The 57,671-nt window shown below is 66.6% G+C and carries 43 protein-coding genes (2 of these 43 cut by a window edge); 15 read left to right on the top strand and 28 right to left on the bottom strand.

What is annotated here, in order from left to right; all coding sequences use genetic code 11:
• From FHS96_RS26185 to FHS96_RS26145, 9 genes are all read left to right on the top strand, one after another.
• Window positions 1–990, top strand: the 3' portion of a protein-coding gene (locus tag FHS96_RS26185) for an LLM class flavin-dependent oxidoreductase (protein WP_429598843.1). The gene continues 165 nt to the left of window position 1, outside the view; only the last 990 of its 1,155 coding nucleotides appear in the window; its start codon lies off the left edge, out of view; the stop codon is at window positions 988–990.
• Window positions 991–1,010: 20 nt separating this feature from the next.
• Window positions 1,011–2,582, top strand: coding sequence for an ABC transporter substrate-binding protein (locus FHS96_RS26180; protein ID WP_429598840.1), 1,572 nt, complete (start codon window positions 1,011–1,013; stop codon window positions 2,580–2,582).
• A 27-nt stretch (window positions 2,583–2,609) separates the two neighbouring features.
• The gene (locus tag FHS96_RS26175; RefSeq protein ID WP_429598837.1) at window positions 2,610–3,887 is read left to right on the top strand and encodes an acyl-CoA dehydrogenase family protein; all 1,278 of its coding nucleotides are present in this window, start codon (window positions 2,610–2,612) and stop codon (window positions 3,885–3,887) included.
• Between the two features lie 26 nt (window positions 3,888–3,913).
• Window positions 3,914–5,176, top strand: a complete 1,263-nt coding sequence (locus FHS96_RS26170) for an acyl-CoA dehydrogenase family protein (protein ID WP_429598835.1) — start codon at window positions 3,914–3,916, stop codon at window positions 5,174–5,176.
• Window positions 5,173–6,984 carry an ABC transporter ATP-binding protein gene (locus tag FHS96_RS26165; RefSeq protein ID WP_429598832.1) on the top strand — a complete coding sequence of 604 codons (1,812 nt, stop codon included), beginning with the start codon at window positions 5,173–5,175 and terminating at the stop codon, window positions 6,982–6,984. The genes FHS96_RS26170 and FHS96_RS26165 overlap by 4 nt, the downstream gene beginning before the upstream one ends.
• On the top strand, window positions 6,971–8,842 hold the full coding sequence (locus FHS96_RS26160) for an ABC transporter ATP-binding protein (RefSeq protein ID WP_429598829.1): 1,872 nt from the start codon (window positions 6,971–6,973) through the stop codon (window positions 8,840–8,842). Before FHS96_RS26165 ends, FHS96_RS26160 begins: the two co-directional genes overlap by 14 nt.
• A 209-nt stretch (window positions 8,843–9,051) precedes the next feature.
• Window positions 9,052–11,631: a TonB-dependent receptor plug domain-containing protein gene (locus tag FHS96_RS26155; protein ID WP_429598825.1), complete on the top strand. Its 2,580-nt coding sequence runs from the start codon at window positions 9,052–9,054 to the stop codon at window positions 11,629–11,631.
• Between the two features lie 26 nt (window positions 11,632–11,657).
• Window positions 11,658–11,852, top strand: a complete 195-nt coding sequence (locus FHS96_RS26150) for a hypothetical protein (RefSeq protein ID WP_429598823.1) — start codon at window positions 11,658–11,660, stop codon at window positions 11,850–11,852.
• A gap of 221 nt (window positions 11,853–12,073) precedes the next feature.
• Window positions 12,074–12,721: a substrate-binding domain-containing protein gene (locus tag FHS96_RS26145; protein ID WP_429598821.1), complete on the top strand. Its 648-nt coding sequence runs from the start codon at window positions 12,074–12,076 to the stop codon at window positions 12,719–12,721.
• A gap of 49 nt (window positions 12,722–12,770) precedes the next feature.
• Here the strand turns inward: FHS96_RS26145 and FHS96_RS26140 are convergent, their stop codons facing one another.
• The 9 genes from FHS96_RS26140 to FHS96_RS26100 all read right to left on the bottom strand — a co-directional run bounded on the left by FHS96_RS26140 (window position 12,771) and on the right by FHS96_RS26100 (window position 23,613).
• On the bottom strand, window positions 12,771–14,555 hold the full coding sequence (locus tag FHS96_RS26140; RefSeq protein ID WP_429598818.1) for a dipeptide ABC transporter ATP-binding protein: 1,785 nt from the start codon (window positions 14,553–14,555) through the stop codon (window positions 12,771–12,773).
• Window positions 14,552–15,409 carry an ABC transporter permease gene (locus tag FHS96_RS26135; RefSeq protein WP_429598814.1) on the bottom strand — a complete coding sequence of 286 codons (858 nt, stop codon included), beginning with the start codon at window positions 15,407–15,409 and terminating at the stop codon, window positions 14,552–14,554. Before FHS96_RS26135 ends, FHS96_RS26140 begins: the two co-directional genes overlap by 4 nt.
• Complete coding sequence (locus FHS96_RS26130) at window positions 15,406–16,551, bottom strand: ABC transporter permease (protein WP_429598811.1); 1,146 nt, start codon at window positions 16,549–16,551, stop codon at window positions 15,406–15,408. The genes FHS96_RS26135 and FHS96_RS26130 overlap by 4 nt, the downstream gene beginning before the upstream one ends.
• Entirely contained in the window at window positions 16,548–17,774 is a 1,227-nt protein-coding gene (locus FHS96_RS26125; RefSeq protein WP_429598809.1) for an LLM class flavin-dependent oxidoreductase, read from the bottom strand. The genes FHS96_RS26130 and FHS96_RS26125 overlap by 4 nt, the downstream gene beginning before the upstream one ends.
• Window positions 17,775–17,786: 12 nt before the next feature.
• A complete protein-coding gene (locus FHS96_RS26120) occupies window positions 17,787–18,509 on the bottom strand; it encodes a class II aldolase/adducin family protein (RefSeq protein WP_429598806.1) in 723 nt (240 codons plus the stop codon).
• Window positions 18,510–18,686: 177 nt separating this feature from the next.
• Window positions 18,687–19,331 (bottom strand): peroxiredoxin, encoded by a 645-nt coding sequence (locus tag FHS96_RS26115; RefSeq protein ID WP_429598802.1) that lies wholly within the window; start codon window positions 19,329–19,331, stop codon window positions 18,687–18,689.
• 105 nt (window positions 19,332–19,436) lie between these two features.
• Entirely contained in the window at window positions 19,437–20,648 is a 1,212-nt protein-coding gene (locus FHS96_RS26110) for a dipeptidase (RefSeq protein ID WP_429598799.1), read from the bottom strand.
• A gap of 94 nt (window positions 20,649–20,742) precedes the next feature.
• Entirely contained in the window at window positions 20,743–23,163 is a 2,421-nt protein-coding gene (locus FHS96_RS26105; RefSeq protein ID WP_429598796.1) for a TonB-dependent receptor plug domain-containing protein, read from the bottom strand.
• A gap of 132 nt (window positions 23,164–23,295) precedes the next feature.
• A complete protein-coding gene (locus FHS96_RS26100) occupies window positions 23,296–23,613 on the bottom strand; it encodes an ArsR/SmtB family transcription factor (RefSeq protein ID WP_429598793.1) in 318 nt (105 codons plus the stop codon).
• Window positions 23,614–23,725: 112 nt separating this feature from the next.
• Between FHS96_RS26100 and FHS96_RS26095 the strand changes: the two genes are divergently transcribed.
• Window positions 23,726–24,439 carry a glutathione binding-like protein gene (locus FHS96_RS26095; RefSeq protein ID WP_429598790.1) on the top strand — a complete coding sequence of 238 codons (714 nt, stop codon included), beginning with the start codon at window positions 23,726–23,728 and terminating at the stop codon, window positions 24,437–24,439.
• 38 nt (window positions 24,440–24,477) lie between these two features.
• Entirely contained in the window at window positions 24,478–25,794 is a 1,317-nt protein-coding gene (locus tag FHS96_RS26090) for an LLM class flavin-dependent oxidoreductase (RefSeq protein WP_429598787.1), read from the top strand.
• An 18-nt stretch (window positions 25,795–25,812) separates the two neighbouring features.
• Here FHS96_RS26090 and FHS96_RS26085 read toward each other — a convergent pair whose 3' ends face one another.
• From FHS96_RS26085 to FHS96_RS26045, 9 genes are all read right to left on the bottom strand, one after another.
• Complete coding sequence (locus FHS96_RS26085) at window positions 25,813–26,925, bottom strand: sigma-54 interaction domain-containing protein (protein WP_429598784.1); 1,113 nt, start codon at window positions 26,923–26,925, stop codon at window positions 25,813–25,815.
• Between the two features lie 105 nt (window positions 26,926–27,030).
• Complete coding sequence (locus FHS96_RS26080) at window positions 27,031–28,074, bottom strand: ABC transporter substrate-binding protein (RefSeq protein WP_429598781.1); 1,044 nt, start codon at window positions 28,072–28,074, stop codon at window positions 27,031–27,033.
• A gap of 38 nt (window positions 28,075–28,112) precedes the next feature.
• On the bottom strand, window positions 28,113–29,558 hold the full coding sequence (locus FHS96_RS26075) for an amidohydrolase (RefSeq protein WP_429598778.1): 1,446 nt from the start codon (window positions 29,556–29,558) through the stop codon (window positions 28,113–28,115).
• Between the two features lie 20 nt (window positions 29,559–29,578).
• Entirely contained in the window at window positions 29,579–31,888 is a 2,310-nt protein-coding gene (locus FHS96_RS26070) for a TonB-dependent receptor (protein WP_429598776.1), read from the bottom strand.
• 162 nt (window positions 31,889–32,050) lie between these two features.
• Window positions 32,051–33,682: an amidohydrolase family protein gene (locus tag FHS96_RS26065; protein ID WP_429598773.1), complete on the bottom strand. Its 1,632-nt coding sequence runs from the start codon at window positions 33,680–33,682 to the stop codon at window positions 32,051–32,053.
• 11 nt (window positions 33,683–33,693) lie between these two features.
• Complete coding sequence (locus FHS96_RS26060) at window positions 33,694–35,259, bottom strand: ABC transporter substrate-binding protein (RefSeq protein WP_429598771.1); 1,566 nt, start codon at window positions 35,257–35,259, stop codon at window positions 33,694–33,696.
• Window positions 35,256–36,446, bottom strand: coding sequence for an LLM class flavin-dependent oxidoreductase (locus FHS96_RS26055; protein WP_429598769.1), 1,191 nt, complete (start codon window positions 36,444–36,446; stop codon window positions 35,256–35,258). Before FHS96_RS26055 ends, FHS96_RS26060 begins: the two co-directional genes overlap by 4 nt.
• Window positions 36,447–36,458: 12 nt before the next feature.
• Window positions 36,459–39,083, bottom strand: a complete 2,625-nt coding sequence (locus FHS96_RS26050; RefSeq protein WP_429598767.1) for a TonB-dependent receptor — start codon at window positions 39,081–39,083, stop codon at window positions 36,459–36,461.
• A 97-nt stretch (window positions 39,084–39,180) separates the two neighbouring features.
• Window positions 39,181–40,392, bottom strand: a complete 1,212-nt coding sequence (locus FHS96_RS26045) for an LLM class flavin-dependent oxidoreductase (RefSeq protein WP_429598765.1) — start codon at window positions 40,390–40,392, stop codon at window positions 39,181–39,183.
• A 427-nt stretch (window positions 40,393–40,819) separates the two neighbouring features.
• Between FHS96_RS26045 and FHS96_RS26040 the strand changes: the two genes are divergently transcribed.
• The 3 genes from FHS96_RS26040 to FHS96_RS26030 are packed head-to-tail and all read left to right on the top strand — an operon-like array spanning window position 40,820 to window position 44,279.
• A complete protein-coding gene (locus tag FHS96_RS26040) occupies window positions 40,820–42,013 on the top strand; it encodes an LLM class flavin-dependent oxidoreductase (RefSeq protein ID WP_429598763.1) in 1,194 nt (397 codons plus the stop codon).
• Window positions 42,014–42,024: 11 nt separating this feature from the next.
• Window positions 42,025–43,083: an ABC transporter substrate-binding protein gene (locus FHS96_RS26035; protein ID WP_429598761.1), complete on the top strand. Its 1,059-nt coding sequence runs from the start codon at window positions 42,025–42,027 to the stop codon at window positions 43,081–43,083.
• Window positions 43,080–44,279, top strand: a complete 1,200-nt coding sequence (locus FHS96_RS26030; RefSeq protein ID WP_429598759.1) for an MFS transporter — start codon at window positions 43,080–43,082, stop codon at window positions 44,277–44,279. Before FHS96_RS26035 ends, FHS96_RS26030 begins: the two co-directional genes overlap by 4 nt.
• 43 nt (window positions 44,280–44,322) lie before the next feature.
• Here the strand turns inward: FHS96_RS26030 and FHS96_RS26025 are convergent, their stop codons facing one another.
• Together FHS96_RS26025 and FHS96_RS26020 are read right to left on the bottom strand one after the other, a co-directional pair.
• Window positions 44,323–45,402 (bottom strand): ABC transporter substrate-binding protein, encoded by a 1,080-nt coding sequence (locus tag FHS96_RS26025; RefSeq protein WP_429598757.1) that lies wholly within the window; start codon window positions 45,400–45,402, stop codon window positions 44,323–44,325.
• A gap of 28 nt (window positions 45,403–45,430) precedes the next feature.
• A complete protein-coding gene (locus FHS96_RS26020; protein WP_429598755.1) occupies window positions 45,431–47,185 on the bottom strand; it encodes an ABC transporter ATP-binding protein in 1,755 nt (584 codons plus the stop codon).
• Between the two features lie 248 nt (window positions 47,186–47,433).
• Between FHS96_RS26020 and FHS96_RS26015 the strand changes: the two genes are divergently transcribed.
• Window positions 47,434–48,360 (top strand): LysR family transcriptional regulator, encoded by a 927-nt coding sequence (locus FHS96_RS26015; protein ID WP_429598753.1) that lies wholly within the window; start codon window positions 47,434–47,436, stop codon window positions 48,358–48,360.
• Here the strand turns inward: FHS96_RS26015 and FHS96_RS26010 are convergent.
• The 8 genes in view from FHS96_RS26010 to FHS96_RS25975 are tightly spaced (at most 56 nt apart) and all read right to left on the bottom strand, a layout consistent with a single transcriptional unit that may run on beyond the window.
• Window positions 48,354–50,186 carry an extracellular solute-binding protein gene (locus tag FHS96_RS26010; RefSeq protein ID WP_429598751.1) on the bottom strand — a complete coding sequence of 611 codons (1,833 nt, stop codon included), beginning with the start codon at window positions 50,184–50,186 and terminating at the stop codon, window positions 48,354–48,356. The genes FHS96_RS26015 and FHS96_RS26010 overlap by 7 nt on opposite strands.
• Entirely contained in the window at window positions 50,183–51,799 is a 1,617-nt protein-coding gene (locus tag FHS96_RS26005; protein WP_429598749.1) for an ABC transporter ATP-binding protein, read from the bottom strand. The genes FHS96_RS26010 and FHS96_RS26005 overlap by 4 nt, the downstream gene beginning before the upstream one ends.
• Complete coding sequence (locus FHS96_RS26000) at window positions 51,796–52,929, bottom strand: ABC transporter permease (protein WP_429598747.1); 1,134 nt, start codon at window positions 52,927–52,929, stop codon at window positions 51,796–51,798. Before FHS96_RS26000 ends, FHS96_RS26005 begins: the two co-directional genes overlap by 4 nt.
• A 3-nt stretch (window positions 52,930–52,932) precedes the next feature.
• The gene (locus tag FHS96_RS25995; protein ID WP_429598745.1) at window positions 52,933–53,994 is read right to left on the bottom strand and encodes a microcin C ABC transporter permease YejB; all 1,062 of its coding nucleotides are present in this window, start codon (window positions 53,992–53,994) and stop codon (window positions 52,933–52,935) included.
• A 56-nt stretch (window positions 53,995–54,050) separates the two neighbouring features.
• The gene (locus FHS96_RS25990) at window positions 54,051–54,734 is read right to left on the bottom strand and encodes a class II aldolase/adducin family protein (protein WP_429598743.1); all 684 of its coding nucleotides are present in this window, start codon (window positions 54,732–54,734) and stop codon (window positions 54,051–54,053) included.
• Window positions 54,735–54,780: 46 nt separating this feature from the next.
• Entirely contained in the window at window positions 54,781–56,121 is a 1,341-nt protein-coding gene (locus tag FHS96_RS25985) for an LLM class flavin-dependent oxidoreductase (protein WP_429598741.1), read from the bottom strand.
• 10 nt (window positions 56,122–56,131) lie between these two features.
• The gene (locus tag FHS96_RS25980) at window positions 56,132–57,166 is read right to left on the bottom strand and encodes an ABC transporter substrate-binding protein (RefSeq protein ID WP_429598739.1); all 1,035 of its coding nucleotides are present in this window, start codon (window positions 57,164–57,166) and stop codon (window positions 56,132–56,134) included.
• Window positions 57,167–57,206: 40 nt separating this feature from the next.
• Window positions 57,207–57,671, bottom strand: partial view of a TonB-dependent receptor gene (locus FHS96_RS25975; protein WP_429598737.1) — the 3' portion only. The gene runs 1,968 nt beyond the window's last position; only the last 465 of its 2,433 coding nucleotides appear in the window; the start codon falls outside the window, past its right edge; the stop codon is at window positions 57,207–57,209.

Below are 57,671 nucleotides of genomic sequence, written 5' to 3'. Positions count from 1 at the left end.
GTCGTTGCGACCGGCTATGCCGCGTCCGTCACCGAGCGTTTGGGCTTCATGATCCCTTACCGGCCTGGCCTCACCACCCCCGCGCATGGCGCAAAGACCTTGGCGGCGCTCGATCATGTTACGAGGGGCCGCATCCGCGTCCATGCGATCACCGGCATCACCGCCGAACCCGGCAATGGCAATACCATCACCGACAAGGACGCCCGCTACGCGCGGACCAGCGAATATCTGGAGGTGCTACGCCGGGCGTGGACGGAGGATCGGCCGTTCGATTTCGACGGGCAATTTTATCAGCTCAGGAACGTCTTCTCGCCGGTAAAGCCGCTGCAGAAGCCGCACATCCCGATCTCCTTCGGGGGCTCGTCCGACGCGGCCTATCATGTCGCGGTCAGGCATACCGATCTCTACGCGCTGTGGGCCGAACCGCTCACCGACGTCGCCGAGCAGATCGGCAAGCTGCGTGCCGCTGCCGCCGCGATCGGCGCGCCCGTGCCGCGCGTAAGCCTTTCGGTCCGGCTGATCATCGGCAAAACGGAGGAACAGGCCTGGGAACGCGCCCATGCGATCGCCGCAGCGTTGACCGACCATCGCCGCAACGCCGCCCCCTCCCCTGTCGCGCATCACGGCCTGCAGGGCACCGGCACCAAGCGGCTGCTGGCGGCGGCGGAGCGCGGCGAACGCCACGACCGCGCCTTGTGGATGGGCACCGCCACCGCGGTGGGCGGCACGCATGACTCGACCTCGCTGGTCGGCACGCCCGACACGATCGTCGCGGCGCTGCTCGACTATTACGACATCGGCGTCACCACCTTCCTCAACCGCGGCTACGAGCCGCTCTACGACGCGATCGACTATGGCCGCTGGATCATCCCCGCGGTGCGCGCCGCGGTGAAGGGGCGCGAGGCGGAGGCGGAGCGCAAGTTTCGCGAGCAGCAGCACGCAACCGAACGCCTGCTCGCGGCCGGCGTATCGACCAGCCTTTTCCAGTGATGCGTGTGAGGCAAGCCAGGATGATCGATCGTTCGCGCCGCGCCTTCATGCGCGATGGCCTTGCCGCGACCGGCGCGCTCTCGTTGGGCGCAGGTCTGCTGTCCGCCTGCGGGCAGGATGCGGCTGCGCCCGCGCCGGCGGGCACGGAAAAGCCGCGTCGCGGCGGCAGCGTGAAGCTGGCGGTGATCGGCGGCAACCAGACCGGCAATCTCGATGCGCACAAGCCGGTCGGCAGCGGCGCCTTCCGCGGCTGGGCGCTGTACAGCAAGCTGTGGGAATGGAATCGCAACGCCAATCCCGGCCTCGCGCTCGCCGAGTTCGCCGAGGTCAATGAGGATGCCACCGCCTGGACGATCCGCCTCCACAAGGGGCTGGAGTTCCACCATGGCAAGTCGATCACCGCGGACGATGTGATCTTCTCGCTGCGGCGGCTGACCGACCCCCAACTCGCCTCCCCCTATGGCATGGCCTATCTCTATTCGCTGCAACGGGATGGCATCACGAAGCTCGATCCGCTGACCGTGCGGATCCCCTTCGCCAAGGGCCATGGCCTCGCCGCGCTGCCCGAATTGTGGATGAGCTGGGGCGGCATCGTGCCCACCGATTATGATCCGATCCGCAACGTCATCGGCGCCGGCCCCTATCGGTTAAAAAGCTTCACGCCGGGCCAGCGATCGGTGTTCACCCGCTTCGAGAATTACTACAAGGCGGAGCAGCCCTATCTCGACGAGGTCGAGATCATCGACTTCAACGATCCGATCACCCGGCTGCAGGCGATGCAGACCGGACAGGTCAATGTCGCGCCGAATCTCGCCTATGAGCAGCTCGCCTTTTTCAAATCCTCGCCGGATTTCCAGGTCGTCTCCTCGCAGACGGACGCGTGGCACGGCTTCGCAATGAACATCGCCGCGCCACCGTTCAACGATCCGCGCGTGCGCCAGGCGTTCCGGCTGCTTGCCGATCGCGAGGAACTGGTGAAGCGGGTGCTGCACGGCCATGGCCGCGTAGCCAACGATCTCTATTCGCCCAGCGACCCGACCTATAATCACGACATTCCCCAACGCCGCCGCGACGTGGCGGAAGCCCGGCGGCTCCTGAAGGCGGCCGGCCATGGCGGCGGGCTCGCGCTGGAACTGGTGACGACCGCTGGTGTCGGTGCCAACGCCGCGCTGGTGTTTGCGCAGCAGGCGCGCGAGGCCGGCATCGCCATCAAGGTCCAGCTGGTCGACAACGCCATCTTCACCGGCCCGGCGCGCAACAGCTTCACCTTCAGCACCTCGACCGGCGTCTCGCGCCCCTTCCTGCTGACGCTGCAGCAGCATGACGGGCCCCGTTCCGCCGCGAATAAGACGCATTTCAGCGATCCCCGCTTCGCCGAACTCGTCACCGCCGCGCAGGCGCAGCCGGATGTGGTGAAGCGCAAGGCGCTGATCGGCGCCGCGCAGCAGATCCAGCATGACAGCGGCGGGCTGTTGATCTGGGGTTTCGCCGACAATCAGGAGGCGGTTTCCCGCCGGATCGGCGGCGTCGCGCCTGATCGCACCGGCTTCGCGGCGTGGCGCACCGATGCGCTCTGGCAGCGGCAGGCCTGACCCTTTCCCCTTTTTGCGGACACTTCCATGAGCATCATCGCACAGCCCTTTGCGACCGACAGCGCCCCCCTTGCCATCCGCCATCTCGCCACCGAGGCCGAGGCGATCGAGGCAGCGCATGGCGCCGCCGCCGAGATCGCGCTGCTGGCGCGCGACGCGCAGCGCAACGACGCCATTCCGCATGAAGCCGCAGACATCCTCTCCCGATCGGGCGTCACTGCCATCCTGGTGCCGCAGGCGCTGGGCGGGATCGGCGCCTCGATCGAGACCGTCGTCGAGACGGTACGGATCATTTCCACCGCCGATGGCGGCGTCGGCCAGCTTCTCCAGATCCACAATGTGATGATCCGCGGCGTGTTCGCACGGCCCGACGATGCGTTTCGCGAGCGGCTGATCGCGGACATTCTTGCCGGCAAGCGCTTCGGCAACGCGCTGGCGGAGGGCCGCGGCAAGGGCAAGGGCGGGCTGACCGTGGTGGAGCAGGCACCCGACGGGCGGTGGCTGCTCAACGGGCGCAAGACCTTCGCCACCGGCTGCTACCTCGCCGAATGGATCTCGGTCTCGGCGACCAGCCCGCTCGGGCCGGTTGGCGTGCTGGTGCATCGCGACGCGCCGGGCCTCTTGCTGGAGGATGACTGGGCGGCGTTCGGCCAGCAGCATTCGGTAAGCGGCAGCGTGCGGTTCGCGGACGTCGCGGTCGACGAGCGCTTCCTCCCCCGCGCCGGCGCCGGCGGCGAGATGCCGCGCACCGGACTGACCTGGCCGCAGATCCTGCACGCCGCGATCGACACCGGGCTGGCGCGCGGCGCGCTGGAGGCGGCGACCGCCTATCTGCGCGACCATGCCCGCGTGTGGGTGGACGCCGATGTGGAGCGCGCGGCGGACGAACATCACATCATCAAGCGGATCGGCGAATATGCGGTTGCCGTGCGCGGGGCGGAATCCGCGCTGCGCTATGCCGCGCGCACCTTCGATCGGCACCGCGCCGCCCCGGACGATGTCGCGCTGCAGGACGAACTGATCCTCGCCGTCGCCACGGCGCGCGCGCAATCCGATCACGCATCGCTGTTCGTGGGCAGCGACCTGTTCGCGCTGACCGGCGCCAACTCCACCCTCGCGCGCTGGAACCTCCAGCGTTACTGGGCCGACGCGCGCGTCCACACCACCCATGATCCGATCCGGTGGCGGGTGTTCCACATCGGCAATTACTATCTGAACGACGTGCCGCCCGACGAATATGGCCGCGCCGCGCGCATCCGGCGCGAAGAGATCGCCCTCGCCGCCAACGCACCCGCCTCCGCCTGAACCCCGCCTTGTCGAAAGTCGCGCCCATGAGCTTTTCCCATCCGCTTGCCGACGAGGCCGCAGCGATCGCCGCCGCCCATGCCGCCGCGGCCGAGATCGCCACGATCGCCGCGGATCCCGGCGAACGCCGGCTGATCCCGCACCGGCAGGCCGAAATCCTCTCCGCCTCCGGCGTGACGGCGATCTGCGTGCCGGCGGGGTTCGGCGGCCTGGGCGCATCGATCGCGACCCTGGCGGAGGTGGTCAGGATCATCTCCACCGCCGATGGCGGCGTCGGCCAGATTCTGCAGATCCATTATGTGATGGCGCGCGGCATCTTCCAGCGCCCGCCGGGGGCGCTGCGCGACCGCATCGTCGCCGACATCCTCGCCGGCAAGCGGCTGGGCAATGCCGGCGCCGAGGTGGGCGGCCGCAACAAGTTCGACCACAGGACCCGCGCCGTCCGCGACGGCGAAGGGCGCTGGGTGGTCAATGGCGCGAAATTCTACGCCACCGGCTGCTACCTCGCCGAGTGGATCCTCACCGGCGCGCGGACCGACGAGGGGCCGATCGGCCTGATCCTGCATCGCGACACGCCAGGCCTGCATCTCGATGACGATTGGGATGCGTTCGGCCAGCAGCATTCGGTGAGCGGCGGCATTCGCTTCGAGGATCTGGTGTTGGCGGACGAAGCGCTCGTCAGCCACCAGCGGCGCGATCCGGCGCCCGCCGCCACCGCCGACGGTTCGCCGCTGCGCACCGGCCTGACCTTCCCCCAGATCCTGCACGCGGCGATCGACACCGGCATCGCCCGCGGCGCGCTCGACGCCGCGATCCTCTATCTGCGCACCCGCTCGAATCCGTGGGTCGACGCCGATGTCGAGCGCGCGCAGCAGGAACCGCTGATCATCAAGCGGATCGGCGACTATGCGGTGGCGGTGCGGCTGGCGGAATCGCTGCTGCGCGACGCCACCGAGCTGTTCGACGCCTATCTGGCGAAGGACCAGGATCCGGCGCTGCAGGACGAGCTGATCCTCGCGGTGGCGACGGTGCGCGCCCAGTCCGACGAGGCCGCGCTGCTGGTTTCCGGCGACATGTTCTCGCTGCTCGGTGCCAGTTCCTCCTATCGGACCCACAATCTCGACCGCTTCTGGGCAGATGCGCGGGTCCATACCACGCACGACCCGATCCGCTGGCGGCTGCACCATATCGGCAATTATTATCTGAACGGCGTGCCGCCGGATGAATATACCGCGGCTGCGGCGCGCAAGGCGGCGGCGCCCGAGACGATATTGCCGATCTCGCGATGACCGACCCGAGCGGCGCGACGCGGCGCCATGCCTCGCGCTTCGTGCGCTATCCCCTGCTGCGCAGCCTCGCGCTCTATCGCCACCGCCCGGTGGGCTTCCTGATCACGCTGGCGCTGTTCACCGTGGTGAATGGCAGCCTTGCGCTGCAACAGGGGCTGGTCGGCCATGCGGTGGATGAGGCACGCCTCGCGGCGACGGCCGGCCGCGCGTTCGACGGCATCGGCGTGCAGATCGCGGTCGGCCTGCTCGTCGCGGTGGCGGCGGTGCGCGGCGTGCTGCTCTACATCGCGGGCTATCTCTCGATCTCGGCCAGCCAGGCGCTGCTCAGCCTGCTGCGCGAGAAGATCCTGATCCAGGTCCAGTCGCTGCACCTCGGCTTCCATTGGGCGCATGGCATCGGCGCGCTAATCACCCGTACCACCCGCGATGCCGACAAGCTGCGCGACGCGCTGGTCGCGTTCTGGCGGCAGGTGGTGGAAACCACGCTGATCGTCATCGCCTCGGTGGGGCTGCTGCTGTGGTACGACATCGGGCTCGGGCTGGTGCCGCTGCTGCTGACCATCGCCGGCTGCATTATCTTCGTGGTCCAGACCGACCGGCTGGTGCTGCTCGATCGCAAGGTGGCGGACGCCTATGACCGGGTGAACCAGGATCTTTCCGAAGGCATCAGCGGGGTTCGCGTCATCAAGTCGTTCCGGCTGGAGGATGGGCGGACGGCCAAGTTCGGCGCCGAGGTCGCCAGCTATGTCGAACAGTCCCGCGCCGCGCTGGCCTGGTGCAGCTCGCGCATCCCCGTGCCGCAGGCGGTGGTGGCGCTCGGCCATGTCTGGATCCTTGCCTATGGCGCCCGGCTGGTGGCAGACGGCCGCATCCAGGTGGGCGATCTCGTCGCTTCGATGCTGATTGCGACCACGCTCGTCTTCCGCATCGAGGCGGTCGGTCGGGTGATGCGCATTTTCGCCGATGCGCGCGCCTCGGCGGCGCGGATCTGGGAACTGCTCGACGAACGCTCGATCCTGGTGGAGGGCAACGCCGCCATCGCCGAGGGCGAGATCGGCCTGCGCGTGGAGGAAGTAACCTATCGCGCGCCGGGCGGCGATGTGCGCATCCTCGATCGCTGCGGCTTCACCTTGCGCCCCGGCGAGATCGTCGCGCTGGTCGGCGCCACCGGATCGGGCAAGAGCTCGCTCGCCTCCCTCCTCCCCCGCCTCGCCGACCCCGATGGCGGCACGATCCGCATCGGATCGGATCAGGGCGGCTGGCAGGATCTGCGGAACGTCCGTCTCGCCGAACTGCGCCGCCGCATCCATGTCGTACCGCAGGACATCTTCCTGTTTTCCGACACGCTGGCCGCGAACCTGCGGGTTGGCGCGCCCGACGCCACCGACGCCGATCTGCACGCCGCGCTGCGGCTCGCCGCCGCGGAGGATGTGCTGGAGGGCCTGCCCGAAGGCCTCGACACGCGGCTGGGCGACCGCGGCATCACCCTTTCGGGCGGCCAGCGCCAGCGCCTGTGCCTGGCCCGCGCGCTCATTGCCGAGCCCGACATCCTCGTGCTGGACGATGCGACGAGCGCGCTCGACGCGCTGACCGAACGGCGGGTGCTCGCCAACATCCGCGCACTGCGCGGCCGCGCCGGCGGCAGGCTGAGCGTGCTGCTGGTGACCAGCAAACTCTCTTCGGTGCTGCTCGCCGATCGCGTGCTGCTGCTCGCCGGCGGCCGCATCGCCGCCACCGGACGGCACGACGATCTCGCCGCCGACCCGATCTATCGTGACCTGCTGGGGATCGACGATGCCGCCGCCTGACCCCAAACGCGTGATGAGCGACATCGAGATCGAGGAAGCGCTGGCGCGCAAGGCGCTGGACCGCGGCATGTTCGGCCGGCTGCTGCCGCTGCTGAAGCCGGTGCGCGGGCGCGTGGCCGCGGTGATCGCGCTTGAGGCGGCGCTGGTCGCCGTCGTCTTCCTGCGCCCCTGGTTTGTGGCCCAACTCATCGATCATGGCTTCATCGCCGGTCCGGACGGCGTGCGGCTCGACCATCGCCTGCTGGCCTGGCTGGCGCTGGGGCTCGGCGCGGCGTGGGTGGCGCGGTTCGCGCTCGCCGGCGTCTCGCTCTATTTGTCCGGCACCGCCGCGCTGCACGTGCTGGGCACGCTGCGCACGCGGGTGTTCGCGCATGTCCAGCGGCTGAGCGTCGGCTATTTCGATCGCACCAAGGCCGGCCGCATCCTCTCGCGCGCCGACCGCGACGTCGATGCGCTGGAACCGCTGCTGATCCAGGGGCCGCCGGAACTGCTGTCGGCGCTGCTGCGCTTCGTGGTCGCCGCACTATTGCTGTGGCTGATCGCGCCGCTGCTGCTGGCGGCGCTCGCCGCGGTGGTGCCGGTGCTGATCTTCGCCACCTGGCTGTTCAAGCGCGTATCGCAGCGCAACTGGGCGCGCGTCGCCGAGAACCGATCGCGCTTCACCGCGCATCTCGTCGAGACCGTCTCGGGCGCGCGGATGATCCAGCAGACCGTGCGCGAGGACGCCAACCTCCACACCTATCGCGGCCTGCTGAGGGATTTCGACCGGTCGCTGGTGCACGGCAACATCCGCGCCGGCTGGTTCGCGCCGCTCAGCGGTTTGCTGAGCACAGTCGGCATGGCGCTGCTGCTGCTGGTCGGCAGCTATGGCATGGCGCGCGGCCAGCTCACCCTCGGCGAACTGACGCAGAGCCTGTTCTACGTCATGCTGTTCCTCGGCCCGCTGCAGGATCTCAACGACCTGTTCGAGCGCTATGCGACCGGATCGGCCTCCGCCCAGCGCATCTTCCTGCTGCTCGATACCGAGCCGGAGATCGTCGACGCGCCCGCCCCGCTGCCCTCGCCCACGATCCGCGGCGCGGTGACCTTCGGCGGCATCGGATTCTCCTACGATCCCGTCCATCGCGGCCGCGTGCTCGACGGGCTCGATCTCTCGATCGCCAGCGGCGAGGTGCTGGCGATCGTCGGGCCCACCGGCCACGGCAAGAGCACCCTCGTCCAGCTCCTCACCCGCTTCTACGACGTGCAGGACGGCGCGGTGCTGATCGACGGGATCGACATCAGGCAGATTCGCCAGGTGGACCTGCGCCGCCATGTTTCGGTCGTGCTGCAGGACAATGTGCTGTTCAGCGGTACCGTGCTCGACAATCTGCGCCTCGCGCGGCCCGATGCCACCGACGAGCAGCTGATCGCCGCAACCCGCGCGCTCGGTGCGGACGAAGTGCTCGAGCGCCTGCCCAACGCCTATCACAGCGAGGTCGGGCCGCTCGGCGCGCATCTCAGCCACGGCCAGCGCCAGCTCGTCTGCCTCGTCCGCGCCTATCTGGCCGACCCGGCGATCCTGGTGCTGGACGAGGCGACCTCGGCCGTCGACGTTCATACCGAGCGGATGATCCAGCGCGCGCTGCGGCGGCTGTGCGAGGGGCGGACCGCCATCATCATCGCGCATCGCCTGGCGACCATCCGCGATGCCGATCGCATCGCCGTGATCCGCCATGGCAAGGTGGTGGAAATCGGCCCGCACACTGCGCTGATCGCGGCCGGCGGGGTCTATGCGTCCCTCTACGAGGCCTATCGTGCGCAGAATGGTGCCGACGCCCCTGTGGTTGAATTCAGCCAGAACATCTCGACACACTGATGGAATCAGATCAGCGACAGACAGAACTCTCCCCACCAACCCGCCTACTCCTCCCGAAATTATTGCGTTTCTTTGGATAATTGCACTTCGCTCCGATTTGGCATCGCCTTTGCATTGATGGCCCCGATCATGGGGAAAGCATCGCTCGATCGAACAACGGTCGAAAACAATCTCCCCAAATGGCGCATCAATTCAGGGAGGCATATTTCATGGGGAAGTCGGTGGGGCGCCTGTTGCTGGGCGTGAGCATGACCAGTTTGGCGGCGGTCGGCGTCGGCCATGCCGCGGCGCCGGAAGAGGCGGCGGTCGCCGCCGCGGCTCCGGCGCCGGACCCGGCAGCCGAAGCGGGTGGCGAAACGCTGATCGTCACCGGCGCGCGCAGCGCCGGCCGCACCGTCGAGAACAGCCCGACACCGATCGACGTGCTTTCCGCCGACACCTTGCGCGAGGCCAACCAGTCCAGCCTGCTGCAGACGCTGAACGACACATTGCCGTCGTTCAACGTGCCCAACCTGCCCAGCTACGGCATCAACACCTTCATCCGCGCCGGCCAGTTGCGCGGCCTGAGCAGCGGCCATGTGCTGGTGCTGGTCAATGGCCGCCGCCGCCATGTGACGGCGCGGCTGGGCGTGAACGATGCCGGCGCGGCGGCGGTCGACCTCGGCCTCATCCCGATCAGCACGATCGACCGTGTCGAGGTGCTGCGCGACGGCGCATCGGCGCTCTACGGGTCGGACGCGATCGCGGGCGTGATCAACGTCGTCACCCGCAAGGATAATGAGGGCGGCACCCTCTCCGCGCGGGTCGGCGAATATTATCAGGGCGGCGGCACCGCCCAGCAATATGATGCCGGCCTCGGGCTGAAGCTGCCCAACGAGGGGCACCTTTATCTCAGCGGCCAGTATATCCAGCAGAAGGCGCTGTTCGGCGACGGCGAGGTGCCCTCGCAATATCTGTTCTACTTCCCGCGCGATGCGGCGGGAAATCAGATCCTGCCCGGCGGCAACCGATCGACCGGCCCGACATTGCCGGCGGGCGCCACGCCCGATCCGCGCGAGGCAACGGTGGATCGCCGCAAGATCTTCGGTGCATCGGGCGGTGTGCCGCGCGCCAAGGTCGCGACCTTCACCGCCGACTTCGCATTGCCGTTCGGCAATGGCGTCGAATTCTATGGTTTCGGCGATTATTCCTACCGCACCGGCCGTTCGCCGCAGCATTTCCGCTTCCCCTCGCGCGACGAGGTGGTGCGCGCGATCTGGCCCGACGGCTTCACCCCCTATAGCGGCGTGAAGGAGAATAATTTCTCAGTTCAGGCGGGGCTGCGCGGCGAGATCGGCGGCTGGAACTGGGATCTCAGCAGCGTGTTCGGCCGCGACGATATCGACACCTATGTCTATGATTCCAACAGCCCGAGCTATGGCCTGGCCAGCAAGACCGACTTCTTCCTCGGCAATTATCGCTATTCGGCGTGGACCAACAATCTCGACCTGCGGCGCACCGACGAGGAGGGGCTGTTCGGCGTCACCACCGACTGGTCGTTCGGTGCCGAATATCGCCGCGAGACCTATCGCCGCACCGCCGGCGAGGAACAGTCTTGGAACCATGGCGGCCAGCCGATCCTCGACGGCCCCCGTGCCGGCCAGCCGATCCCCCGATCCGAAAGCGGATCGCAGGCCGATGTCGGCGTTCGCCCGCAAGATGCGGCGCGCGGATCGCGCAACGTCTATGCGGTCTATGCCGGCTTGTCGCTTCGCCCCAGCGAGGCGGTGACCATCGATCTCGCCGCGCGCTACGAGGATTATGAGGATAGCGGCGGCACCCTCACCGGCCGCGCCTCCGGTCGCTACGAGTTCGCCCCCGGTTTCGCGCTGCGCGGCACCGCCAGCACCGGCTTCCAGGCGCCGGCGCTCGCTGCCCAGTCGTTCAGCCAGACCAATGTGACGGTGAACACCACCAACCACACGCTGTCGGTCAGTTCTCCGGAAGCGCAGGCGCTCGGCGCGCGGCTGCTCGATCCGGAAAAATCGCTGAACTTCAGCGCGGGCATCGTCGCCAGCCCGGCGCCGAACGTGAACCTCGCGGTCGACCTCTACCAGATCCGGGTGAAGGACCGCATTTCCTCGGTCGCGACGTTCAGCGAACTGACCAATCCCGGTTCAGGCGCGCTGGTGCAGGCCGCCTCGCCGCTGTTCGGGCCGAACGATGGCATTTCCTACCTGATCAACGCCGGCACCACCCGCACGCGCGGCGTCGACGTCGTGCTGGATGGCAGCTTCGACCTCGACGCGGCGGGCAAGCTGCGCTGGAGCCTCGCGGGCAATTACAACAGCACGGACTATCTCAGGATCGCGCCGACCCCCGATGTACTCTCCCGCTTCAACATCGTGTTGGTCTCGGCGGCGACGCAGGTGCAGGCGCGCTATCGGGCGCCGGTCTACAAGGGCATCGCCAGCCTCAACTGGAGTTCGGGCCCCTATTCGCTGGGCCTGCGCGGCACCTATTACGGCAAGCTCAACCGCGCCTACACGGTGACGGTGCCCGGCGGTCCCAACGAAATGGTGATCCGCGACGTGGGCCAGGTGTTCATCGCCGATCTGGAAGCCGGCTATGATTTCACCGAACGGCTCGGCCTCAGGGTCAATGTCAGCAACCTGTTCGATCGCAAGCCGCCGCAGGTGCCGCTCAACGCCACCTCCCGCTGGCCCTTCGCCAGCAAGGCTTACGTGCAGGACAGCCCGGTGAACCCGCTGGGCGGCTTCTATTCCGCAACCATCACCTATCGCTGGTGACCGACGATCAACACAGGAGGATAAGGATGAACGCCCCAACCCAGGCCGGTCTCGACAAGATCTGGTTCACCCGCTGCCCGGTGCCGACCGCGACCCGCCTTGCCTACAAGCTCGGCTGGCTCGACGAGGAATTCGCCGCGGACGGCATCGCGATCTCGACGCTGCAGGATGGTGCGCAGGGCCTTGCGCACCATCATTACACCATCAACTGCCCGGGCTGATCCGCGAGGGCGGCAGCCTGCTCGCGCTCGCGGCGCGGGCGCAGGGTGCCCCCACCCGGCTGATCGGCCTCACCTGGATCGACGAATGGCAGGCGATCCTCGTCCGCCCCGGCTCCGGCATCTCGCGGCCCGAGCATCTGAAGGGCAAGCGCGTCGCCCTGCCCGCCTGGGTCGAGCGGCCCGATCCGTCGCACGTGCGCGGATCGAGCATCGCGCGCGGCATGAGCCTGCACGGCATCAAGGGGGCGCTGGATTCGACCGGCCTGAGCCTCGACGACGTCATCTTCGTCGAGACCGGCCATGACCGGCCACGCGATGCGGACGATGGCGCGCGCGGCCTGCAATCGCTGTGGAGCGGCCTGCCCGATCTGGTCGAAGGCCGGATCGACGCTGCCTATGTGAAGGGCGCCGCCGCGGTCGACGCCGCGGTGCGGCTCGGCCTCGAAGTCGGCATCGATCTCGATGCGCTGCCCGATCGGCGTTTCCGCGTGAACAACGGCACGCCGCGGCCGATCACCGTCCATCAGGATCTGCTGCGCGACCATTTCGACCTCGTCGTGCGCTTCATCGACCGCACCTTCGACGCGGCCGACTGGGCGGCGGACAATATCGAGGGCGTGCGCAACGTGCTGCAATCGGAGACGCGCGGTGGCTCGGCCGGCGTCGCGACCGCCTATAGCGATGCGGCGATCGCATCGCTTCACCCGGATCTGTCGGAGGAGCGGCTCGATCTGTTCGAGCGGCAGAAGACTTTCATGCTGGTCCACGGACTGCTGGACCGCGACTTCGACCTGCGCGGCTGGGCCGATCATTCGGTGATCGACGCAGTGCTGGAGCGGCGTGCACGCAAGGAACAGCGCGTGGCTTGAGCGCGAACATGTCCTCCCCGAGCTTTGCCCGGGGAGGACAATCGCTGCCTTAAGCCTCCACCCCGAGCCGCGGCGAATCCGCCACTAGGCCGCGCGTGTAGGCCGCTTCCGGCGCCGTCAGCACCGCATCCACCGGCCCCTGCTCCACGATCCGCCCCTCGCGCAGCACCACCACCGCGTCGGCGATGGCACGGACGACGGCGAGGTCGTGGGTGACGAACAGAATGGTCAGCCCGTCGCGCTGCAGATCCTGCAACAGCGCGAGGATCGCCGCCTGCACCGACACGTCGAGCGCAGAGGTGATCTCGTCGCAGATCAGCAGCTCGGGTTCGCAGATCAGCGCGCGGGCGATGGCGACGCGCTGGCGTTCGCCGCCGGAAAGGTCGCGCGGCCGGCGGGTCATCACTTCAGGTGGCAGCGCCACGCGTTCCAGCGTGGCGATCGCACGGCGTTCGGCCTCGGCGGCGTCGATGGCGAAGAAATGGCGCGCCGCGGTGCGCAGGATCTCGCCCACCGACTGGCGCGGATTGAGCGCGCGGAACGGGTTCTGGAAGATATACTGGATGCGGCGGCGCAGCTCGAACGGGCGACGCGGGTCCGACAGCGCGTGGGTCGTGCCGCGATAGACGAACTGCCCCTCGGCATCCTCCAGCAGGCCGACGATGGTCCGCGCGAAGCTGGTCTTGCCCGATCCGCTCTCGCCGACCAGCGCGGTGCAGAGCCCCTCCTTCAGATCGAGATTGAGGTCGAACAGCACCTGGGTGCGCCCGTAATGCGCGTTGACCCCGGCGAAGGAGGCGAGCGGCGTGGCACTGACGCCGGCGGCGCTGAGTGCTGCGGCGACGGTCGCCGGCGCCGGCGGCGGGCCGGGATGATGGCAGGCGAGCCGCTGGCCGTCGGCGGGGCCGGCGAGCGCGGGCTGGGCGTGAGTACAAAGATCGCTCGCGCGCGGGCAGCGTGGGGCGAAGGCGCACCCCTCCGGCCGGCCCTGCGGCGCCGGCGCGTGGCCGGGGATCGGCCGCAACGCGCGGCGGCCGGACACATCCGGCACGGCATCGAGCAGACCCTGGCTGTAGGGATGCGCGGGCGCCGCGAAGATCGCCTGCGCGGTGCCGGCCTCGACGATCCGCCCGGCATAGAGCACCACCACCCGATCGGCGAGCTGACGCACCACGGCGAGATCGTGCGACACATAGACCGCCGCGATCCGCTGTTCGCGGCACAGCCGCCGCAATGTCGCCAGCACCCGCGCCTGGGTGGAAACGTCGAGCGCGGTCGTCGGCTCGTCGAGCACGATCAGGCGCGGGCGCAGCACCACCGCCAGCGCGAGCAGCACGCGCTGCTGCTGCCCGCCGGAAAGCTGGTGCGGGAAACGGCGGAGGAAATCGGGCGTCGCCGGCAGGCCGACATCCAGAGCGGCAGCGGCGATGCGCTCGGCACGTTCCGCCTTGCCGAGACCGGAGCAATGGGCGCGCAGCACCTCGTCGAGCAGCGCGCCGATCCGCGACATCGGATTGAGCGCCATTGCCGGATCCTGCGCGACATGCGCGATCAGCGGGCCGCGCATCGCACGCAGCGCCTCAGGGTCCGCCTCGAGCAGTTCGCGGCCATCGACCCGCACCGACCCGCGGGTGATCCGCGCGCCGGGCCGAACCGCGCCGAGCAGCGCGGTGGCGATCGTCGTCTTGCCCGATCCGCTTTCCCCGACGAGGCCGACGATCTCGCCTGGCGAGACCGAGAAATCGATGTCGGCGACGATGTCGGCACCGTCGGCCAGCGAGACCGCCAGGTCGCGCACCGCGAGCAGCGGCGCACCGAAATCGACCGAAATCATTGCCTCCTCCCGATCCGCGCACCGTGGCGACTGATGCCCTCGGCGACCAGATTGGTCCCCAGCGCGAAGATCGCGATCAGCACGACCGGCGCCAGCACCGCCCAGGGCTGGATCATCAGCCCGGCGCGGTTCTCGTTGATCATCAGCCCCCAGTCCGCCGCAGGCGGCGCGACGCCATAACCGAGGAAGCTGAGGCCGGAAAGCATGCCGACCGCCCAGGTGAGCATGATGCCCAGATGCACCAGCAGCGGCGTCGCGATGTTGGGCAGGATCTCGCGGAACAGGATCCGCCAGCGCGGATAGCCCATCAGCCGCGCCGCCTCGACATATTCCTGCCCCGCCACGCCCAGCGTGACGCCGCGTGCCAGCCGGATCACGCCCGGCACGAAGGCGATCGTCACCGTCAGCACGATCAGCCACGGTTCGCGCCCCAGCATCGAGACGACGAGCAGCACGAGGATGAGGTCTGGAAAGGCGAGCAGCACATCGGTCGCCCACACCACCGCCTGGTCGACGCCGCGGCGGAACAGCCCGGCGGCCATGCCGATCGCCGCGCCGACGATCAGCGCCAGCGCCGATGCGGCAAGGCTCATCCACAGCACCGAGCGGCCGCCCACGAGCAGCCGCGACGAGATGTCCCGCCCCAGATAGTCATGGCCGAGCGGCGCGCCTTCGCCCGGCATGCCATAGGTCGGGCCGACCATCGCCTGCGGCTCGTGCGGCGCCAGCCACGGCCCGAGCAGCGCGACGAACACGGTGATCGCGACGAACACCAGCCCGATGCGCAGCTGCGACTGGCGCAACGCCCTTGCCGCGGGCGAGCGCCGCCGGCGCCATCCTCCCTTGCGTTTCATACGCTCCCTGCCCTCAGTTTCAGCGCCGCGCGGGTGCCGGGGCGCAGTTGCGGCCGTTCGGCGGTGCGCAGCTTCGGGGTCGCGAAGACCGTGGCGACGTCCGCCAGCAGGTTGATCGCGACCACCGCGGCAGCCAGCGTCAAGGTGATCGCCTGGATCACCGGCACGTCGCGCAGCTCGATCGCCGCGTTCAGCGCGTTGCCGATGCCCGGATAGCTGAACACCACCTCGATGATCACGGCGCCGCCCAGCAGCATCCGCGCGGTCAGCGCCATGCCTTGGATCGCCGGCACCAGCGTGTTTGGCACGGCGTGGCGCCAGATGATCCACCGCTCGGGAATGCCGCGCAGCCGGGCGGCGGCGACATAATCCGATTCCAGCGTCTCGATCATCGCCGCGCGCACCAGCCGCAGCAGGAAGGGCGCGACGGTCAGCACCAAGGTGACGACGGGCAGCACCAGGAAGGCGGGCTGCGCGAGCGGCGAACGTTCGGGATCGAGCAGCGACACCGCCGGCAGGATCTGGAAGATCGTCGTCGAGAAGATCAGGATCAGGCCGATGGCGAGCACGAAGCCCGGCAGCGCCTTGAACAGGATCAGCGCGTTCATCGACCAGCGATCGACCCAGCCATCACGCCGCATCGCCAGCGCGACGCCGCCCGCGAACGCCAGCGGCACCGCCAGCAGCAGCACGACGATCATCAGCGTGGCCGAATTGCCGAACCGGTCGGAGACGATCGTGCTCGCCGGCACGCTGGAATCGAGCGACGATCCGAAATCGCCGGTCAGCGCACGTCCGGCCCAATGGACATATTGCTCGAGGATCGGACGATCGAGGCCGAGTTGCACCTGCAATGTCCGTACGCTCTCTTCCGAGGCATCCGCCCCAAGGATCACCCGCGCCGGATCGGACGGCAGCGCCTGGGTGGCGATGAAGACGAGGAGGCTGATCACCAGCATCGTCGCCACACCCGACAGCAGCCGCAGGCCCAGCCAGGGCAGCCATCCGGGAATGACGATGCCGTCACGCGCGCCGACATTCGCCACTTCGAGGGCTGCCGGTGCGGGCAGCGGTACCGTCCGCACGCCCGCATCGGGCGCCTTCACCACCGGCAGGCCGAGCCGGCGCGCGTCCGTGCTCATGCAACCAGCCGTTCGACGGCGCCCGGCGCCTGCTTGTCATGGCGGGCGGACGGTTCGGCGGGGCGCGGCACGCGCAGCGACGGCACGTCGAAGCCGTGATCGAGGTCGAGCAGCGGGAACAGCAGGTCCGCCACGCGATGCGCCTCGGCGATCAGCGGGAAGCCCGAGAGAATGAACGCGCTGGTGCCCTGATCGGCATATTCGCGGATCCGCGCCGCGACATTCTCCGCCGATCCCACCAAGGTCGTGCCCGAAGCCGGCCCCATGATGTCGAAGCCGAACCAGGCCGGCCCGACCCAGACATTCGGGTAGATCTCCAGATCGCGCGCGCTCGGCAACCGCCCCTGACGCACTGACTCCAGATTGCGTTCGATCAGCGGGTCTTCGCTGCGATAGGTCTCCAGCGTCTCGCCCGGCGGCAGCCGCATCGCGATCGAACGGCGGGCATGGTCGAGCGAGGAGCGCGAGAGCAGCCACTCGGCATGCGCCCATGCCTCTTCCTCGGTTTCGCGCACGATCACCTGAAGGCGGGTGCCGTAGTCGAGGCTGCGGCCGATCTTCGCCGCCTCCGCACCGACGCGGCGGAACTTGTCGCCCAGCAATGGCGGGGTGCTGGCGAAGCTGAGATAAGTGTCGAGCAGCTTCACCGAATGAGCGACGCCCGGCGCTGACGTGCCGGCGCCCCACAGCGGCACGCCCGCCGGCTGGTAGGGGCCCGCCCAGACCGACATCGGCGCGGCGCCCTCGCCGCGCGGGGCCAGCTTCACATGCCGGCCGTCATAGCCGGACCGGTCGCCGCCATAGACGCGGCGGAACGCGTCCCAATATTCGAAGCTGAAATCGTAGCGCTCGTCGTGCGGATAATGGATGCCGAGCGCGGCGAGGCCGGCATCATTGCCGTTGACGACGTTGAACAGCAGGCGGCCGTTGGAGAAATGATCGAAGCTCTGCGCATATTTGGCGAGCACCGCCGGCGAAAGCTCGCCCGGGTGCTGCGCGACGAGGAAGCGCATGCGCTCCGTAGCGGGGATCATCGCCGCGGCCACCGCCAGGCTCTCGAACGCGCTCGAGCCCAGCAGCGCGCCGTAGAAGCCGAGGCGATCGATGGTGATCGCCAGTTGCTGGAGATGGTCGAAGCCGGTTTCCCACCGGCCTTCCGGCGCCCAGGGATAGGGGCCGTCCGGCGCGGTGAGATACCAGAGGAGCTTGACGGGTCGCGACATGCTGCCTGCCCCTCAGCCGAGATCGGTGGCGGGCAGCAGGTTGAGCGCGCGCGCTTCCTCGATGCGGCCGCTCATCCGCCACTGCTGGCGCAGCACGCCGGGGCCATAGGGACGCGATCCGCCCAGCGCCTGCGCGCGGATCTGGATGTCGGCGCCCTCCTCCAGCAGCAGGATGAACTCGGCGAGGTCGCGCAGGCCCTTCCAGCCCCACACGGTGGCGCCGCCATTGGCCTCGATGATCGCCGGGGTGAAGGGATTGGCGGCGAGCGAGTCGAGGATGAAATCCTGCTCGTCCTGCCGGCGATCGACATAGACCGGCAGTTCGCGGGCGAGGTGGTAGCGCTGCACCGGTACATAGCTGATCGGCAGGCTGCGATGCGTCTGCGCCCACGCCGCGAGGTTGGGCGAATGGACGTGACTGAGCGAGGTGATCGTCGGCTGCGCGTTGAATACCTTGAGGTAGCGGTTGGCCCCGCGTCCGAGATGGACGGTGCCGTCCAGCCCGACCACCGACGCGCTGAGCGGTTTGTCATGGTCGAACGGGTGCGGCAGGCTAGTGGAGACCAGCAGATCCTCGCCGGGCACGCGCTCGATGAAGTTGACCGTGCCGTTGGCGGTCAGCGTGCCGACCGCGCGATAGCCGCGAAAGATGTCCGCCGCCTGCGCGAGGAATTCGTCGACGAAGTCGGTGACCGCCGAATTGAGCGGCTGATCGATCTGAATGGCAGTGGCCATGAAAGTCTCCCGAAAGGCAGGGTCTGCGCTGGTGGATGCTCAGCAAGGGACGTGCCAGCCGCGCATTTGCTCGATGATCGCGGCATGGCGCGGCGTGGCTGTTGAAAAAGCATCAGCATCGGCGCGGTGGCGTGCGCGGATCTGTCCAGCGCACACCTACGTCACGGCAGGCTGGCGCTATTCGGCCGTGTCCTGCGGCTGCGGTACGGTGCGCAGATAGGGCTTGTGCGTCGTCCAGCCGTCCGGGAACAGCTTGCGCGCCGCCGCGTCGTCCAGCGACGGCACGATGATGACGTCCTCGCCCTGCTTCCAGTCCGCCGGGGTCGCCACCTTGTGGCGATCGGTGAGTTGCAGGCTGTCGATCGTGCGCAGGATCTCGTCGAAGTTGCGCCCGGTCGACGCCGGATAGGTCAGGGTCAGGCGCAGCTTCCTCGCCGGATCGATCACCAGCACGCTGCGGACCGTGGTGGTATCGGACGCGTTGGGGTGGATCAGTCCGAGCAGATTGGAAACGCTGCGGTCATGATCCGCGATCAACGGGAAGTCAAGCCGAGTACCCTGCGTCCCCTCGATATCGTCGGCCCAGCGCTCATGGCTTTCGGCGGGGTCCACCGAAAGCCCGACCACCTTCACGCCGCGCCGGTCGAACTCGGGCTTCAGCCGCGCGACGGTGCCGAGTTCGGTCGTGCACACCGGTGTGAAATCCTTCGGGTGCGAGAACAGCACTACCCAGCTCTCGCCTGCCCACTTGTAGAAATGGAGCGCCCCCTCGGTGGAATCCTGCGTGAAATCCGGGACGATGTCTGCCAGCTTGAGCGACATGAAGCGACTCCTTCGTCGATGATTGGGAGTCGCAATTCTCTATTGTTTAACTAGAGTTTGAAGCGAGGAAATATTCCCCGATGGAAAGCAGGATTATCCGCGCGCTCAGTGTGCCGCGCGATAGGCGGGGTCGCGCGCGTCGATCGCCGCCTGCCAGGCGCGCAGCAGATTGCCGCCCCACAGTTTGGCGATGGCGGCGTCGTCATAGCCGCGCCGCCTGAGTTCCGCGGTGACGTTGGCGGTCTCGCCGACATCGGCCCAACCGGCCACGCCGCCGCCATGGTTGAAGTCCGACGAGATCGCGACATGATCGACGCCGATCCGCTTGACCGCATAGTCGATGGCGTTGGCGAGTTCGGCGAGCGTCGCCTTTGGCTCCTTCGCCCGGATCGCGTAATAGCGCCGCGTATACTCCGCCTGCTGCGCGCCGCTGAGCGCGGGATTGCCGCCGGGAGACGCGCCGAATTCGCGCTGGAGCGCAGCGATGGCATCGCGGGTGGCCGGTGCATCGGGTCGCAGATAGGCGCTGAAGGCGTTGATCGCGATCACCCCGCCCTTTGCCTTCAGCGCATCCAGCTGCGCATCGCTCAGGTTGCGCGACACATCGACCAGCGCGCGCACGTCCGAATGGCTGGCAATTACCGGCGCCCGGCTCGCCGACAGCAACTGGTCGAACGCCTTGTCGGACAGCTGGGACGCATCGATCAGCACGCCGAGGTCGTTCAGCCGTTTTACCGCCGACCGGCCGAGCGGTGAGAGGCCGCCATTCTCATCAGGCCGCTCGCCGCGCGGCAGCGCCGGGCGCGAGGAGTCGGCGAATTGGTTGTTGCCGGCATGGACGAAGCCGAAGATGCTCACGCCGCGCGCGTGCCAGCGATCGATCTCGTCGAGATCCTCGCCGAGCGGCCATGCGTTCAGCAATGTTTCGACCAGCGCCAGCTTGCCCGTAGCGACGATCCGGCGGACATCCGCCGGCGTGGCGGCGCGCTCCACGCGCCCCGGGTCGGCCTTGGCGATCGCGACGATGGCATCGTGACGGGCGAGCAGCCCCCAGCGCGCCTCGACGAGTGCCGCCGGCGTGCGTTCGCCCTGCGGCACGAACAGCGCGAGGCCGATCGCGGTAAGGCCGCCACGGCGCGCGCGATCGACATCGAACTGCGACGCGGGGTCGCTGCCGCCCGACCATTCGGGCGCCGCCGCCGATGCCGGCAGATCGACATGGGGATCGAAGACCAGCGACTGCGCCATCGCCGGCACAGATAGGGGTGCCAGTAAAGCCGCGGTGAGCAGCAGGGCACGGCACAGGTTCATCCGCATGACTCCTCCTTCGCTTGAAGCAGCGTCTCTCAGTTTCTCGACATATATTGCGGGCCGCCCCTCCCCCGCGGCGCGGCCCGCGGCCCGACAGGGCCTACCAGTTGAGCCCGGCGCGCACGTAGAGATAGCGGCCACCGAAGCCGAACGGCGAGTAATAGGGGAAGCCGACCACGCCGGTGCTGTTGTTCGCGGCGATCGTGGCATCCGGATAAACATCGAACAGGTTGCTGGCGCCGAACGCGATCTGCCCGCCCTTCACCGGCTGGTAGCGCAGTTCGAAATCGGTGATCGCATGCCGGCCGGTATGAATGTCGGCCGAACCGTTCGCCGCCGTGCCGGGCTGGTTGACGTCGCCATAATAGGTCACGCGCGCGGTGGCACCGAGGCCATCGAGCGACCATTCGAGCGCGCCGGTGATCTTGGTGCCGGGCGTGCCGTCTTCCAGTGTCAGGATGCGGCTGCGCGCGAACAGCACCGGCGCGGGATCGATCGTCGCGGTCGAGGTCGGCACGCGCGTCACTTCGGTATCGTTGAGATTGCCGGCGACGGTGAAATCGAAGGCGCCGGCCGCCGCCGTGGCCAGCCGGTAATGCGCGACGGCGTCGATGCCCTTGGTGGTGGAGGCGAGGCCGTTGATGAAGAAGCGCGCGGACGGCACGTTGAACGGCGCCAGGATCGCCGCCACCTGCGGGCTGAACGAAGCCTGGATGTTCTCGGACAGGCCGAGCTGGTCGCGGATCTTGATGTGATAGGCGTCGACGGTCAGGTCGAACCCGCCGGCGCGAATGACCGTGCCGACCGAGAAGTTGGTCGACTTCTCCGGATCGAGCGGCCGGCCGCCCAGCGCCGCCGCGACCGGGCTGGTCGACGGGAAGGTGCCGGTGAGGATCGGCACGCCATTCTGCACGACCGATGCGATCGAGGTGAAATATTGCTGCTGGAGGCTTGGCGCGCGAAAGCCCGTGGACGCCGTGCCGCGCAACGCGAACCAGCGCGCGATATCATAGCGCAGCGAGAGCTTGCCGGTCGCGGTCTCGCCGAAATCCGAATAATGCTCCGCGCGGCCGGCGAGCCCGACGAGAAACGCATCGGTCACCTGCGCTTCGAGATCGATATAGCCGCTGACGTTGTGGCGGCTCCGCTCGATCTCGTTGAGCGGCGAGAAGCCGACGAAGCCTTGCGCGCCGGGCGCCTGCCCCGCGATCGCGCCCGTCGTCGGATAGCCGTAGGAGGCCGGCTCGCCGGCGCCGATCCTGTAGCCTTCGCGCCGGAACTCGACGCCGAAGGCGAGATTGAGCGACTGGAAGACGTCGAACCGGCGGGACACGTCGATTCCGCCAACGAGTTGGTCATAGGCGACCTTGCCGTCGTAGAAGTCGGTCGGCGAGGCGTTGCCGAAGCTGTAGTTCGCCGAATTGCGCGTGTAGAAATCGATCTCGTTACGGCCATAGCTGAGACTGAGATCAAGGTTCCACGCGCCGATATCGCCCTTGAGGCCGAGCGTGGTGTTGAGATTCTCCGACTTGGTCTGGATGATCGGCAGGAAACCGTCGGGGTAAATGCCCGACACGGCGCCCGCCGCGGACGGCAAGCGCGGAAAGGCGGCGCTGCGGCTGTCACGGTCCTGATAGCCGACCCAGCCATAGAGTTGCAGGCTGTCCGCCAGCGCGATGCCGGCGTTGATCCAGCCGGTATATTGCTCGACTTCGGGATCGCCGAAGCGGCCGGTGATCCGCAGCGGCGACACGCGCGGATCAAAATCCGCACGGTTGGTCGCCTGGCGCTTGAGGAACTCGCCGGAAATCGTGACGAAGCCATCCTCGCCCAGCCGCGCGCCCTGCCAGGCGGAGGCGGTGAAGGCATGCTCGCCGGTCGTGTTGCGCCGACCGCGCGCGGTTTCGATCTCCGTGTCGTAAAAGCCATAGGTCAGGCTGGCGCCGCCGCCGGATTGCGCCTCACGCAGCCGCAAATTGACCACGCCGGCGATCGCGTCAGACCCATATTGCGCCGAGGCGCCGTCCCGCAGCACCTCGATCTGCTCGATCGCCACCGAAGGGATGGTGTTGAGGTCAACTGCGGACGAGCCCCGGCCCACCGAACCGTTGGTGTTGAGCAATGCCGAACTGTTGGCGCGGACGCCGTTGATCAGCACGAGCGTCTGGTCTGGCGCGAGGCCGCGCAGGGTTGCCGGACGAATGGCATCAGTGCCATCGACCGCGGACGGGCGTGGAAAATCGATCGACGGCGCGACCGCCGCCAGTGCCGAGGCCAGTTCGGTGGTACCCTGCTGGCGCAACGCCGGCCCGCCCAGAACGTCGACGGGCGACGCGGAATCGAGGCGGGATCGGCCGGCAACGCGGGTGCCGGTCACGACGATGTCGGAATCGTCGGCACCGGTTTCCGCTGCCTCGCCCGCGTCCGCAGCGGCCGATTCGGTCTGCGCATGGGCCGCCGAAGCATGGATGCCGCTGGCCAGCGCACTCGTCACTACCAGCGCCGTTCCCAACCTTTTCATTCACTAACCCCTTCGGCTTTGCCATTGAGGCGGCAATAGCCTATCTTTTAACTAGAGAATGAACGAAGAAATGATAGGGGCATCCCAATGGCGGCTTGGGGCAGTGACGGTGGAGCGTGACGCTCCGAGCGATCAATCTCGCGCGCAAGCGGCCAGGATCGCGGACAGCAAGCCGGGAAAACGCGCGTCGACCTCGTCGAGCCGGGCGCAGTTGACCACTTCCTTGCCGCGCCGCTCCGAATGGACGAGGCCGGCCTCGCGCAGGATCCGCATGTGGCGGGACAGGCTGGATTTCGGCATCACCGACGGCGCGCATTGGGTGCAGTTCCGGGGCGTCGCCCGCTCGGCCGCGAGCCTGGCAAACAGCGCGAGACGCGCTGGATCGGCCAGCGCGTTGAGCACCGCATGGAGGTCGATCGCCTCGGGACCTGGATGGAGCAGCGGTCGCATGACCGCGTCAATCCGCCAAAAAATTGTTCGCGGCAATAGTTCCATTTTCTTGAACTGAGGAACTCTGCTGCTAGCTTGGATCCGGCTCCCCTGCCGCGCTTCGGAGGATGACATGATCGATCTGCATTACTGGACGACGCCGAACGGCCATAAGGTCACCATCTTCCTCGAAGAGGCAGGGCTGCCCTATCGCATCGTGCCGGTGAACATCGGCAAGGGCGCGCAGTTCGCCCCGGACTTCCTCGCGATCGCCCCCAACAACCGCATTCCCGCGATCGTCGATCATGCGCCTGCGCAGGGCGACCGGCCGGTGACGCTGTTCGAGTCCGGCGCGATCCTGCTCTATCTGGCGGAGAAAGCCGGCACGCTGATCCCCGGCGACGTCCATGGCCGCGCCGAGGTGCTGCAATGGCTGTTTTGGCAGATGGGTGGTCTGGGGCCGATGGCCGGTCAGAACCATCATTTCCGTGCCGCTGCGCCGCAACCGATCCCCTACGCGATCGATCGCTACACCAACGAGACCAACCGGCTTTACGGTGTGCTCGACAAGAGGCTGGCTGACCGTGCCTTCGTGGCCGGCGACGCCTATTCGATCGCCGACATCGCCAGCTACCCATGGATCGTGTCACATGAGCGGCAGGGCCAGTCGCTCGACGACTTCCCCAACCTCAAGCGCTGGTTCGAGACGATCCGCGATCGTCCGGCGACGGTCCGCGCCTATGCGGTGGCGACCGAGGTCAATCCGGCCGGCGCCGCGCCTTTGACCGAGGAGCAGCGCCGGATCCTCTACGGCCAGACCGCAAGCGTGGTGCGCGCGAACGCCTGAGCGCGCGCCCTCCCCGGCCGGCATCATCGGAGCACCCCATGCGGCAGCTTCATCTCGGCGCGTTCATGCGCCCGGTCAGCATCCACACCGGAGCGTGGCGCTATCCCGGCGCCGCGCCCGATGCGAACTTCAACTTTCCGCTGCTCAAGCGCTTCATCCAGCGGCTGGAGGCGGCGAAGTTCGACGCCTTCTTCATGGCCGATCATCTGGCCGTGCTGAACATGCCAGTATCCGCGCTCAAGCGCAGCCATACCGTCACCTCGTTCGAGCCCTTCACCTTGCTGTCCGCGCTGGCCGGTGCGACCGAGAAGATCGGCCTCATCGCCACCGCTTCGACCACGTTCGACGAGCCCTATCACATCGCCCGGCGGTTCGCGTCGCTCGACCATATCAGCGGCGGCCGCGCCGGCTGGAACATCGTCACCACCGCCAATCCGGATGCCGCGCTCAACTTCGGCTATACCGACGAAATCGACCATGACGCGCGCTATCGCCGCGCGCACGAATTCCACGACGTGGTCACCGGCCTGTGGGACAGTTTCGCCGACGACGCCTTCGTTCGCGACGTCGAATCCGGCATCTTCTTCGATCCTGATCGCCTCCACGTGCTCGACCACAAGGGCGAGCATCTGTCGGTGCGCGGCCCGCTCAACATCGCACGCCCGATCCAAGGCTGGCCGGTGATCGTGCAGGCCGGCGCGTCCGAAGCCGGGCGGGCGCTGGCCGGCGCGACCGCGGAGGTGATCTTCGGCGCCGAGAGTTCGCTGGAACGAGCGCAGGCCTTTCATGCCGACATCCGGCGGCGCATGATCGAAAATGGCCGCAACCCCGAATTACTGCGCGTGCTGCCCGCCGCGTTCGTCGTCGTGGGTGACACGATCGAGGACGCGCGGGCCAAACGCGCCCACCTCGACAGCCTCGTCCATTACGACAGCGGCATCCATTCGCTGTCGGGCATGCTTGGCCACGATGTTTCAGCCTATGATCCCGACGGACCGTTGCCCGACATTCCCGACACCAACGCCAGCAAGACCGTGCGAGAGAGCATGGTGGAGGTCGCCCGCCGCAAAAATCTGACGATCCGCAAACTCGCCGTGAAGGCAGGCAGCTATTCCGGACTGGCCTTCGTTGGCACGCCGCAAAGCATCGCCGACGAGATGCAGCAATGGCTGGAGGCGCGCGCCAGCGACGGGTTCAACATCATGTTCCCGTGGCTGCCGGGCGGGCTCGACGATGTCGTCGACCGGGTCGTACCCGAACTGCAGCGGCGCGGCATCTTCCGCCGCGACTATCGCGGCACGACATTGCGCGACCATCTCGATCTGCCGCGGCCGGCAAACCGCTTCTTCGCCTGAGCCAGAGCGGCCTTCCGCTCAGGCAATGAGGTCGAAATTCTTGAGGTGCGTGCGGATCACGTTGCGGGTGACGCCGAGCGATGCGGCGGTACGGATCTGATTGCCCTCGCTGCGCAGATAGGCCTCGCGAACGGTGATGCCGATCACGCGGTCCAGTATGTCTGGCTGATCCTCGTCGAGCAGCCGCGCGATCAGGGGGCGGAGCCGGTCTTCCAGGCTCAGCGCCGCCTCGTCGGCGCGGGGCCTCTCGGCCTTTGCGGTCGCCAGGCCGAGGTCGGCCACCTGGATGATGCCGTCGAGGCTGGTGAGCGTCGCGCGATGGATCGCGTTTTCCAGCTCGCGGATATTGCCGGGCCACGCGTAGCCGAACAGTGCTTCCTCAGCCGCCGGGCTGAGATCCAGCCGTTCGGCGTTGATGCGATCCCCATATATTTGGAGGAAATGGCGGGCGAGCGGCAGGATGTCCGCCGGCCGCTGCCGCAGCGGCAACAGCGGCAGGCAGACCACCTGCAACCTGTAGAACAGATCCTCGCGAAACTTGCCGGCGGCGACCGCCTTGGACAGATCAACATTGGTCGCGGCGATCAGGCGGATATCCAGCGGCAGCGCCGTGCGCGATCCGATGCGCACCACTTCGCGTTCCTGCAGCACGCGCAACAGCTTCACCTGCAGCGACAGCGGCAGATCGCCGATCTCATCGAGGAACAGAGTGCCGCCATTCGCCGCCTCGAACCATCCCGCGCGTGTCGCGCCGGCACCGGTGAAAGCCCCCTTTTCATGACCGAACAGTTCGGATTCGATCAATGTTTCCGAGAATGCGCCGCAGTTGACGGCGATGAACGGGGCCTTGGCCCGGCCGCTGAGACGATGGACATAGCGCGCCACGAGTTCCTTGCCGGTGCCGGTTTCCCCCGTCACCAGGATGGTGGCGTCACTGGGCGCGGTGCGCTCGATCAGCGGGATCAGCGCGCGCGAGCGCGGATCCGAAAAGACGAACGCACGGGCCCTGATCGCCAGCGTGTTGGCATTCTCGCCATCGAGCGACAAGACCCCCGGCGCGCGCTCCCATGCGGATAAGTTGCCCACCGTTTTCGGGTCCCTGTCGGGCGTATTGGTCGGCGCCGAAGCCATCCTTTCGCCTCCCTCTGTAGAAGGCGATGCCTAACAGAAAATTCTCTAGTCAACTGATAGGAAAATCTTCACGGGTCAAAAGCTGGATTGTTCTGGATCATTTATTCATGCCGCGCGGCGGGCGGCGCGCAGCGCCAGCGCCGCCGCCAGCGGTCGCGGATCGATCCACGCGTCGATATCCACCGCGGCTTCGAGAAAGCCGTGCAGGCGCAGGAACTGTTCCTGGATGCGCAGCAGATCGATACGCTGGTCCGATGTGTCCGGATGCAGGTTGCGGTGAAAACCGTTGCGGTAAGCGGCAGAGACGGCGGTGGGGCTCGCCAGTGTCTCGCGCGCGAGGATCGGCGTCAGTTCGGCGAGATGCGTCGCCGCCCAGTCGGCGGCACGCAGCGTCTGGTAGAGGAAGCGCACGACCAGGTCGAAATGGTTGTCGATCATCGCGGCATCGACGATGATCGGACGCGGCGTGCCATTGTTGATCCGTGCGAAGCGGCTCGGATAGGCATCCAGGTCGATACCGACCTCAAGCCCCAGCCGTGCCGCGGCCTCGGCGGCGGCGGCGCCCTTGACGTAGACCGCATCGACGCGGCCCTCCGCAAGCCATTGCAGGCCCGCCCACATCCGCTGCATGCCGTCGACCGCCTCGAAATCGATGCGCGGCGCCGGTACGTCGACGATGCGGATGTCGTTGAAGTCCAGCCCCGCCAGCGCCAGCGCATTCTTGATGCCGTGCAGCGACATGCCCCGCACATTGCTTTCGCCGCGCGTCAGCGCGAAACCCGGCAGCGCCACGCGCAGGCCCTTCAGGTCACGGGGTTCGAAGGGGCGGCTCCGCGGGGCGACGATGATCGCCTGCCCCTCGTCGATCCAGGTCAGGCCGATCGCCCGCGTATCAGCGCCCTGCGCGCGCGCCGCCAGCGCCTGGATATTGCCGCCCTCGCGAAACACCGCCGCCGGCGCGCCGCCATCCGACGCGCGCACCAGCCGCAGCCTATCCTCGCGCGTCCACGCGACGTCGATGCCGTCACGTGCGAAGTCCTCGCTTAGCCAGCCGAGCGCAAAGGCGACGCTCGACGCCGCCGGCACCGGACAGCGGGTGATCCAGATCCTTTCCGGACGGTTGGCGCCGCCAGCGATCGCTGCAGTCATGGGCAAGTCCTTCGGTTACGCGCGTACGGAGAAAGGTGTCAGGGCTTGTCGGTATAGTCCAGAGCCGGCGCACGATCGCCGAGCAGCGGCTTGTAGACGAAGTCGGCCCCGCGGCTTTTCTGGAACTCGGCCCTGGCAGCCGCCAGCGCGTCCGGGCTCTGGAAAAGTTGTGCGCCGGTGAGCGCCAGCGTCTTGGCGGCGACCACCGCGCCCTTCACGCCGATCGTCGTCCCACTGGCCGAGGCGGCCTGCCAACTGTGCGGCGCGGTGCCGGGAACCCAGGTGGCGGCTCCCAGCCCGCTGGTCGGCACCACCCAAGTGATGTCGCCGACGTCTGACGACGCCGAACTCTTGCGGCCGAACTGATAGGGCTCGACCCGGCTCGGATCGGGCGCCGTCTTCGCGTTCAGGCTTGCCGAGATCTGTCGGGCATAGGCCGCTTCCTCCGGCGTGTAGGTGTAGCCACCCACCTTTTCGAGATTGGCATAGACGATCTTGCCCAGCGCATCGTTGGGCAGATGCGCATAGCTGCCGCCGATCACCTCGACCGTCACCTTCGTGCCCGTTGCCAGTGCAGCGCCTTCCGCCGCCTTCTGCACCCGGTCCCACACGTCCTGCACCACCGCGGGATCATAGTGCCGGATATAGTAGAAGCTTTCGGCATGCGCCGGCACGATGTTGGGCTGATCACCGCCATTGGTGATCGTGTAATGGATCCGGGTTTCCTGCGGGACATGCTCGCGCAGATAGTTGACCGCGACATTGTGGATCTCGACCGCATCCAGGGCGGACCGGCCGCGATCGGGCGCCGCCGCGGCGTGCGAGGCGACACCATCGAAGCGGAACTTGGCGGTCAGCATCGACAGCATCGTGCCCTGGGACGCGCTGTTGGCGCCGCTCGGATGCCAGGTCAGCGCTGCATCGACATCCTTGAACAGCCCATCGCGCACGAAATAGACCTTGGCGAAGCCGCCTTCTTCGGCCGGGCTGCCATAAAGCCGGATCGTGCCCTTGGTGCCGGTCCGCTCCAGCCATTGCTTGAGCGCGATCGCGGCAGTGACGGAGGCGGCGCCCAGCAGGTTGTGACCGCAGGCATGGCCGGCGATGCCGCCCAGCGACTTGCGCTCCCCCGCCTTGTCCTGCGACAGGCCGGGAAGCGCATCATATTCCGCAAGGAGCGCGAGAACCGGGCCGCCCGAGCCAGCGGTGGCGACGAACGCGGTTGGAATGCCGGAGATGCCGGTTTCGATCCTGAACCCCGCGTCCTTCAACTGCTTCTGCAGCAGCGCGGAGCTCTTATTCTCCTTGAAGCCGACTTCGGCGAGGCGCCAGACGTCCTGCGCGGTCGAGGCGAGCGACGGCGTCAGCCTGTCGACCGACTGGATGATCGCGCCGCTCTCCGCATCGGAGAGTGGCCCGGCGAGGGCGGGCGCATTCCAGCCCGCGACGATCGTTGCCGCGGCGGCAAGATGGATCCTGTTCATGTGCGAACCTTTCCGGATGATCAGAAGCTGGTGGTGAGGTTCATGCCGATCGTGCGCGGCGGCGCCGTCGTCACCGTCTCGATCGATCCGCCCAGCACATTGCCCGCCGCGACGCGCGCGACCTTGTTGAAGATGTTGTTGACGAACAGATAGGCGCCCCAGGTCTCGGTGCGCACGCCGACACGGGCGTTGGCGAACGTATAGTCGCCGAGCCGCCGGTAGCCGATCGCGGTCGGCCGGAAATCGGCGCGGGACTTGCCGACATGATTGGCGTCGGCGCGCACCAGTGCCTGCAGGTCACCGCCGAGCGACCATTCATATTGGGCGGAAACGCCGAAGGTCGCGTCCGCGATGAAGGGGATCTTGTCGCCCGCGCGCGCGGTGTTGGGCGCCGGATTGATACCGTCAGGCACCTGGTCCTCGGTCAGCTTGGCGTCGGTCACAGCGATGTTGCCGCTGAACTGCAGGCCCTCGATCGGCCGCAGCGCCAGTTCGAACTCGCCGCCCTTGATCTCGGCGGCACCGGCGTTGCCGAGATAGACGAAGGTGCCGCTGTTGATGCTCACCTGCATGTCCGACCAGTCGGTGAAATAGCCAGACAGGTTGGCGGTCAGCGCGCCGTCGAGCAACGTCGCCTTGATGCCGCCTTCGTAGGTGACGAGCTTGTCCGGCGCGTAGGCCAGCGCCTGGGCAAGCCCCAGCACCTGGTTGACGCCGCCGGGGCGGAAGCCATTGGCGACCTGCGCGTACAGCAGCAGGTTGCGGGTCGGCGCGTAGCTGATGTTCGCCTTGTACAGCCACCCATTGCGGTCGGCGCGATAGGTGGCGAACGGCGTCGGGCTGGTGCGCAGGATGTCGAGGCCGATCACGGTGTCTCCGCCGACCACCTTCTTGTAATCATAATAGCGGAAGCCGCCGGTGATCTTCAGCCCTTCGACCAGTTCGTAGGTCGCCTCGCCGAACACCGCCTTCTGGACGAGATGGTCGACGACATTGCGCTGGAGCAGCGGCGCGGCGCCATCGATCTGGCTGCCATCGCCTGCCGCGGTACGCCGCGCCTCGGAGAGAACCTCGGCATCGCGATCCTCGTAGAACAGGCCAATCGCCCATTGCAGCGGGCCAGTGCCGGAGGATTGCAGGCGCGCCTCGCTCGTCCAGCTCTTCACCGATTGCGGCTGGTAATAGATGACCGGCGTCAAACTATCGACATAGGCGTTGAACGCGGTGATCCCCGCCGGCGTCGCGCAGACCGCGGCGCTGAAACGGGTGCGGCAGTTCGCGGCCGAGCCCTTGAAGCTGCGGAACAGATAGCTCGGATCACGTGTGACCAGCGTGTCCCGGTCCTGATAGGCGGCGTTGAACACCAGGCTGGCGAAGCCGAGATCGGCATTGCCGGTCAAGCTATAGATCCGCTGCTTGTCCTCATAGGGCACCTGCGACAGGTTGACCGCGTTATATTTGCCAGCGCCGGGCGACCAGGTGCTGGCGCCGCCTTCGGTATATTGCAGGTGGACGGCGCCATCGATCGTCAGCCAGTCGGTCGGGATGAAGCGCACCAGCAGGCGCCCGCCATCGGTCTTCTCGGAATTGATGCCTTTGAGACCGAGGCCGGGATTGTCGACCCAGCCATCGACGTCGCGGCGGAAATAGACCGCGCGGGCGGCAAGCACATCGTTCACGATCGGCACGTTGAGCGCGACGTTGATCTGATAGCCCTCGCCGCCATCCTTGGTGGTGGTGCCGATCAGGTCCGCCTTGCCCTCGAAATCGAAGGTCGGCTTGCGGTTGACGATGCGGATCGTGCCGCCGACCGATCCGGCGCCGTAGAGCGTGCCCTGCGGCCCGCGCAGCACCTCGATCCGCTCGGCATCGAACAGCTTGAAGTCGGACTGGCTGCCGCCCGGATCGCTGGTTGTGCCCGGCGGGCCGGCAACCGGCGTATCGTCATAATAGATCCCCACCTGCGCATCGCCCGCGCTGCGGATGCCGCGCAGGGTGATGCGGCGCTGGCCGGGGCCCTGATCGGTGATCGTCAGGCTGGGCACGGCACGCGTCAGGTCGTTGAGCGCATCGATGTTCGCCGCGCGCAACGTGGCATCGCCGATCGCGGTGATGCTGGCCGGCGCATCCTGCAGCCGCACCTCGCGCTTCAGCGCGGTGACGACGATCGCGTCGTCGGCGCCCGCAGCCGCATCCGGTGCCGGTTCGGGCGCCGCATCAGGCGCGGCCTCGGCATGGGCGGCAGTCGCGAGCATCAGCAGCGATGCGCCGGCGGCGAGCCGGAAAAGAGTACGCTGCCCAGTGGCTGCGCCTGCGAATTCATTCGTCATCTGTTCCCCGCATATTTTGATTGTGACGGGGGAACTTCAGCAACAGTCATGCCAACATCGGCAGGTCCCGAAAATCCGCTCTTCGCGCTGTTGTCGGGTGTCGAACGATAACCGATTTGCGCAAGTGCCGACGATGTCTGGTGAAATATCAACGCCGCCGCTTCAGGGCGTCGGCAGTTCGTCCCCCTGCCCCAGCCGGCGCTTCTCGGCGGCGACCTGATCGGCCACGTCACGCAGCAGCGCCCTGGCATCGTAGATGATGCCGTCCTTGATCGTGTAACGGATGCCGCCCACCCGCACCGGCTTGTCGGTTGCGGTATCGAGGCGGATGTGGCCGGTGCCGTACAGCGTCTTGAGGTTGGCCAGCGGATTTTCTGGGGTGATGATCAGGTCGGCCAGCATGCCGCGGCGGACGATGCCGACCGGTGCCGGCTGTCCGCCCGGCTCCCACAGCGTGGCGGCACCGTCGCGCGTCGCTGCGCGGATCACCTCCAGCGGCGCGAAGCCGACCTCGCGCAGGAATTCAAGTTCCTCGATGTAGGAGAAGCCGAAGAGTTTGTAGATGAAGCCGGCGTCGGTGCCCACCGTCACGCGGCCGCCGATGCGGCGATAGTCGTCGATCAGGCGGCCGTACAGCCGGTAGAAATTCTTCCACGCCACTTCATTCTCGGTGGTCCAGTCGAAGAAATAGGAACCATGGTTGCTGCGGCTCGACTGGAAGAATTTCCACAGGGTCGGCGCGGTATAGAGGCGGTGCCATTCGGCGGTACGGGCACGCATCACGTCACGCGAGGCGGAATAGATGTTCAGCGTCGGGTCGAAGGTGACGCCGCGCGCCTTCTGCCGTTCCAGATAGGCCTGCCATTCGGGCGCGCCGGGCTGCACCGTGTGCAGGCGCAGATTGGCGACCTCGGCGAAGCGCTGCTGCTCATCCTCATAATTATAGTCGGCCGGGAACGGCTGGATGGTCCGGTCGGCTAGCAGGGATTCGAAATGGCCGTAAAAATGCGTGATCGTGCCCAGCCCCGCAGCTCCGGCAGCGTCGGCATCGAATTCAGCGACATTGGGCTGCGAGAGATGTGCCACCGTGCCGAGGCCGAGCTTGCGCGCCTCGTCGATCGCGGCCGTGTCCCCCGCTGGCGTCTCGCCGCCGCGGTTGAAGAATTTGATGCCGTCGATGCCGTTCCTCGCCGCCCAGCGCACCCAGGCGCGCGCGCCTTCCGGCGTGTCGACGCGGCCGCCATCCCAGCCGCTGCCGATCACCTGATAGTTGAAGATCCGCGGCGCCGCGATCCGGTTGGCCGCGCTGCGCTGCTTTTCGGAAACGGCGATCGCATTGCCCGTGAGCGGGACGGTTCGTACCGTCGTCACGCCATGCGCCAGCCACAGCTTGTAGACATAGCCGAGGTCCGGCACCTTTTCGGTGCCGCCGCCATGGGCATGAGCATCAATGAAGCCGGGGAGCACGAACTGCCCCGTGGCATCGATCTCATGATCGAACCCGCCCGTGCCCCCCGCGCCAGCCGGCACGATGTCGACGATGCGATTGCCTTCGATCAGGATGTCCACCGGCCCGCGCGGCGGCGCACCGGTGCCGTCGATAAAGGTGACGCCGCGGATCGCCAGCCGCCCGAACGGACCTTCGCCGTCGCCCGGCTTGCGATCCAGCGCGGGGATGGTGGTGGGCCGTCCCGCCTCGGCGCGGGCCGGCAAGGTCGACGTCGATTGCGCTGCCGCGCCCGTCGCAGCCCCGCATGCCAGTACCAGGATCGTCCACTGCCGCATCTTCTTCATCCGCATCGCCCTCACACCCAGATCTTGTCGAACCGCCAGGTCGGAAAATGCGATTCCTCCGCCTGCACGCCGCCGACGCGCGCGGCGATGCCGTCGAGCGTGTTGAAGAAGCCCCAGATGATCATGCCACCGCTTTCGTGCTGGATGCGCTGCGCGGCATGAACCAGCGTCGTCCGCTTGGCCGTGTCGGGCTCGGCCAAGGCCGCCGAGAAGAGCCGGCCGAATTCCGGATCGCGGAAATGGGTCTTGTTGGCTGCGGAGGTCGGCGCGTCGGTGTGCAGCCCGGTGGGCAGCCATGACAGGCCGAGCATGCCGCCGCCCATCGCGCCGCCGCCGCTGAACCCCCATTTCAGCCGCTGCGGGCCGATGAAGGTGGCGTTGTCGACGCGCTTCACCGCCACCTCCACGCCGGCGCGCTTCGCCTGCTCGGCATAGACCAGCGCGGCGCTGATCGAGGCCGGGCTGGCGACGAGTTCCACCTTCAGCCCGTCATGCCCCGCCGCCTTCAGCAGCGATCGCGCGCGATCGGGGTCGTGCGTGCGCTGCGGGATGGCATGGTCGAAGGTGGGATCGTGCGGTGAGTAAAGATCGTTGGCGATCCGCCCCTGCCCCTGCAGCGCCCGCTTCACCAGATCCTCGCGGTCGGCGATCAGGCGGAACGCCTCCCGTATGCGCGGATCGCGGAACGGCTCCGCCTCCAGGTTCATATCGAAGGACTGCCAGCCGTTGGTCTTCGAAACGAGCACGCGCGCCCGCGCATCCCGTTCCAGAAGCCCGATATGCTCGGGCGACAGCGCGTTGGCCATGTCGATCTGCCCGGCGAGCAAGGCCGCGATCCGGGTGGTATGATCCTTGAACTCGACGATCTCGAGTTCGTCCGCATAGGGCTGGCCGGGTTTGAAATAATTCTCGAACCGGGTGAACAGCGCGCGCTGGCCCGGCACGAAATCCTTGGGCGAGCGCAGCTTGTAGGGGCCGGCGCCGACCGGGTTGGTCACGGGATGATAGTCCGGCGGCACGATCCCGCCGAAATTGGTCCAGGTATCGGGCAGCGCGATGAAGCCCTGGCCGTCGCGAACCGGGATCCGCACGGTCCGATCGTCAAGCTTCACCAGCCCGTCGCGATCGATCTGGTTGACCAGCGAGCCATAGGGGGACGCCAGGGCGGGATCGGTCAGTCGCCGGATCGAGAAGATCACATCGTCCGCCGTGATCGTCTTGCCGTTGTGGAATTCCAGCCCCTTCTGCAGCCGCACCGTCCAGGCACGTGCGTCGGGCGTGACCTCGGATTCCTCCGCAAGCGCGAGTTCGGGGGTCATCTGCGACGACCATTCCCACAGCTTGCTGTAGAGCGCGAAGCCGCGGATCGTGCTGCCCAGCCCCACCGGCTTGTGCGCGTCGAGATTCCCCGAGCGTTCGCCGTCGATGATGCCCAGCCGCAGCCGCCCGCCGCGGCGCGGCTGCTTGCCGGGGCCGTCGCCCGATCCGCTCCCGCCGCCGCAGCCCGGCAGCATCAACAGACCGCCCGCCGCGCCAGCGGCCAGCAGAGAACGGCGATCGATAAAGCCGCCGCTCATTCCGCGGCCACCGATAGGGGTGCGCGCTTGCCGAAGCGCGGCACATCGAAGCCATGGTCGAGATCGAGCAGCGGGAAGACGAGGTCGGCGAAGCGATGCGCCTCGCCGATCAGCGGGAAACCCGAAAGGATGAAGGATCCGCAGCCCTGCGCCTCGAACTCGCGCAGCCGCGCAGCGACATTCTCCGCACTGCCGACCAGCGCGGTACCGGCGAGCGGCGAGAGGATGTTGAAGCCGAACAGGCTCGGTCCCACCCAGACATTGGGGTAGATTTCCAGATCCTTCGCGCGCGGCAGGCGGCCGGCGCGCACCGACGCCAGATTGGCCTCCACCTGAGGATCGGGGCTGCGATAGCTGTCCAACGTCTCGCCGCGGGGCAACTGCATCTCGATCGACTGGCGCGCATAATCGATATGCGTGCGGTCGATCAGCCATTGGGCATAATCCCAGGCTTCCTCCTCGGTCTCGCGGACGATGATCTGCAGGCGCGTGCCATAATCCAGCGTGCGACCGATCTTGGCGGCTTCCACCCCGACCTTGCGGAACTTCTCGCCGAGCAGTGGTGGCGTATTGGCGAAGCTCAGATAGGTGTCGAGCAGCTTGACCGAGTGCGCCACGCCGACGTCGGAGGTGCCGGCACCCCATAGAGGAACACCGCCCTCCTGGATTGTCCGCAACGGCGCCTCGCGCACGCCGCGACGGCCAAGGCCATATTCCGGCGGTGCGGGGGCGAGCTTGATGTAGCGGCCATCATAGCCGTCGCGCTGGCCGGTGTAGAAGCGGCGGAACGCATCCCAATATTCGAAGCTGAAGTCATAGCGCTCGTCATGGCCGTAATTGACGCCGAACACCGGCAGCACGGTGTCGTTGCCGTTGACCACGTTGAACAGCATCCGCCCGCCCGAGAACCGGTCCTGCGTCAGCGCGATCTGCGCCAGCTTGACCGGGGACAGCAGCCCAGGGTGGATCGCGGCGAGGAAGCGCATCCGCTTGGTGGTGCCGATCATCGCTGACGACACAGTGAGAACCTCGTCACCCAGCCCGGTGCCCAGCAGCGCGCCATAATAGCCGAGCTGGTCGATCGTCGATGCGAGCTGCTGGAGGTGGCGGAAGTCGGTCTTCCAGCGGCCCTCGGGCTCCCAGGGAAAGGGGCCGTCGGGTGCGGTGAGATACCAGAGGATCTTCATGGGGCGTGCTCCTCAGAAACGGACGGCGAACTGCGCCTGCACCGATCGCGGCGGCAGCGGCTGAAGGAATTCGCCACCGGTCAGCGCGTTCAGGAAATTCTCCTGATCGGTCAGGTTGACGACGGTGACCGAGAGGTCGAAGCGCGGGTGGCGATAATAGACCGTCAGGTTCGCCTGATACCCGTCGGGAACCACGACGCTGCGGCTGAGGTTCGTGTAGAACTTGCTGGTGTACCAAGCGGAAAGTTCAGCGCCGAGCCCGTTGGCCAGGTGATAGTCGACGAAGCCATTGACCGAATATTTCGGCACGCCGGGCACGCCATAGCGTCCACCGGTGCGCCCGATCAGGCGGTTATTGTCACCGAACACGGTGGCGTTGTCGGCGAAGAAGCCGAACGGTGAGAAGCCGCCGGGTATGATGTAGGTGTTGATCGCATCCAGATAGGTGACGTTCAGACCCGCGCCGAGAGTCTCGCTGGGCTGGTAGCGCAGCGACGATTCAATGCCCTTGATCCGCACCTTGGCGATGTTGCCGTTGGTATCCGGCGTGGTGTCGCGATACTGGACGAAGCCGCTGGCCGAGGTGAACAGCTTGCCGGGGATGAGGTCGAGCTTGACGCCGGCCTCATAAAGTTCGCTGATGCTCTCGAATGCCAGCGGATTGAGCTTGTTGTTCGCGCCCCAGGTGAGGAACGACCCGAACACGCCGGTGTTGACCGCGGTAGAGCGATCATAGGTGAAGTAGAGCGTGCTGTTGGCGCTCGGCTTCACATAGGCGCTCGCCTGATAGCTGGGCAGCGTATAATCCTGCTTGTCGCTGCGGACATGGGCCGGATCGAGCACCACCGGATTGTTGATATAGGCTTCGATCTGGGTGACGTTGACGCCGACATTGATCCCCGCGACATCGCCGAAGCGCAGGTTCTGCTGGGTAAAGAAGCTCCACTGGTTGATGTGGCCGTTGGAGGTGTAGACCGCGCCGCCTGGCGGGCTGCCGCCGATCTCGGCGTAGAAGCCGTCATTGACCGGCACCATGCGCGGGAAGTTGATGTAGCCGAACGACGTCAATTGCGGCAAGCCGGGCGTACCGATCCACGATCCTGAGGAATTGGGGTCGGCCTGCGCAAGACCATAGAGCGCAGCAGGCGTCAGCGTGCTCGGATCGAGCGTGAGATCGAACGGGTTATAGTTAAAATTATTGTTCGCAGAGAGCGCGCGATATTTGAGGCGCCGGAGCGAGAAGCCGCTGTTGGACTGAAGCTCCGCGCGCAGGCCGAAGAAATTGGCCTCGATCTTGCCGCGCGCCTCTATGCGGGAATCGATCAGCGTGCTGCGGTTCTGGTAGATGAACGCGCCGACGGAATCATTGTCGTTGATCGAGCGCTGGACATAGCCGCTCCACAGCAGGTTCCAGCGATCGGAAAGATCGACGCCGACCTGAAGCTGCGAGATGTAGCGCTTCGCCTGGTTCTTGTCCTCGGGCCGGCCCGACCCGGTCGAGGCCGAGATTTCCTGGAGGCCGTTGCCGGGGATCGACGGATCATAGACCCAGCCCACCACACTGCCGGCCCCCGCCGCGGTCGCGTTAGGCAATGGCGTCGTCTGGGTGGCACCTGCAATATATTGCGCATTGGCATTGCGGGTGCGCAATTGCCAGCCGACCGGCGCGGCATTGGGGTCGCCCGACCCGAACACCGGAGACCAGATGCCGACACCCGGCGTGTTGATCAGCGGCGTCGCGCGGCCGGCATAATATTGCTTGCCGAAGCTGTCGACGAGCGCCTGCGTCGGCCGGTTCCAGCCGCGCGTGATGTTGAAATCATAATAATCGTCGTAGGATCCGTTCCAGTCGACCCGAACGGACGGAGACGGCCGCCACGACAGCGCCCCGTAGAAGCTGTTAAAATTATTCTCGACATTGGCATAATAGGTGCCGCCGCGTTGCCCCTTGATGCTGACGCGATAGGCAAGCTGCTCACTGATCGGGCCGCCGGTATCCAGGGTCAGGTTGAAATCAGAATAGGAACTGTCGCCGGGCACCCAGGTGCCGATGCCCGCCGTCACCTGCGTGCGCTGGCGATCGAAATAGGGTTTCTTGGTGAGATAGTTGACGTAACCGCCAGTACCGCTGGACGGGCCGAAGATCACCGACGACGGTCCGGCGACGATGTCCGCGCCCTCGAACGCATTGAGGTTCAGCGGATGGTCGTTGCCATCCTTGTAGATGCGCTGACCGTTCTGGAAGACCTCCGCCGCGATCGCGCGGATGCTGGGCGCGGCATTGTTGCCCTGCCCGCCGCCGCGGGTGATGCCGGGCGCATATTTCACGAAATCGTCGGTGCTGCGGAGCACGTCGGTGGCGAGCTGCTCCGCCGTGACCTGCGATATCGACCGTGGCGTATCGAGCGCGCTGGTCTCGAAGCCGTAGATCGACCGGGCCGGACGATCGGGAACGACGCTGTCTTCCCCGCGCCGCCCGGTGACGGTGATCGTGCCGCGATCCTCGGCGGCGGCCTCGGCCACGCCGGCCTCACCCTCCTCCGCCGCCGGATCCGCCGCCGGTGGCTGTGCATGCGCCGCCTGTGCGAACGCCAGCCCGGCCGTCGTCGCCACCATCGCCCCCAGTTTCATTCTCATCGATATCCCCACTTGCTTCCGCGGACGCCGGCAAGGCTCCGCCCCCGGCCGGTCGCCTCATGCGCCGGCCGCTTTCGTTTTCGTCCTGGATCGCCGCTCAGGCGGCGTTCGCCTCCGCGATGCCGTGGACCAGCGGCACCGCCTGCAGCGTCTCCGCCTGCGTCTGCCGGGGCGAGCGGAAGTGCGGCAGCACATGCTCGCCCAGCCGGTAGATTTCTTCCAGATGCGGATAGCCGTTGATGAAGAACATCGAGATGCCGAGGTCGGCGAACGCGCGGATCTTGCGGATCACCGACTGGTAGCCGCCGACGAAGGCGAAGCCCGGCGGGATGCCGACATAGCCGAACCCGCCCCACAGGTTGGGCGCGATGAACAGATCCCCGAACCCATTGACCGCCCGGTCATTGTAGCGGCGATAGCGGGACTGGTTGGTCTCCGACATCTGCGCGCTGCGCGCGGCCGTCATCTGCACCGTGCCGGCGCGGACGCCCTCCTCGAAGATGCGCTTCGCCTCGGCGAACGCCGCTTCATCGGTCTCGCGCACGATGACGTCCACCGAGAGGCCGAAGCGGATCTGGTCCTCGCGGCCATGCTCGCGCGCCAGCGCGCGCACATCGGCGATGTGGCTGGCGACAACCTCTGGATCTTCCGCGAGCATCAGATAATAATCCGAATGCTTCGCTGCGAGCCGCTTGGCGGCGGGTGACGCGCCGGCGCTGCAGATCAGCGGGATCTTCGCCTTGCGCAGCGGCCCGCGCAGCCCCATGCCGTTGGCCTGGTAGAAGCGGCCGGCATAATGGAAGCTCTCGTTCGCCCAGAACCCCTTCACGACATCGAGAAATTCGATCGCGCGTTCGTAGCGTTCGTCATGCGGCAGCGTGTCGCCCAGCGCGTTCTGCATCGCATCCGAGCCGCCCTGGATGATGTTCCAGACCAGCCGGCCACCGCTGCCGCGCTGGAAGCTGGCTGCCATCTGCGTCGCCTGCCACGGGCTGAAATGGCCTGGATGAAACGCATCGACGAAGCGCAGCCGCTTGGTTTCGCGCGCGAGCAGCGCCGAGGCGATCCACGGCTCGTCGCCGAACGGCGCGTTGACCAGTAGCGCGCCGGCAAAGCCGTTGATCTCGGCCGCCCGCGCCACCTGCGAGAGATAGTCGATATAGGTGAAGTCATCACCGATCTCGAACTGCGAGACCGCGCCGGTGCTTTCGGCCGGCGACCGGTTCCAGTCGCCGCGGTTCCGGTTGTCGCCGGGGATGAACTGCGTCTCGCCATGCAAGGGCAGCCGGGAATAGAATTCGATGCTCATCATGCGCCTCCGCTGACGATCATCAGGCACGAACCGTGCCAAGCCCGCAGACGCAGGGTTTTGGCACGCTGCCCGGTGCCCAATGCGCGAAATCGGCCAGAGACTGTCGAAATTTGCTCACTCGAACTCGCCGCGTCGGGCTCCTCGCCCGCGTCCAAAATCAGTCATCGCTTCTCTCAAAAGGCTGTTGTGTGCGCGCGCGACGTTCCGATCTCGGTCACGAACGACTTATTCCTTCACTCACCCATGATTACTTCAATTCCTGATGACTCAGGCCGGAACGCGGTATCAATCAATATGAGAAAGAGTGAATTTCTCGATCGTGAATCGTGAGCAATTTATTCTTTCATGCGGAAACAGCATATTTATTTCACAAGTTTATTTAATGGGATCAACATCAGCTCTTGCACACAATAGGAGCTGCAGCATGTCAGTAGAGCTTTTCTGGCGCCTTCCTACCCACGGAGACGGCCGCAAGGCGCATGACAAGCACACAAGGGGCGAATGGAACAAGCTCGCAGCTGAGCTCCGCAAGGCTCCCGGCCTGAAGAATGGTCATCCGGACGGCTTCACCTATATCGACTATCTGGGTCAAATTGCGCGCGCGGCCGAGATCAACGGTTTCGACGGCGCGCTGGTGCCGACGAGCGCGATCAGCGAGCAATCCTGGATCGTCGCCGCCGCACTGGCCCGCGAGACCCGCCGCTTGCGTTTCATGGTCGCGCACCAGGCGGGCTATACCGAGCCGCACTTTGCCGCGCAGACCGCTGCGACGTTGCAGCGCGTCTCGGGCGGGCGTGTCGATATCAACATCATTACCGGCGGTTCCTCCAGGGCGCAGCGTGCGATCGGCGATTTTCTCGATCATGACAGCCGCTATGCCCGCACCGGCGAGTTCCTCGACGTGTTCCGGCGCTACTGGACGGAGGCGCCGCTCAATCATCATGGCGATCTTTACAGGATTGAAGATGGCGGTTTCCGCGCGCCGCTGAGCGACACGCCGCTGCCGGGCATCTATTTTGCCGGATCGAGCGAGCCCGCGATCGACGTCGCCGCCGATCATGCCGACGTCTATCTGGTATGGGCGGAGCCGCTTGCCGGCAATGTCGAGCAATTCGATCGGGTCCGCCAGGCGGCGGCAAGGTGCGGGCGGCTCGACAAGGTGCGCTTCGGTGTCCGCGTCGACATCATCGCGCGGCCCACCGAAAAGGAAGCGTGGGACGAGGCCCGCCGCCTGTTCGCCACCGCGACCCAGGCATCGAAGGCGCTATTCGGCGAACTGGGCCGCGACAACAAGAAGGAAGCGGCCACCGAATCCGCCGGCGCGCAGCGGCAATGGGCGCTGCACCAGGGAAGGACCGACAATTTCGACGACCTGATCGTCGCGCCCAATCTGTGGGCGGGCATGTCGATCCTGCGCGGGGGGCCGAGCTGCGGGCTGATCGGCAGCTATGCGCAGATCGCCGACCGGCTGGCCGAATATGTCCAGGCCGGCACGTCCTCCTTCATCCTCGCCAGCAATCCGCATCTCGAGGAAGCCTATAGCGTCGGCGAGGAAGTCCTGCCGCTGCTCGGCCGCGCGATCAGCGGCCTCCAGAACGAACGCGTCCGCGCGGCCTGAGGAGAAGAGACATGGTGACTCACGCGATCGATACCCTCTGGTACACGCGCTGTTCAGTGCCGACGCCGTTCAGCTTCGCCGCCCAGTTCGGTTGGTTCGAGCAGGAATTCGATGGTGACGGCATCGCGGTACGATCGCTGCGGGAATCCAGCAGCAGCGACGATCTCGCCTCGCATTTCGACCACCACCTTCCCAACTCGTTCAGGCAGGGTGGCAGCGTGCCGGCGATCTGGGCGCGGGCAAACGGTGAGGACACGCGCGTCATCGCGCTGACCTGGACCGACGAGCACCAGGCGATCATCGCCCTGCCCTCTACCGGAATCCGCAGCGCGCGCGATCTGGCAGGGCGCCGCATCGGAATCCCCGACCATGCGATCACCATCGATCACAACCGCGCATCGGCGCTGCGCGCATTCGCGCTGGTGCTCGCCCGCGAGGGGCTGTCGCTCGCCGACGTCGAGCAGGTCGACCTGCCGGATGAGCGCGAGGCCGGCGACGCTGAGATCCGCCGCGGCCTCTCACCGCTCGGCCGCCGGCGTCACACCTATACCAGCGAAGCGCGGGCGCTGGCTGCCGGGCTGGTCGATGCGATCTATGTGAAAGACGTGCGCGGCCATGAGGTCGAGCATCTGCTGGGAGCGACGGTGGTCGTCGATATCGGCGCCGATCCCGACCCGCTGCTGCGCGTGAGCAACTGCACGCCGCGGCCGCTGACGGTGAGCGGCGCGCTGCTCGATCATCGGCCCGACATCGTCGATCGCTTTCTCGCACGGGTCGTCGCGGCCGGCGAATGGGCGGCGCGCGATTCCGAGGGAACGGTGCGCAACATCGCCAGTGAAACCGGCTGGTCGCAACCGGCGGTGCGCCGCGCCTTCGGTCCGCACGTCCATGAGCATCTGCGTGCGGAGCTCGATCCGGGCGCGATCGCCGGGCTGGACGCGTTCATCAGCGATCTCGCGGCGCGCGGCTTCATCGAGCGGGACTTTCCCGCGAACGACTGGATCGACCCTGGCCCGCTGGAACGGGTGAAGGCATCGCTCACCACATTGGCGCCGCTGCTGGGGGCGTGAACGACACCGCCAGCCGTTCCAGCGCCATCGACCTTCCCGGCCCCGTCTCCTTCATTCACCGCTTCATGCTGCTGGCGGCGGTCAGTGGCAGTTCGATCGCGCTCGGCCGGATCGCCAGCCAGCTCTTCGCCATCCATCTCGGCGCGACGCCGCTCCAGATCGGCGTGATGCTGGGCGCCGAGCAGGCGATGATGATGTCGATGGCGATCCCGGCCGGCTTCCTGATCGCGCGGGCGGGGCGGCGCTTCAGCTATTTCACCGCCAGCCTCGGGCCCATGCTGGTCTATCTGGCGATGCCGTTCATTGCGGTCTGGCCGTGGCTGGTCGCGGCGCGTGCGCTGATCGGGCTGTGCATTCCGTTCCGCATGGTGTCGATGAACACAGCCTTCCTTCAGCAACTGCCGCGGATCGGCAAGGCGAAGGCGGGCTGGTATCGCGGCTCGCAGACGGTGGGGTTGGCGCTGGTCGGCCCCTGGCTGGCGGCGTGGGTCTCCACCGACATGGGCTATGGTGTCGCCTTCATCGCCTCGGGCATCATGTTCGGCGTGATGGGCGCGGCCAGCCTGAACTTCTTCCCCGAGGCGTCGGGAGCGCCGCCGCCGGAGGAGCAGCAGGCGCCCGTGCTGCACGAACTCCGCACATTGCTGCGCAATCGGACGATCTTCGAAAGCTGCCTGATCGAGCATGTCTCGAGCGCGACGACGACCTTGTTCTCCAGCTTCATCCTGATCCTCGCGATCAAGGGGCTGGGCCTGCCGCGCACGGGCGCGGTTTCGCTGATCGCCATCCAAGGGTGCACCACGGTGGCGTCGCTGTTCCTGCTGGGGCGGCTGTTCGCGCGGTTCAGTCGACGCGGTGGCTATCTCTGGTCGCTGGTCGCGGCGACGGGTGCGCTTTTGTGCCTGGGATTTGCGGGCGATTATGCCACGCTTGCCGCGGGCGCCGTGCTGCTCAGCCTCGCCTCGACCTCGATCCACTTCCAGTCGATGACCCTGCTCAGCAACAGCAGCGCCAACAAGAGCAAGGCGTCCGGCCTGTTCAACCTCGCGAGCATGTCGGGAAATCTCGTCGGTTCGCTTGGCGGTGGCGCCCTGAGTGCGATCGGTTCGTTGCAGAGCATCTATCTGATCTGGATCGTGGTTCCGATCACCGCTGCCATCCTGATCGCGCTGCGATCGCGCCGCGACGACCATTAGGGAAGCGACGGCCGGCGCTTTTCGCGCCGGCCGTCGATCGGTTTCAGGGGCGCGCGTGGATCCGTTCCCAGGCGGCCTCCAGCGGGCGTCGATCGACCCAGGAAGCGAGGGCGAAATCGCGCTCCAGGAAGCCGTGCACCCACAGGAAACGCTTCTGCTGCTCGAACAGCGCCAGCCGCTCGTCGGACAGGTCGGGATGAAGCGTCGTGTGGAAGCCGTTGCCATAGGCTTCCTCCACCGCGGAACGGCTGCCGCGGGTCTCGCCCTCAAGCACCGTCAGCACGTCGGACAGATTGTCGCGTGCCCAAATGGCCGCCCGCAGCGTCTGCTCGAGGAAGGTGACGAGATGGTCGAAATGCTCCTCGATCAAAGTCTCGTGCACGGTGATCGGCCGCGGCGTGCCGTTGTTCACGCGGAAGCGCTTGTCGGGCAGCGCATCGAGATCAATGCCCACCTTGACCCCCGCCGCGCGCGCGCCATCGACCGCCGCGGCACCCTTCACATAGAGCGCGTCGACCTTGCCGTCGGCGAGATCCTGCAACGCCCAGAGCTGACGCAGCCGGCCGGCATCGGCATCCGCCGACACCCGGCGGCGGCTTTCCACCTCGACGAGTTCGACATCGTCCAGCGTGAGCCAGGCGGAGGCGAGCGCCCCCTTGTAGCCGGCCAGCGACATGCCCCGCGCGATGCTGGAGCCGCGGGCATGCGATGCGATCTCATGGTCGGTCCAGGTCGGCAGGCCGAGCTTCCGTCCCTTGAGGTCCGCCGCCGAAGCGATGCCCGATCCCGGACGGACCAGGATCGCCTGCCGTTCCTCGATCCAGGTCAGCCCGACAAGCTTGGTCGGCTCGCCCTGCGCCCGCGCCGCGATCGCCAGGATGTTGCCGCCCTCGCGAACGAGCGTCGGCAGGCGGTGATCATAATGATGGTGGCGCAGCGGGCCGCTTTCCTCCTGCAGGGTGCGGACCTTGATCCCGGCCTGGCCGAAGGCCTCGTCCAGCCAGCCGCGCCGATATGCCAGACCGGTCGCGGTCGGGACCGGACAGCGCGTGAACCAGATTTCAGAGAGCGTCGCCTGCCCTTCCTCCTCGCGATCGATGATGTCTTGCGTTGCCGTTGCCATGCGTCGTCCTTTCCTGCGGGTGGTGAATTCAATCGGCGGGTGCCAGCGACTGCAGCGCATGCAGCTGCGCGTAGACCCCGTCGGGCCTGCCGATCAGCGAGCGATGGTCGCCGGTCTCGACGATGCGGCCGCTCTGCATGACGAGGATGCGATCGGCATTGCGGATCGTCGTCAGCCGGTGGGCGATGACCACGGATGTCCGGCCGGAGAGCAAGGTCGCCAGCCCCTCCTGAACCAGGCGCTCGGACTCGGAATCGAGCGCGCTGGTCGCCTCGTCGAGGATGATCAGGTTGGGATCACGCAGCAGCGCGCGCGCGATCGCGATCCGTTGCTTCTCGCCGCCCGACAGCCTTACACCGCGTTCGCCGGACAGGGTTTCATAGCCGTCCGGCAGCGAGCGTACGAAATTGTCGGCATTGGCGGCGCGGCTGGCGGCATAGACCTCTTCCAGCGTCGCTTCCGGCCGCGCGAAGCGGATGTTCTCGGCGATCGTATCGTTGAACAGAGCGACATCCTGAAGCACCGCGCCGATCTGGGCGCGCAGCGATGCCTGGCGGAAGCGCCGCAGATCGGTGCCGTTGATCAGCACCGCGCCTTCCTGCGGATCATAGAAGCGCATCAGCAGCTTGATGATCGTCGACTTGCCCGACCCGCTCTGCCCGACCAGCGCCAGCATCTGGCCCGGTTCCACGCGAAACGAGACGTCGTGCAGCGCCGGCGTGGCCTTGCCCGGATAGTGGAAGCCGACGTGGCGGAACTCGATGGTATGAACAGGGCCGAGATCGATCGCGTCGGGCGCATCGACCACCGTCGGCGCGACATCGAGCAGTTCGACCAGCCGCTCCGCCGAGGCATCGACCTCGCCCGTGGTGTTTACCAGCCGTGTGACCGGTGGGATGCCGTTGATCATCGTCTGGGTGAGGGTGAGCACGAGCAGGATGTCGCCCACCGAATAGGCCCCACCAAGCGCGCCGCGCGTGACGATGACGACGGACAGGACGATCGCGACGGTATTGACGATGTTCAGGAGGACGCCCGAATGCTGCTGGATCGCCTGCTCCACGGTGCGCGTCGCCCACCATTCGACCTGGACATCCTCGTAGCGGCGCTTGATCGCGGCTTCGCCGGCAAAGCTGCGCACGGTGGCGATCTGGCTCACCATCTCGCTGAGCAGCCCGCTCATCTTGCCGACCAAGCCGTTCCATTTGCGCTTGAGCGGCCGCGTCTTGCGGACCTCGCGGAACGACATTGCGAGGTTGAAGGGGATGACGAGCAGCATGATGAGGCCCACCGCAGGCGCCTTGACCAGCAGCACCGCGGTACCGAACACGAGTTGCAGGATCGTCGCCAGCGTGCCCTCGCTGAGCTGGAACAGCCACATCGTGATGCTGGTGACCGCACCGAAGCGGTCGAGAATCTCGCCGGTGCGCGTGCGCTCATAATAGTCGATCGACAGATGCGTCATGTTGTCGAACACCCGGCGCCGCAAGGTGCTGACCGTGTTGAGCCACAGCGAGTCCGATTGCCGTTCGAGCAGATAGCTGAACAGCACGATCGCCAGGCGGAGCGCAACGAAGCCGAGCAGCGCCAGTGCGACCGCGGCTTCGGCGGCCGACAGATCGATCCGCCGCGCGAGCAGCGCCGCGATCGCATCGACGATGTGGCGGAAGATGTAGGGGGTCGCCGTCCCCGCCAGGCCGATGATCGCGCTTGCGGCGATGATGATCGCGATGCGCCAGCGATATTCGGGTATGAGAGTAACGATGCGCCAGATGTTGTTCACAGCGCGCTGCCCGCCACGGACAGCCAAACCACGGTAAAGACGCGATTTCTGCCGCCCGGACTGCCGGTGCGATATGACTGAAGCTCGTCTTTGCCAATCCCAAGAATTTTTTCGAGAATTGAATCAGTCACTTGAGCCCATGCCTATATACTAGTTTTCCGGTAGAGATTAGGATTTTTATCCACGGACTGACAATCTCCCTTTTCCGGGAACTCAGCCGTCGCCGTGGAGAAATGGTCGAGGGTCGCATGGATCGTATTGCCGCTGTCAGAGCGTTCATCGGCGTCGCCGAATTCGGCAGCTTCAATGGTGCGGCGCGGGCGCAGGGCGTTTCTCCCAGCGTCATCACGAAGCATATCCAGTTCCTCGAGCAGGATCTGGGCACGACGCTGCTGCAGCGGAACACCCGCCGCGTGGTGCTGACCGACGCCGGCTCGCTGTATCGCGAGCGGTGGTGCAAGATCCTGCTGGACATCGCCGCCGCCGACGCTGCCGTAGGCGAGGATCATCGCGAGATGAAGGGAAGCCTCAAAATCGGCGCACCGGCTGCGTTCGGCCGGGTCGTGGTCGCGCCGCTCGCGGTGAGCTTCCTGCGCGAGCATGGCGGCGTCGCGATCGATCTCGTCTTCAGCAACAGCGCAACCGATCCGCTGAGCGCGAAGGTGGATGTGCTGTTCAGGGTCGGCGCGCCGCCGGCGATCGATCTCGCCAGCGTCAGCGCGCGCCGGCTGGCGAGCTTTCCGATGATCCTGTGCGCCTCGCCCGACTATCTCGACCGGTTCGGCGAACCGGCTTCGATCGAGGCGTTGCGCGACCATGTCTGCGTCAACCGAATCCTCGCCGGCCAGTCGGGCGGCAGCCCATGGCGGTTCGTGCGCGCCGGAGTTCCGATAGAAGTGCCGACCAGCAGCGCGATCCGTGCCAATTCCGCCGATGCGGTGATCTCGGCTGGAATTCATGGCCAGGGCCTGATCTATCTGCCGGCCTGCCTTGTGCAGGATCAGTTGCATGCTGGTCGGTTGCGCCGGATCGAGTTCGACGCGGAGATGGGCGAAGCGCCGCTTTCCGCGCTCTGGCAGAACGATCGCCACGTCCCGGCGCGGCTGCGCGCCTTCGTGAATCATTGCGCGTCGCATCTGCCGACGATGGACGTCACTCACCCCGTCGCTCATTGACGCGCTGCCATGCGGGGCGCCGCCGTCCCGTCCCACCAGGCAGCGAGCAACCAGTCATAGGGCCCGAAATAGAGCGGCGCGCGTTGCGGCCGCTTGAGCCGCCGCTGGTAGATCAGGTAGTGATTGTCGAGATAGCGCCAGGGCAGCACATAATGATTGTGCATCACCACCCGATCGAGCGCGCCCGCAGCCGCGCGAAGTTCGGCCGGGTTCGATGCATCGAGCAATTTGCGCGTAAGTGCGTCGACCGCGGGAGAACGCACGCCCGCCAGATTCTCCGAGCCGGGGACAGCTGCATCGGCGCTGTTGAAATTGCGCCAGATTTCCGGGCCGGGATCACGTGCCTTGCGCAATGCGATCGGCGTGAAATCGAACGCGAAGCGGCGCAGGCGCTGACGATCCGCAGTGGGATCGGCGATGCGCCGCCTGATCTGTACGCCGATCCTGGCAAGGTTGTTGTAATAGGCATCGAGCAGCACGTTGCCGCGACCGCCGGGCACTTCGAGGGTGAAGGCTTCCCCCCTGGCATTGCGGAGCACGCCATCGACATTGCGCCATCCCGCTGCGGCCAGCAGATGCATCGCCAGTCGCATGTTGGCGCGTAGCCCACCGGGCGTATCGGTGCGCGGCTGAAGCACCATCGGCCCGAACACAGCGGGCGGGAGCTGGTTGCGATAGGGTTCCAGCAGCGCGCGTTCCGCCGGGCCGGGCAACCCGCGCGCTGCGAGCGGGGAATTGGCGAAGAGGCTGTCCTGCCGCTCGAACTGGCCGTCGAAGATCTTCTCGTTCAGCCATTCCCAGTCATAGACGAGGCTGAGCGCACGCCGCACGCGGATGTCCTGGAACCGCTTCTGGCGCAGGTTGAACACATAGCCGCTCATTGCTGCGAGCGAATGGTTGGGGACCTTTTCCTTGACGAGGTCGCCGCGGTCGAAGCGGCGCCCGATGAACTGGCAGCACCAGTAGCGCATCCGCGTTTCGTTGAAGAAATCGAAGTCACCGGCCCGCATCGCCGCGACCTGCGCATCCGCATCTTTGTAGAATTTGTAGGTGATGCGATCGAAGTTGAACCCGCCGCGACGGCTGGGAACGCGAGCGCCCCAGTAGCGCGCGTTGCGGCGATAGACGACGGAAAGCGGGCCGTAGCGATCGATCGTATAGGGGCCGCTGGCGATCGGCTGTTGCAGGCCCAATTGGCCGAAGCCGGTGCGCTTGCCATCCTTGCCCACGCCCCACCGCGCCGAGAAGACCGGCAGGCTGCCGGCAACGAACGAGAGGTCGCGGCCGGCGCGCGCGAATTCGAAGCGCACGGTCCGGCGATCGATGATGCGGACCGACCTGATCTCGGCAAAATAGGAATGGAAGCGCGGACTGGCCTGCGCCGAACGCAGCATGTCGAACGAATATTTGACGTCGGCAGCGGTCACCGTCGTCCCATCGCTGAAGCGGGCGGCGGGATTGATGTGGAACCGCACCGAGCGCAGGTCGGGCGCGAGCGCGATATCGTCGGCCAGCAGCCCGTATTGGGTATTGGTTTCGTCGAGGCTGTTGACCGTCAGCGTCTCGAATACCAGTTCTAGCAGACCCGGCGCGGCATTGCCCCTGAGACTGAACGGGTTGAACTTGTCATAGCCGTTCTTCTGGTCGATCAGCGATAGATTGACCGAGCCGCCCTTGGGCGCGTTGGGGTTCACATAGTCGAAATGGGTGAAGCCGGCCGGATATTTCGGCTGGCCGAACTGCGCCACGGCATGCGCGCCGCGCGCTACCGGCGCCCAGCATCCAAGGAGAAGTCCGGCGATCAATATGGTCGCAATGGGTTTCATCGGTCACTCGACGAGGGTTGCAGCGAGGCCTGCACGAGGCTGGCGGTGTAGGGATGGCCCGGTGCCGCGATCAGCGCCTGGGTTTCGCCGGTCTCCACGACCTCGCCCTCCTTCAGCACGTAGAGACGGTGCGCGAGGGCGTTGACGACGGCGATGTCGTGGCTGATCAGCACATAGCTGAGCTGATGCTTCTTCTGCAGTTCGACCAGCAGATCGAGCACCTGGTTCTGGATCGAGACGTCCAGCGCCGATGTCGGCTCATCGAGGATCACCACCGACGGCTTGAGGATCAGCGCGCGCGCGATGGCGATACGCTGGCGCTGGCCGCCGGAGAACTGATGCGGATAGGCATTGAGCGCGACATGTTCGAGGCCGACCTCGGCGAGCGCCGCCTGCACGTGTTCGCGCCGCTCGGCCGAACCGAGTTCGGGTGCATGGATCTGCAATCCCTCCCCAACCGTCTGCTCGATCGTCCGTCGCGGCGAAAGCGATCCGAACGGATCCTGGAACACCACCTGCAGCCGCGCGCGCAGGGCGCGCCGTTCCCGTGCGGACTTACCGGCGATCGGGCGCCCCTCGAAGCGGATCTCGCCGCCCTGCGGACGCAGGAGATCGAGCATGGCAAGCGCCAGGGTCGACTTGCCCGAACCCGATTCCCCGACCACGCCGACCGTCTCCCCCGCACGCAGATGGAGATCGGCATCCCTGACCGCGGCGAACCGCCCCGATCCGATCAGGCCGCGCCAGCCTGGCAGCGGCTTGCGATATTCGACGCGCAGCCCTTTGGTTTCGAGCAGGATCGGCGCGTCGTCGCGCAGCGGGCCGACCTTGCGGACGGGCACGCTGTCCAGCAGCTTGCGCGTGTAGGGGTGACGCGGTGCCGCGAACAGCGCCTCGGTGGTATTTTCCTCGACCAGCCGCCCGCGCTCCATCACCGCGACGCGCTCGGCGAAGCGGCGGACCAGTTGCAGGTCGTGCGTGATCAGCAGGATCGCCATGGGCGTACCGCGCGCCGCTTCCTCGCGTTGCAGGTCGAGCAGCAGCTTTACGATGCGCGCCCGCACCGTCGGGTCGAGCGCGGTGGTCGGCTCGTCGGCGATCAGCAGCCGCGGGCGGCAGGCCAGCGCCATCGCGATCATCGCCCGCTGGCGCTGACCGCCCGAAAGCTGGTGCGGATAGCTGTCGACGCGCTGGTCGGGCTCCCTCACGCCGGTGCGCGCAAGCAGTTCGATCGCACGGATGCGCGCCGCACGCGCGCCAAGCCCCTCGTGCAGCGCAAGCGTCTCGGCGATCTGGCTGCCGATGGTGTAGACCGGGTTCAGCGCAGTCATCGGTTCCTGGAAGATCATCGCGACGTCGCTGCCGCGTATGCGCCGGATTTCCGCATCGCTCTTGGTCAGCAATTCCTCACCGTTCAGCCGGATGCTGCCCGAAAGGTCCGCCTGCGCGGCGAGCCGCAGCACCGACAGCGCGGTGACGGTCTTGCCCGATCCGGATTCGCCGACCAGCGCCAGCCGCTCGCCGGCGGCCACCGTCAGGCTCAGCCCATCGACCACCTGCCGCGCGCCGAAGTGGATCGAGAGACTCTCGATGGAGAGAAGCGGCGCGGTCATGCCCGGCCCACCCGGCGAGAGGCCGAATGAAGGTTCAGCGCGTCGCGCAGCGCCTCGCCGATGAAGGTCAGCAGCAGCATCGTCGTCACCAGCGCGCCGAATGCCGCGACCGAGATCCACCAGGCGTCGAGATTCTCCTTCCCCTGCAGCAGCATCCGCCCGATGCTCGGCGCGTCACTGACCCCCAGCCCGAGAAAATCGAGGCTGGCGAGCGCCATGATCCCGGCGCTCATCCGGAACGGCAGATAGGTGATCACCGGCGTCAAGCTGTTCGGCAGGATGTGCCGCACCATGATCTGGATGCTGGAGAGACCCAGCGCGCGCGCCGCCTTCACATATTCGAGCTGGCGGTTGCGCAGGAATTCGGCGCGCACATAGTCCGAGGCGTGGACCCACCCGAACAGCGTCATCAGCAGGAACAGCACGATGAAGCTCTGGTTGAACAGCGATGCGAAGATGATCAGCAGGTAGAGTTCGGGCATCGCGCCCCACACCTCGATCAGCCGCTGCGCGACCAGATCGACCTTGCCGGCGAAATAGCCCTGGATCGCGCCGATCACGACGCCCAGCAAGGTGCCGACCACGGTCAGCGCCAGCGCGAAGCTCACCGAAATGCGGAAGCCGTAGATGAGCTGCGCGAGGATGTCGTAGCCGGTTGGATCCGTGCCCAGCAGATTGTCCGAACTCGGCGCGCTGGGATGATGGGCACCCTTGGCATAGTAAGAGATCGTGTCGAACCGGTAGGGGTTCAGCGGGTAGAGCGCGAAATTGCCGCCGGTCTGGAGTCGTTCGCGGATGAAGGGATCGAGATAGTCGGCCTGGATCGGCAGATCGCCGCCGAAGGTCGATTCCGGATAGTCCTTCAACAGCGGAAAATAATATTCGCCCTGGTAGGATATCAGCAGCGGCTTGTTGTTCGAGACGAACTCGGCGCACAGGCTGGTCGCGTAGAGCAGGACCAGCAGGATAAGGCTCCAATAACCCAGCCGGTGCCGCCGGAACGCCTGCCAGCGCGTCGCCGGGCGTGGCGACGTCACGCGGGCTATGGGATTCTTGACCGGAACGAGCGCCGGACGTTCCTCGACCTTCGCTTCGCGGTCGATCAGCAGGGCGGTGATCGGTGAGTTCATGGCTCAGATGTCCTCGGCGCTGTATTTGATGCGGGGATCGACGAGCACATAGGCAAGGTCAGCAAGCAGCTTGATCGCCAGCCCCACCAGCGTGAACATGTAGAGCGCGCCGAGCACGACCGGGAAATCGCGCGAGACGATCGACTCATAGGCAAGCAGCCCGAGCCCATCGAGCGAGAACAGCCGTTCGATCAGCAGGCTTCCGGTGAAGAAGGCGCCGATGAACGTGATCGGAAACGCCGTGATCATCGGCAGCAGCGCGTTGCGGAAAACGTGCTTCCACAGCACCTGCCGCTCGGACAATCCCTTGGCGCGCGCGGTGAGCACATATTGCTTGCCGAGTTCGTCGAGGAAGGTGTTCTTCGTCATCAGCGCCTTGATGGCGAAGTTGCTGACGACCGCGGCCGTCACCGGCAGCGCGATGTGCCATAGATAATCGAGGATCTTCGCCGGCAGGCTCAGTTCGTGCCAGTCTTCGGAGACGAGGCCGCCGAGCGGAAAGATGTCCCAGAAGGATCCGCCACCGAACAACACGATCAGCAGCACCCCGAGCACGAAGCTGGGCACCGCATAGCCGAGCAGGACGAGGATGGTCGTCGCCACATCGAAGCGGCTGCCCTCGCGCACGGCCTTGGCGACGCCCAGCGGCACCGCGATCAAATAGGTGAGCAGGAACGTCCACACCCCCAGCGCTACCGAAACGCCCAGCTTGGCGCGCAGCAGCGAGGTGACGCTCTGTTCGTGGAAATGGCTCTCCCCCAGATCGAAGGTGAGGAAGTTGCCGACCATCATCAGATAGCGTTCGAGCGGCGGCTTGTCGAAGCCGTACAGCGCGGACAATTCCTCGACCTGCCTGGCGTCGATTCCCTTGCGCCCGCTATAGGACCATCCGCCCTCTTCCGGTCCGCCATCCGCCCCCGCGCGTGCGCTGGCATGGTCGATCTGGCCGAGCGCATGCTCGACCGGACCGCCGGGCACGAACTGGGTGACGAGGAAGGCGAAGGTGAGCACCCCCAGCACGGTGGGCACCATCATCAAAAGCCGCTTGAGCAGATAGGTCCACATCGGCCGGCCTAGCGATCACGATGGATGGGGATCATCTTCGCCTCCCGCGTCAGAGGTCAGGCGGGGGCGTAGTCGCGCGCATATTCGCGCGCCTTCTCCAGCAGGCCGGTGCGCCGCCATTGCAGATCGAGCGCGCCCGGCGTGTAGACCTGCGCCCCGCCGATCTGCGCCGCGATCGCCTGCAGCCGCGCGGATTCCTCGATCAGCAGGATCAGCTCGGCGGTCTTGACGATGCCCTTGCCCCAGAAATTGGCGCCGCCATTGCTTTCCAGCAGCGCCGGCGGCGGCGCGAGATCGGGATAGGTGTCCAGCCGCTCGCGCACGATGTCGAGAACGCTGCGGGTCCGCTCCAGATGGTTGGGAATCTCGCGCGCCAGCAGATGGCGCTGGGCCGCGACATAGAGGATCGGGAACGGCTTGTGCGACAGCGACCATGCCGCGAGGTGCGGCGTGTGCGCATGGATCAGCGTGTCGGCGTCCAGCCGTTCCTCGTTGAGGATCGAGTCCTTGTGATCCGAGAATTTGGAGAGCGCGACCTTCACTTGCCTGTCCCGCGACCAGGGCGACGGGAAGCGCACCGAGAGCAGGGTGTCGTGGCCGGGAACGCGGTGCGCGATGTTGAAGATCAGGCTCGCGGTCAGCGTGCCGCTGTCCTTGAGGAAATTGAAGGCATGCGTCGCATCGGCCGTGGCGTTGGCGACATACTCGGAGAGCTCGATATCGGTCAGCAGGTTGCTCATCGTTGATACTCCTCGTGCTCGAGAAAGACGAAAATGGGGCGCGGGCTCATTCCGCGGCGGCGGCCGCTGCCAGGCCGTGCTGGTTGGCGGGGCGCGGAAGGCCGAGATGCTCGCGCAAGGTGCGGCCCTCATAATCGTGACGGAAAATGCCGCGCCGCTGCAGTTCGGGCACCACCTTGTCCACGAACTGCCGCAGCGAATCCGGCTGCAGCGGCGGGATCAGGTTGAAGCCGTCGGCTCCCTCGCCCACAAACCATTCCTCAATCTGTTCGGCAATGCTCGCCGGGGTGCCGATCACCACGCGGTGGCCGCGCACGACGCTGAAGCGCAGGATCAGCTGCCGGATGGTGAGGTTCTCGCGCCGCGCGAGGGTGACGAGCTGCTGCCAGCGGCCCTTGCCGTTTGCCGGCTCGGGCAGGTCGGGCAATGGTCCATCGAGCGGATAATCCGAAAGATCATGTCCCCACAGCTCGATCGGGCGGTGGAAGCTCACCGCTTCCTGCAGCGCGTCGAACTGGTCCTGTGCTTCCTGCCGGGTATCGCCGATATAGAAGGACAGGCCGGGCGTGACCTTCAGATGATCCGGGTCGCGGCCATATTTGGCCATGCGTGACTTCACGTCGCGGTAATAGGCCTGCGCATCCGGCAAGCTCTGCGCCGAAGCGTAGATCATCTCGGCATGCCGTGCCGCGAACTCGCGGCCGGTATCCGAATTGCCGGCCTGGACGAATACCGGATAGCCCTGCACCGGCCGCGCGATGTCGAGCTGCGCGTCGATCTGGAAGAAGCGGCCGCGATGATGCACGGGGTGGTTTCGCCCCGGCCCCACGAACACCGCCGCTCCCTTGTCGGGATGGTCGAAGGCGCCGTCTTCCCAGCTGTCCCAAAGCTGGCGAGCAACGTCGATGAACTCCTCGGCGCGCGCGTAGCGGTCTCCATGCTCCAGCGGCGCCTGGACGCCGAAGCTGGAGATCGAGCCCTCGGACAGCGACGATACGACGTTCCAGCCGATCCGCCCGCCGGTGAGATGATCGAGCGAGGCGAAATAGCGCGCGAGATTATAGGGTTCGTTGAAATTGGTGTTGGCGGTCACGACGATGCCGATGCGCTCAGTCACCGCAGCCAGCGCGCCGGCGATGGTCAAAGGCTCGAAGCCCTGCCCCGCCGGCCGCCGGCCAACAGTTCGGCCGCTGCCGGCCGAACCGACGAAGTCGGCGAAGAACACCGCATCGAGCTTTCCGCGTTCGGCGGTCCGCACCATGTCGAGCCAGTGGGCGAAGCTGGGATCTCCGCCGCCCGGGGCCTGGTCCAGCCGCCAGCCCCCCGGATGATGCCCATGGCTCGTCAGGAAGACGTTGAGGACGAGCTGACGCCGTTTGTCCGGCATGGCGCCGCTCCTACTCGGCCGCCGCGGCGATCGTGCCGCCGGCAACCAGTTCTTCCGCCTCGCGCAGCGGCCCGTCGACGACCCAGTCGGCAACCGCGAAGTCGCGTTCCAGGAAACCCCAGGCGAACAGGAAATCCTTCTGCGCCTCGAGGCCGCGGACATGATCCGCGCTCAACCGCGGCCGCAGGCTGGTCGCGAGTTTCGGGAAGGTCGCCGCGATCGTCGGGGCGGCGACGCGCCCATCCTCGCGCGCAACCGCCTCGATCGCCGCCGCCGGATTGGCCACCGCCCAGTCGGCCGCACGCAGCAGCACGGACAGATAGCGGACGACGAGATCCGGCCGCTTCTCGAGGAAGGCACGATGGACAGTCAGCGGCCGCGGCGTGCCATTGTTGATCCGGCGCAGCGGATCGGCCTCGTCGGTCAGCCGCACGAGTTCGCGCAGTTGCGCACCATGATGCTGGGCGAGCTGATAGCCCGAGGCTTGGCGCAGGAACACGACATCCACCTGCCCATCGAACAGCGCCTTCAGTTCGGCGGTGCCGGAAGGCGCCCGCAACCCAGGTGCCACGGGCACGTCGACGAACCGCACGTCGCCCCGATCGAGCCCGGCGATCGCCAGCCCATGGGCGAGGCCGTGGAAATTCGCTCCGCGCTGGAAATCGATGGTGATGCCTTCGTAAAGCGGCACCGCGAGCCGGCGGCCGGCAAGATCGGCGAGGCCGCGGATCTCGCTGTCCGCACGCACCACGATCGACTGGAACTCGTCCACCCAGGTGATGCCCAGCACCGCGGTTTCAGCGCCGCGGGCCCGCGCCCAGATCGGCGGAATATTGCCGCCCTCGCGGAACATCGACTGGATCGAATGGTCGTAATGGCTCTCGCGCACCGAGCGAATCGTCGAATCCCTCAGCGAATGGAGCGCGACCTCGGCAGCGTCGAACTCCTGTTCGAGCAGTCCTTGCTGGATCGCGATGGTCGATGCGGTCGCGCCGCCGCAGCGCGTGTACCAGATGTCGACGGGTTGGGTGCTGCTGTCAGTCATCAGGGATCTCCTGCCGCGTTGAAGAGAAGGACAAGTCCGGTCAGAACCGCGCGTTCGCCGACACGAGGAAGCTGCGCGGGCGTCCGTAGATCTGGTTGCTGAAGCCGCTGCTGACCGGCAGCGAGTGGGTCTTGTACTTGGTATTGGTCAGGTTCTGGACCGAGACCGCGAAGCTCAGCCGGTCGTCGTCGGTCACGGACCAGCCGATCCGGGCATTGGCAAGCGCATAGTCGCCCTGCGCCAGCAGCGGATCGGGATTGGTGATCTGCGAGGCGATGGTCGGGTAGAAATAGAATTTCGACCGCCAGTTCGCGTCCACCGAATAGGTCAGGCTTCCGCCGCCCCCGCCGATGCCATGCGTGTAGCTGGCGGTGAGGTTCGCAGTGTATTTTGAGGTGCGCGGCGGCCGCGCGCCGAGGATGGTGTCCGTCTCGCCAAAATCTTCGACATATTCGCTGTCGAGATAGCCGAACGAACCGGCGACGCTGAGGCCCTTGACCGGTGC

Origin of the sequence: Sphingomonas zeicaulis (assembly GCF_050433225.1) — a bacterium.
Lineage (GTDB): Bacteria > Pseudomonadota > Alphaproteobacteria > Sphingomonadales > Sphingomonadaceae > Sphingomonas_D > Sphingomonas_D zeicaulis.
Note: the sequence above shows the minus strand (reverse complement) of the source record. Positions and strands in the feature narration are given on the sequence as shown.

Excerpts from the sequence above, each read along its gene's own strand:
- FHS96_RS26125 (WP_429598809.1), bottom strand. The coding sequence starts at position 17,774 with ATGTCGCGACCCGTCAAGCTCCTCTGGTATCTCACCGCGCCGGACGGC.
- FHS96_RS26095 (WP_429598790.1), top strand. The coding sequence starts at position 23,726 with ATGATCGATCTGCATTACTGGACGACGCCGAACGGCCATAAGGTCACC.
- FHS96_RS25990 (WP_429598743.1), bottom strand. The coding sequence starts at position 54,734 with ATGAGCAACCTGCTGACCGATATCGAGCTCTCCGAGTATGTCGCCAAC.
- FHS96_RS26040 (WP_429598763.1), top strand. The coding sequence starts at position 40,820 with ATGTCAGTAGAGCTTTTCTGGCGCCTTCCTACCCACGGAGACGGCCGC.
- FHS96_RS26105 (WP_429598796.1), bottom strand. The coding sequence starts at position 23,163 with ATGAAAAGGTTGGGAACGGCGCTGGTAGTGACGAGTGCGCTGGCCAGC.
- FHS96_RS26080 (WP_429598781.1), bottom strand. The coding sequence starts at position 28,074 with ATGACTGCAGCGATCGCTGGCGGCGCCAACCGTCCGGAAAGGATCTGG.
- FHS96_RS26165 (WP_429598832.1), top strand. The coding sequence starts at position 5,173 with ATGACCGACCCGAGCGGCGCGACGCGGCGCCATGCCTCGCGCTTCGTG.
- FHS96_RS26035 (WP_429598761.1), top strand. The coding sequence starts at position 42,025 with ATGGTGACTCACGCGATCGATACCCTCTGGTACACGCGCTGTTCAGTG.
- FHS96_RS26005 (WP_429598749.1), bottom strand. The coding sequence starts at position 51,799 with ATGACCGCGCCGCTTCTCTCCATCGAGAGTCTCTCGATCCACTTCGGC.
- FHS96_RS26075 (WP_429598778.1), bottom strand. The coding sequence starts at position 29,558 with ATGAACAGGATCCATCTTGCCGCCGCGGCAACGATCGTCGCGGGCTGG.
- FHS96_RS26025 (WP_429598757.1), bottom strand. The coding sequence starts at position 45,402 with ATGGCAACGGCAACGCAAGACATCATCGATCGCGAGGAGGAAGGGCAG.
- FHS96_RS26070 (WP_429598776.1), bottom strand. The coding sequence starts at position 31,888 with ATGACGAATGAATTCGCAGGCGCAGCCACTGGGCAGCGTACTCTTTTC.
- FHS96_RS26160 (WP_429598829.1), top strand. The coding sequence starts at position 6,971 with ATGCCGCCGCCTGACCCCAAACGCGTGATGAGCGACATCGAGATCGAG.
- FHS96_RS26055 (WP_429598769.1), bottom strand. The coding sequence starts at position 36,446 with ATGAAGATCCTCTGGTATCTCACCGCACCCGACGGCCCCTTTCCCTGG.
- FHS96_RS26110 (WP_429598799.1), bottom strand. The coding sequence starts at position 20,648 with ATGCGGATGAACCTGTGCCGTGCCCTGCTGCTCACCGCGGCTTTACTG.
- FHS96_RS26045 (WP_429598765.1), bottom strand. The coding sequence starts at position 40,392 with ATGAGCATCGAATTCTATTCCCGGCTGCCCTTGCATGGCGAGACGCAG.
- FHS96_RS26135 (WP_429598814.1), bottom strand. The coding sequence starts at position 15,409 with ATGAAACGCAAGGGAGGATGGCGCCGGCGGCGCTCGCCCGCGGCAAGG.
- FHS96_RS26015 (WP_429598753.1), top strand. The coding sequence starts at position 47,434 with ATGGATCGTATTGCCGCTGTCAGAGCGTTCATCGGCGTCGCCGAATTC.
- FHS96_RS26090 (WP_429598787.1), top strand. The coding sequence starts at position 24,478 with ATGCGGCAGCTTCATCTCGGCGCGTTCATGCGCCCGGTCAGCATCCAC.
- FHS96_RS25985 (WP_429598741.1), bottom strand. The coding sequence starts at position 56,121 with ATGCCGGACAAACGGCGTCAGCTCGTCCTCAACGTCTTCCTGACGAGC.
- FHS96_RS26120 (WP_429598806.1), bottom strand. The coding sequence starts at position 18,509 with ATGGCCACTGCCATTCAGATCGATCAGCCGCTCAATTCGGCGGTCACC.
- FHS96_RS26155 (WP_429598825.1), top strand. The coding sequence starts at position 9,052 with ATGGGGAAGTCGGTGGGGCGCCTGTTGCTGGGCGTGAGCATGACCAGT.
- FHS96_RS26010 (WP_429598751.1), bottom strand. The coding sequence starts at position 50,186 with ATGAAACCCATTGCGACCATATTGATCGCCGGACTTCTCCTTGGATGC.
- FHS96_RS26115 (WP_429598802.1), bottom strand. The coding sequence starts at position 19,331 with ATGTCGCTCAAGCTGGCAGACATCGTCCCGGATTTCACGCAGGATTCC.
- FHS96_RS26140 (WP_429598818.1), bottom strand. The coding sequence starts at position 14,555 with ATGATTTCGGTCGATTTCGGTGCGCCGCTGCTCGCGGTGCGCGACCTG.
- FHS96_RS25995 (WP_429598745.1), bottom strand. The coding sequence starts at position 53,994 with ATGTGGACCTATCTGCTCAAGCGGCTTTTGATGATGGTGCCCACCGTG.
- FHS96_RS26050 (WP_429598767.1), bottom strand. The coding sequence starts at position 39,083 with ATGAGAATGAAACTGGGGGCGATGGTGGCGACGACGGCCGGGCTGGCG.
- FHS96_RS26175 (WP_429598837.1), top strand. The coding sequence starts at position 2,610 with ATGAGCATCATCGCACAGCCCTTTGCGACCGACAGCGCCCCCCTTGCC.
- FHS96_RS26085 (WP_429598784.1), bottom strand. The coding sequence starts at position 26,925 with ATGGCTTCGGCGCCGACCAATACGCCCGACAGGGACCCGAAAACGGTG.
- FHS96_RS26060 (WP_429598771.1), bottom strand. The coding sequence starts at position 35,259 with ATGAGCGGCGGCTTTATCGATCGCCGTTCTCTGCTGGCCGCTGGCGCG.
- FHS96_RS26180 (WP_429598840.1), top strand. The coding sequence starts at position 1,011 with ATGATCGATCGTTCGCGCCGCGCCTTCATGCGCGATGGCCTTGCCGCG.
- FHS96_RS26000 (WP_429598747.1), bottom strand. The coding sequence starts at position 52,929 with ATGAACTCACCGATCACCGCCCTGCTGATCGACCGCGAAGCGAAGGTC.
- FHS96_RS25980 (WP_429598739.1), bottom strand. The coding sequence starts at position 57,166 with ATGACTGACAGCAGCACCCAACCCGTCGACATCTGGTACACGCGCTGC.
- FHS96_RS26150 (WP_429598823.1), top strand. The coding sequence starts at position 11,658 with ATGAACGCCCCAACCCAGGCCGGTCTCGACAAGATCTGGTTCACCCGC.
- FHS96_RS26065 (WP_429598773.1), bottom strand. The coding sequence starts at position 33,682 with ATGAAGAAGATGCGGCAGTGGACGATCCTGGTACTGGCATGCGGGGCT.
- FHS96_RS26100 (WP_429598793.1), bottom strand. The coding sequence starts at position 23,613 with ATGCGACCGCTGCTCCATCCAGGTCCCGAGGCGATCGACCTCCATGCG.
- FHS96_RS26145 (WP_429598821.1), top strand. The coding sequence starts at position 12,074 with ATGAGCCTGCACGGCATCAAGGGGGCGCTGGATTCGACCGGCCTGAGC.
- FHS96_RS26130 (WP_429598811.1), bottom strand. The coding sequence starts at position 16,551 with ATGAGCACGGACGCGCGCCGGCTCGGCCTGCCGGTGGTGAAGGCGCCC.
- FHS96_RS26170 (WP_429598835.1), top strand. The coding sequence starts at position 3,914 with ATGAGCTTTTCCCATCCGCTTGCCGACGAGGCCGCAGCGATCGCCGCC.